Below are 57671 nucleotides of genomic sequence, written 5' to 3'. Positions count from 1 at the left end.
TTATCACACCGGAGAGATAGCGTTGCTGCATAGGGGTATAAGTAAAGCCCATCAGCTGTAATGCCTGCCCCAGATCTAGGGTAAGCCTATCGTCCTGACTGCTATAATGGGTATTTATGTTTTCATCTATGGCCTTGTTTCCTTCAGTACCTGCTTCCAGAACTTTCCAATCTCCTTTCGGCATATCAAAATACTGGCTACCCGCATCACTGGATCGGCCCTGTACCTCATCAAAGGTGATGGCTTTAATCAGAGCGGGATATTCAGGTTGGAAAGGGGCCATATAGCGCTGACTGTTCTGGCCGGGCGTAGTACCGTCGGATGTATAAAATATAACCAGACCTTCTTCTGGGGAATTGATGCTGACCATCCCTTGTACATCTCTACTGATGACGGGGGCCTCCATCATTTTAGGGGCATGGAACATACGCAGACTGGAAATCAGGGGAGAGGATTTAGCATCCAATATATTTAGCCTCAGGGATGTTCCTTTGGTATCCTCCAACCTCAGCAACCTCTTAAAACCGATGGTGGTTTCGGCAGCGATTTCCGTCCATTGGCCATCCTGTTTTACCTCCACGGTAAATTTTTTCACCCTTTGGCCGAGTGGTATATATTCCTGAATCCATAGCCGGTTAAATGTCAGTTCACCATCAAAATCCACTTCTATACTGCCTTGCCGGCTATCTGCAGGGGCTGCCCAATAGTTACCTCCCTGACCATCCAGCACATTGCCGGCCTGATAACCCGCGCCTCTGTCGGTGGAAGCTGTGGCGCTTTTCCCGGCGATAAGGTCGACTGCAAAATCCTCTTTAATCTTGGAGGCCATTTTCCTAAGGGCCATTACATCATTTTCGTGTATGAGCCCCCTTTTGTCCACGGGAAAATTAAGGAGCAGGGAACTGTTCCTACCGATACTTTTATAGTAGATATCCATCAGTTGGCTTAGGCTTTTGACTTTGTGGTCTTCATAGGCATGATAATACCAGCCAGGCCTGATGGATACATCTGCCTCTGCCGGAACCCAATGGGTACCGTTCTCTTGACCTTTGGCATATTTATCGCCATACTCCGGCATACCGGCATAGACGGAATCTCTCAATAAGTTAGACCAGGTAGTGGGATAGGCATGCCCCTCTTCATTCCCTACCCATCGTACATCCGGGCCGGCGTCTCCGAATATGACGGCATCCGGCTGCAGTTTTCTTACCAGCGCAAAGGTATTTTCCCAATCATAATACGATTTCTTATCCACTCTCCTTTCCTCGTTGGCACCCCCATAATACCCGGTACCGCCATTGGCCCCATCAAACCATACTTCGAATATATCTCCATAGTTGGTCAAAAGTTCCTCTAACTGCAGACGCATATAAGTAATGTATTCAGGTTTGCCGTAGTCGGCATGGTGTCGGTCCCAAGGAGAATAATATACCCCTAATTTAAGCCCGTACTCCTCACATGCATCTGCCAGTTCTCTGATGACATCTCCTTCCCCATTTTTCCAAGGGGAGTTTTTCACTGAGTGCTCGGTATATCTGGAGGGCCACAGGCAGAACCCGTCATGGTGTTTGGCCGTGATGATGACTCCCCTCATGCCGGCATCGGCCATTTCACGGACCCATTGACGGGTATCCAGTTCGGTAGGGTTAAACCGGTCTGGACTTTCATCTCCGAGTCCCCATTCCATATCAGTAAAGGTATTGATACTGAAATGCACAAATCCGTAAAACTCCATCTCCTGCCAGATAAGTTGGCGCTGAGAAGGTACAGGTGTCTCCGCTTCGGGCGCAACTATTGCCTCCTGGCAAGACAGGGTGAATAACATGGATGCCATTAAAACAACTTTGGAAACATTTGGCAACTGAAAGTGGAAATCCTGTATCATCATCTAATATGGTATATGCCCATAGGCAGATTTTTTGTCTTATTGAATTACTGACCGCGCGCGGTCTGCCACCTCTACCCCCCATCGGGTGGAGGGTTCAGGTCCCATCACAATCTCAAGCTTACCCCCTTTCATCAGATCGGCATGATGAAAGTAATTTTTGGTATAAGGATTTCCGTTCAAGTTCATTTCCTGTACGTATATGTTTTGAGGGCTGTTATTCTGGACCAGAATCTCAAAAGTCCTGTTGTTTTCCAGATTGATTTTGGCACTGTTCACCAAGGGACTTCCAAAGACATAGGTACCGTTGGCCGGGTTGACCGGATAGAAGCCCAGAGCAGAAAGCACATACCAGGCAGACATCTGTCCCACGTCTTCATTGCCGCTCAGGCCGTCTATTTGGTCTGAATAGAGGGTACTCATGATTTGGCGGGTTTTTTCAGCTGTTTTGTACGGCTGTCCCGCATAGGCATAAAGATAAGTGATATGGTGACTGGGTTCATTGCCGTGGGCATATTGGCCGATCAGGCCGGTAATATCACTGGAAGCTTCCTCCCCCATATCGCCTTCTACTATAAACAGGCTATCCAGCTTGCTGATAAAAGCCTCCTCACCGCCCAGCAACTCCATCAGCCCTTCTACATCATGGGGCACCAGCCAGGTATACTGCCAGGCATTTCCTTCACAGAAATCATCTTTCATATGCCGGGACACCAAAGGACTGAAAGGGGTTCTCCATTCATTTTCCCCTATCCTTCCCCTCATAAAGCCCGTGTTTTGGTCAAAATAGTTTTTGTAATTGTCTGCTCTATTCATGAAATAAAGATAATCGTCCTCCTTGCCCATATCTTTGGCCATCTGGGCTATGCTCCAGTCAGCCAAGGCATATTCCAATCCACTGGCCACAGTTTCCACATCTTCATCGGCTGGTATGTAACCCAGATTCTTGAGAGACTTCAATCCGCCCTCATCACGCATAGCAGTAGCTTTAATGGCCTCATATACTCTGTTTTTGTCCAGAGGGATTCCTTTAAGGTACGCATCCACCAGTACTGGAACGGCACTGTAGCCTACCATGGTATTGGTTTCGTTTCCCATTAGGTGCCAGACGGGCAGTTTTCCCTGTTGGTCAAAAATATTGAGCATGGTCTGAACCATATCCGCTGCCCTCTCCCTCTGGGTGATGGTATAAAGCGGGTGTGCGGCCCGATAGGTATCCCAGAGGGAAAATGTCGTGTAGTTGGTAAAACTATCGTCCTCATACACTTCCCCATCCGCACCACGGTAGGCCCCGTTCACATCATTGAAAATGGACGGTGCGATCATCGTATGATAAAGGGCAGTATAGAAAGTCCTCATCTGCTCCGGTTCGGTGAAATCTACCTGAATCCGACTCAGTTCCTTTTCCCATTTATTATTGGCCTCTGCCACCACCCGGTCAAAATCCCAATGGTCTAGCTCAGCCTCCAAATTTTTGATAGCATTTTCATAGCTTACCGGGGAAATACCCACTTTCAAAAGTATTTGCTCTCCTTCTTCAGTTTCAAAATAAGCGACTGCTTTCACTTTTTTACCTTTGCGGCTGTTCCCCTTTACTACCTGTCCATCCTCATGGGTATCAAAGGAGGAAAAAGGTTTTGAAAATTTAGCGGCAAAATAGACTTTTTGGTTTCTGGCCCATCCTGCAGAGTACCGGTACCCCACTATCGTCTGTTCGTCCAAAGCCTCCACATAAGTCTCTGTGGACCTATCCGCAATCCCTTCTTCCAGATCGAATATCAGCTGGGCCTCTTGGGATGCAGGAAATGAATAACGGTGAAATCCTGTCCTTTCTGTAGTGGTCATTTCAGCTTCTATGTCATATCGATCCAAATGAACGCTATAATAGCCAGCTTTGGCTTTTTCCCTATCATGTGAAAAGTAGGAAAAATAACCTGTCTCAGGCTTTTCTGCTTCACCCTTTTGAATATTTACTCTGCCTATGGCTGGCATCACCAGGATATCACCTAAATCACCGATGCCCGTCCCGCTCAGGTGGGTATGGGAAAAACCAATGATGGTGGAATCTGAATAGTGGTATCCTGAGCACCAATCCCAGCCTTTGGTAATGTTTACCGGACCCAGTTGTACCGCGCCGAAGGGTACATTGGCCCCCACAAAGACATGGCCGTGAAAGCCTGACCCTATAAAGGGATCTACATAATCCGTAAGTGAACCGGTAGGGACATCCCTATCGCCTGTAGCGGCATTTTCCTGACATGCGCCCAAAAGCATCATCCCAGCCATTAAACCAGTGCAAATTTCCAATTTTATTTTTATCATGATTTTATTATTGCTTTTATTATCAGGGCAGGCTTTCGTCATGCAGATAGGATATCCCCTATCTGCTGCCCCATCAACTCGCTATCGGAGGCTTATCAGAATGCCGTATTGATTACCATACTAGATTTACCTTAATTCAAACTTTTCTTTCAATCTGATATCCCTCGATGAGGCTCCTACCATAAGTTCAAAATCACCTGGTTCTACCACCCAGTTCATTTCCATATCCATTAACTGCAGATCTTCTTTGCCCAATATAAAGGAGAAGATTTTCGATTCCCCTACTGGAATGGAAGCCCGCTCAAACCTTACCAGCTGCTTCACCGGACTGACAGTAGAACTCACCAAATCGCGGATATAAAGCTGCACCACTTCATCACCTTCCATCTGCCCTGAGTTGGTAACAGTGAACTGTACAGATACGGCCGGATCTTGGGCATTACCTTTGACTTCTACCTGAAGATCTTGATAGTCAAAGGTCGTATAACTTAGTCCATGGCCAAAAGCATACAATGGTTCAGCGCTGGCTTCCACATAATCGTGTTTCGAGGGAACCTTATAATTATAATATACCGGAAGCTGCCCCACTGAAAGCGGTACGGAAACAGGTAAACGTCCTGCGGGATTATAGTCTCCGAACAGCACATCTGCGATCGCATTGCCACCTTCCTGCCCAGGATACCAAGCCTCCAGGATAGAAGGGATATGTCCAGCGGGCCAGTTGAGTAAAAGGGGCCTGCCTTTGATCAACACTAAAACCACAGGAGTACCGGTAGCCTGTATGGCCTGTAACAGTTTCAATTGATGCCCCATTAGGTCCAGTGACATCCGGTCATAGCCTTCACCGCTCTCCATATCACTGACGATCTCATTTTCTGACTGGCTGACCCGTGCCGCCCCGGTATCCTCATGCTGGATGGAAAAATCTCTGGCACTGCTGCCCCCCAATACCACTACAGCCACTTCTGCAGCTCTTGCTGCAGCTACAGCAGCCTCTATATCCTGCTCGGTGGTATCTCTGATCGCCACTCCTTTTACGTATTCCACCCTGTCCACTCCTAATTTCTGTTGTAGCCCTTCCAGTACAGTCACCACATTACTTTCAGGCTGGGGAGCAGTGTAATCGCCGAGTTGGTTATAAATATTGTGCGCATTAGGGCCGATGACTGCTACCTTGCGGATATCCTTGTTTAAAGGTAGAAGGTTTCCCTCATTTTTAAGCAAAGTAATAGAAGCCTGGGCAACCTGTCTGGCCAGCTGCACATGTTCCGGTTTTCGAACCTCCCTTTTGGCTTTTTCTGGATCAACGAAGGGATTCTCAAATAGCCCCATTTCAAACTTTAACCTTAAGACATTGGCTACCGCTTCATCGAGCATAGCTGAACCTACCCATCCTTTTTTCACGGCAGCTATAAGGTTACGGTCAAAACCATTTCCGCCCAGGTCGGCATCCACACCTGCACGTATGGCCAAACTAGCTGCTTCTTCTCCCGAACCGGCCACCCGATGGCTGCCTCTCAGACCGCTGATGCTGCCCAGGTCCGACACTACAAAACCTTTAAATCCCCAGTCCTCCCGTAATACTTTGCGGAATAGGTAAGGATTTGCCGTACTGGGAATACCATCTATAGAATTATAAGAGGTCATGATGGATTTGGCCCCTGCAAGGATAGCTGCTCTAAAGGGAGGGAAGTAACTTTGGTGAAGTTCCCGCAAGCCTACACTAAGACCAAAACCATTGTGGCCGCCTTCCGGCACACCATAAGCGGCAAAATGCTTCAGGGTAGAAGCTACGTTTTCACCCGACATAAGATCACTTCCCTGAAAGCCCGTGACCATGGCAATACCCATACGGCTGTTAAGATAAGGATCCTCTCCGTATGTCTCTTCCACTCTGGACCATCGGGGCTCCCTTGCCAGGTCCAGTACAGGACCATAGCCGATATGGCCACCCTGCAGGCGTGTTTCTTTGGCGATTACTTTGGCCATTTCTCGGATCAACTCCGGATTCCAGGTGCTTGACTGTCCGATAGATGTAGGAAACACCGTGGCTCCTATGGCCATATGTCCATGGGGCGCCTCTTCAGCTAAGATCAAGGGAATGCCCAGCCTTGTATGGTTGATGACAAATTCCTGGATAGCATTGGTAGCATGGGCTGCCTGTTCTGGGTCCAGGCCGTTAGCCAGGGTCTTTTGCGTCCAGGGGTCTGCCCGTAAGGTAGCCCATAGAGAGCCTATATGCCTTTCCCGGACAGCCTTTTCCAATACCTCGCTGTAGGTCGCCAAGTCCCCACTGTTATCATACATCTCCCAGCCCAACAAAGTAGACAGCTGCCCCACTTTTTCTTCCAAAGTCATTCGACCTATCAGATCATTGATGCGCGTATCAGTGTCGAGTGTCTTATCCTGATAAGGAAGGCCTGTCTGCTGACCAGCGGCATTGGTAAATAAACCTATAAGAAATACTAAGCCTATGAATGTATACTTTAGAATCATTTTATTTGTATGTACGTATTTAATCTCAAATTTTAAAACAATGCTGCTAGCCTTTAAAAATAAGTAATTTTAAAATAGCTCAAACAAACCTTTGCACCTATACTATCCCATGGTAGGGAATGCTTTCCCTACTGTTATTTCATGGTTTCTTTACGCTTTGGCCTCACACACGGTAAAATTTTTTAAACCTAAATATTAGAGCCAAGAATTAACCCCACCCATTATTAGCATGCAAAATCGATTAAGCATGATTTAGCTAATATATTACAATATTCATAAATGCTAAAATAAAATATAATAAATCGCTCGTCGTCCACCAATGATATAGGTCTTCAAGGGATAAAAATTGAAATCAGATGATGATGAGTACCAGCCTCCATTCATATTTTAATGAATATGGCCTCAAAGGATTATCGTACCTTGTCAAAGTTCCATCTTCCCACTATCTTCAAGTGTATGAAAAACACCCTAAAAGTTTTATTTGTACTGATCCTTCTATCCTATTCCCAAATTATAAAGGGCCAGTCTACACCTATTGTCCTAGTGGCATATTATAGCCCTACCGGAAAAACCCAGGAGATGGCAGAGGCAGTAGCAAAAGGAGCTGCGAGCAAAGAAGTGGAAGTGATACTCCTAGACATCAAAGATATCACTGAGGCAGAACTATTACAGGCAGATGCCATTATCTTAGGATCACCGGTTTATAATGCCAATGTGGCCCCTCCCGTCCTTGAATTCATCAATGTCTGGCCATTTGAAGGAAGGCCGTTCAAAAACAAGGTCGGCGCAGCATTTACTACAGGGGGCGGCTTTTCTATAGGGGAGGAAATCGTGATGCTCAATATCCTGCAGAGCATGCTGATTCATGGGATGGTGGTCATAGGTGGTGAAGAGACTGAGGCCGCTTTTGGGGCTTCTGCCATCACCGGAGAAGGGGATTTTTTAGGCAAGCCTGTTCATGAATTATTTTTGAAGAAAGCAGAGGGTCTTGGCAAAAGGGTGGCAGAATGGGCTATAAAATCCAAATCTTTTCCCCGCTAGCTTTAATATAATGGTACACGGAAAAAACCGCTTTCACACACTAGGAGGTATTCCTAATGGGAGAAAAAATAGCCTATTGGGCGAAATCAAAGCCAAACACCTTCAGGGATTTTGTTTATAACAAATATAAAATGGACAAATACCACCCTCATGATATAAATAAGTTAAATTTACAAATCTAAAAGCGTCTCCCTTTCACATGGAAAACACCCATTAATAGTTTGAACCATCGATTTTGATACATGAGAATATTACGGGTTATCTCTAGTATGGACCCCATCAAGGGCGGTCCCTGCCAAGGTATAAGAAACGCTATACCAGAATTAAAAAAAATAGGTGTATCCAATGAAGTACTTTGTCTAGACGATCCCAAATCATATTTTTTAAAAAATGACAAATTCACCATACATGCATTCAAACCAGTATGGAGCCCATGGTCATATAATCCCTACTTGATCCCATGGCTGATGCAGCATTTATATCTTTATGATGTAGTCATTATACATGGTTTATGGCAGTTTCACAGTTATGCCGTACATAAAGCGATCATCCAGCTAAAGAAAACCGGGGCAGATAATATACCCAAAATCTATATTATGCCTCACGGGATGTTGGATCCCTATTCGTTAAAATCCAACGGAAAAGTTATTAAAGCCCTAAGAAAATGGGTTTATTGGAATATTATAGAAGCTTTTTCCGTTAATGATGCTGACGGCGTATTGTTTACCTGCCAGGAAGAATTGATGCTGGCACGGATCACCTATAAATCCTATCATCCTAAAATTGAAATTAACGTAGGATATGGAATTGAGGAACCACCTTCAGAACATTATGCCCTTACTGATGCATTTTTTACCAAATGTCCAGGTCTAAAAGGAGAACCATACCTGCTGTTTCTCAGTAGAATCCATGAAAAAAAAGGGGTGGATATATTGATAAAAGCCTATCAGCAACTGGCACTAAACAGAAAACTACCCAAACTGGTATTAGCGGGACCAGGAATAAATACGCATTATGGTCATAAAATAAGAGAATTAATTAAATCTAACCCACGGACAGCTTCCGATATATATATTCCTGGAATGCTGGTAGATGAGGAAAAATGGGGCGCTTTTTATGGATGTGAAGCTTTTATACTACCAAGTCACCAAGAAAATTTTGGAATAGCGGTGGTAGAAGCATTGGCCTGCGGAAAACCGGTACTGATCTCAGATCAAGTAAATATCTGGAGGGAGATAAAACATTTTGGGGGAGGTATAGTAGCACCTGATTCTCTGACAGGAGTTATTTCTTTACTGAATACCTGGACGGGCCTGGGAGAGGCAGAAAAATCAAAAATGAAGAAAAAAGCAAGAATGTCCTATTTAAAAAGGTTTTCAATCAGTAAATATGCAGTTAATTTAAAGCAGACCCTATTTGTATAACTCGCTGTAGGACGGGTATACATTTTAAATACCTGATGGCCTATAAATAATATTCAGACCTAAACTCCCCATTTTGACAATGCCTAAATCCCACAAGTATTTCTTTATTTAACAGGCACATATGTACCTTTGCCAGATAAATGATTTTATATTTTATCCTATTGTTACAACTAAAATATAATTCCTATGTATAAATTTCACCTTCTCATCATGCTCTTTCTCTTTACAGGCTGTTCCACCCAGACGCAGCAAAAAATGATACAGGAGACCCACCCCGCGCTTGATCATTCAGATTCATTGCTGAACGAAATATATCAAACCGTTTTGTTGAATTATCAATCTGATACAATTTTTATCAACAACCTGAAAAAATCCCAGCACCTTTGGCTTCAATTCAGGGAATCAGAAATGGAGATGAAGTATCCCGACTATCCAGAAAATTATTATGGCTCCATGCACCATACATGTAAAGCACTGTATAAAAAGGAATTGACAGAAACACGGGTAGAGACACTGCAGAAATGGATAACAGGGATAGAAGAAGGGGACATTTGTTTGGGCTCTGTAAGAATGCGCACTTCATCTACTGTGACAGGGCCAGATGCTGGTGTACAGTAAAACATAAGTCATACTAATGTCCTTTCCAGTACTTCTTACGACAATACTATGACCTAGTGCTGATCTTATTCAGATATAGTTCCGAAATGTTGCTTCATTTTCTTTATTAACAGACCTGGCGCCAATAGTGAAAAAAATTCTCATAAATAAACAATCTGTCCACATATTAAATCATTAATAGGAATAGTATAAAGAGAATAAAAAAATTTCAGTTTTCTAATTATCAAATTATTAATACAGTATGAATTAACCATTATATTTTTAGGCTCAACATTAAGTAGTGGCATGAAAATAGTTATAAGCTCTTTACCTTATACCTATAGTAAAACACTATTATGTTATCTAAAATTAAAAAAACGGGACTTTTTCTAAAGTTGCTGATGAAATATGATATTTCCCCAACAGACCTTAATGATCTGTTGAGAACTATCAGCATTCAAAAACAACATCCGCTATTCGAATTCTGCCTTTCCAGGGCTGACTATACCCTCGATCTATCCTACTGCAAGTCACATCCTTCCAAGGAATTTATATATGCAGGCAGAGGACATCATACGATAAAACCCTATAGGATATTGGGAGAACGTAAAAAAAGACTTTTTGAAAAAATTTTTTATACTGATTCGCAGGATGCCAGAGCAAATATTGCTTTTTATGAAAATCATAAAGAGTGGCTTAAAAATACAGATATCACTATCCCCCGCTGCAAAGACATTATCATTGGCGAGAAATTCACTGCATTCCTTTTTGAATACCTAGACCTTCAGCCACTTTACTCCGGCAGGGAATATCAAAGCTTAAAAAAAGCCACATTTTCATTATGTAAAGGGACAGAAAGAAGGAAGGTGGCTGATCATACTTCCTATGAAAAAATCGTTGATGGCCAAGCAAGGATTAAAAAATTAAAAATTTTTTCCAGGCAGGAAATGGCCATTATTAAGGAATACAGAAAAACAATGCCTGTGTATTTTCAACATCTAGACTTAAAAGAGGAGAATGTTTTTAATGGAAATGTCGTTGTAGACTGGGATAATGCAGGCTGGCATCCTATGGGAATGGATTTTGGAAGACTTCTTCTTTCATTCTATATTTTTCATAAGGAGCAATTTTATGATAAATACCTTGAGGAAATATATAGTTTCTACGATTATATAGAGGATGATATTCCATTCAAACCCTTCCATCATACTGTTCTATACTACTTTATTGTATTTTTTTATGGGCATTTCTGTGAAAACAATGAAACCAAAAAATTTATGAATTTGATAGACACTTACAAAAAGAAATTATCTGAAAACCGTTTGGTTTAATTCATCAATTCTAGTGGTTACTTGAACATGATGTATACCAGTTAGGTTGTTATGAGAAATTCTTAAGAACAATACATCATCGATATGAGCCTCATCAAAAGGAAAGTATTAAACAAAATGGCATTTTGGATCAGCTATGTAAAGCTGATCCCTATTTTAAGAAAAATTGATTCCTCATCATTTATTATCGATTGCGGGGCAAATATTGGGGATATCTGTGCTTTGTTCCTTACAAAAAACGCCTCCATTATAGCCTTTGAACCCGATCCGATGGCTTATAAGCTGCTTGTTGATAGATTTGAAGGAAATCCGAATATCACATGTCATAACAAAGCGGTATCTGATGAGGACTGTACAGCAAAATTGTACTTCCATACCGAACAGCATCAAAACAGCCATTCAGCTTACACCGTCAGTTCATCCATTGTTAAAAACAAAGTAAATATAAACAGCCTAAATAGCATTGAGGTAGAAGCAGTGGACCTTGACCGCTATATATCAAATCTTAATAGATGGGTTGATATTTTGAAAATGGATGTGGAAGGTGCTGAAATAGATATTTTAGAAAAAATGATCCAAAATAAAACGTATCAAAATATCGGGCTTATATTGGTAGAAACCCATGAAACCAAAATCCCTGGACATCATAAGAAGGTGGCGGCCATCAAAGCAACCATCGATAAATTGAAAATTAAAAACATTAAGCTTAACTGGATTTAACCGTACCTTCCTTGTCCTTATCTACCAACACACCGTTTTCTTTAGGTTTTTCCCAAAGGAAAGCCCCGCTGAACGATATCATTGCCGTAATTACAAAAAACAGTAAACTAAAGCTCACCCCTATGTCCCGATCGAGACCCAATGTCTGATAACTGGCTATAAAAACCATTTCCCGTACACCTATTCCTCCGAAGGTGACCGGAACAATGGTCAAAATAGAAGCGATCATAAACAATGCCTGATATGCCATTATATTTTCATCCACCCCAAGACTCAAGAGCAAAAAATAGGTGCATACCAGCTGCATACCCTGGGTCATAAATGAATAAAAAGAGGTAGCCACCAGACTCTTGTGCAGGGTAGGGAAAAGCCATTTTGCCAAAATTGCATAAACCGGATAGATAAGAAATAACAATAGCCAAACAGCCCAGTCATATTCACCGTATATGAAACTGATCGAGCTGATCAAAGAAAGCAGCACGGCCAAAAACAGCAATACTACCAGGCCGTTGATTCTGTCAAATAAAACCGCGCTGATAAGTTTCTTAACCGGTTTTTTACTCTGCTGATGTAAAATATATACTTTATACCCATCACCTCCCACGCCACCAGGTAAGTATAAATTATGAAACATGCCGATTAAATATAGCCTAAAATTATATTGTGAAGTAAGTATAACCCCTATATCTGTAAAAAAATATTTTAGTCTAACAGCTGCAAATAGCTTAGATAAGAAAAACAGTAAAAGCGCCAGAAACAAATAAATTGGACTGGCTTTTAGGATAGTTTCTCCTACTTCGTTTAAATCTACCTTATTGAATACCAGCACTATTGCCAGGCCGGTAACGGTGAGTTTGGCCGCCAGGATTAGATTTTTTTTAATACGTTCGTTCACCAGTCATTTTATTTAATATAATGGGCAGTCAGGTACCACATTGGCAAAGTTATGGGTAATAAAGTTCTAGGAGTAACTTTCCGAATAAAAAAACCATGACCATAAAACATCCTAAGCATCATCTTAAAATGTAGTAAGTGTACGCTATTAAAAGTGTTTTCTGATATCCCTATTCATTTGAAAGTCTGAAAAGCACCAATTACCTTTATGAACAAATCATCTTAAACAATGCCCTATGTTTGAAAGTCCAAATTTTCCCAAATCCCTGGATGAACCGCAGTTTGAAAAATGGCTGGAAGCAGGAAGAAACAGCAAGATCCCCTATTCCTATCTGATGGTGATCTGGGACGAACTTGACGCCCAATACCTCCCTCAATATGCAGAAAGCAGGGATGAAATAGATAATTATCCCCCTTATGGCACATCCCCCCAACACCAAACGCTCGTGGCAGCATATGATCTCCATTCGGAAGGCAGGATTAAGTGAAGCCTAAAATTTTGCTCATAAGGTATTAATTACTAATTATTAAAAAGTAGCTAATCGAAAAAAAATGGCAAAACACAAAGGTAATATCGTAAGATGTATAGGTTTTAAAGGGGGTTTTTGTCACGATGATATCCCCTAATAACCATTACTTCTTTTCCCATTTTTTTTCCTTTATTAATTATACCCAAGATATTGGCACTGTCACCGTACCAAAACGCCATCAATAAATCACAGGATTTAACTAATTTAAAATACTCTTTACAAAGATAAAACCATCCCTGTTTTCTACCCGGCCATCGATTGATGAGATGTATCCTGTTTTCGCTGCAATATCTCACTACAAGATCATCTAGTTTATTTTCACCACAAGTCGTGATCTGCATTATTTTAAAACGATCCAGATGCCATTTCAACACTTGATAGTCATCAAAATACTGGCAACCTATAATGGAAATGGTCATGGTAGTATGATCGTTTTAATCACCTGATATCAAAAAATATTGCAAAACCATCAGATAACGAGTAGAATAAACCAAAAGGTAAGCATTTTTTAATCCCTAAACCGAGTTTTTCTAAATTAAAAGACAAATCACTCTTTTTTAGCTGAAATTTATACCTTCAGGAAGCAATCTGCTTTTCAGTATTTCCCATCATCAAACATCCAAAGGATTAACACCCAAAAACCTATGAAACATAACATGGAGTCTTGCATGGGGGGAGGATAATAAAATGGGACAAAAAACAGCGCTCATGTCTAGATAGCGATTTATAATAAAGCATCTCGGATCCCATAGAAGCTATAGGGTTTTGTAAGAATATTTGCTAGTCCCTAAACCACATACCCTATTCACTTACCTAGGTCTAGTAAAAGGTTTAAATGAGATACTTTTAACCTTTTTCTAATATTAAACATGGTCACATTTAGAAAGATAACCTCATATTTCCATAACAATCCTATCTATAACCTGTTTAATCATTATCGCTATATTCCTATTTTTACTTGGATAATTTAAATTTAAAGTCAAATATGATGTGGCGTTTCTTAATAATTATTATGTAATAAAATTTTAACCAAAAAAATTACATCATGCCTGATAAAGAAATAGAAGCTGTAGTCGAAGAAGTGAGAAAAAGTCATGAGCCCATAGAAATAACTGCCTATATCAATGGGGAAGTAAGAAAAACAGCTAAAAAAAACAAAAAGGAAAACCCTGCCCACCCTGAAGAAACAGTGGGATATTTTCCTGAAAATACTGTAGAGGACGTGAAAGAAGCCATAGATTATGCCTATGAAGCTTATAAAACCTGGTCTAAAACACCTTTAAAGGAAAGAAAAGAAAGGCTAATAAAGGCCAAAGATAATCTGGAAGCACAGATTCCTGATCTGACTGTCCTGATGACGCGTGAGCATGGTAAAGCCATATCAGATTCTGAAAATGAACTGGTATTTGCTGTTACTATATGTAATCATATCCTAAAGGTGATAGATGAAGTCATGGAAGATGAGGTAATCATGGATAGCGATAAAGGAAAACTAATAGTGATCAAACAACCAATGGGAGTGGTAGGAGCCATTTCCCCATGGAATTATCCCATAGACTTATGTATAAATAAAATAGTGCCAGCTATCATCACGGGAAACACAGTGGTGGTAAAACCTTCTCCTTTAGCCCCATTGACTGTATCAAAAGTGATTGAAATCATTGCAAAAGAGATGCCTGCGGGCGTGGTGAATTTAGTGCATGGACCTACAGAAGTAGGTGAGGAACTTACCAGTAATGCCAAGGTTTCTAAAATAGGATTTACGGGTGGTACCGCTACCGCTAAACACATCATGAAGGCCGCTTCAGGTAACATAAAAAATATGACTTTGGAATTAGGCGGCAACGACCCAGCTATTCTATTAGAAGATGCTGATCTCTCCGAAGAATCCATTACCCGATTGGTAATAGGAACATTTTTGACATCTGGCCAAATTTGTATGGCAGCAAAGCGGATATATGTTCATGAATCAATTTATGACACATTTTTAGATAAATATAAAAAAGCGGCCAATAACTGGATTAAAGTAGGAGATGGTTTGGACAAAGGGGTAACTGTAGGCCCTTTAAACAACAAGGATCAAAAAGAATTGGTAGAAGAGCTCATAGAAGATGCAAGAAACCAAGGTGCTGAAATCACCAAACTAGGTGAAATAGTAGATGATGAGATTTTTGACAAAGGTTATTTTCTGCAACCTACCCTGGTGACCAACATATCTCAGGAAGCAAGACTGGTCAAGGAAGAACAGTTTGGGCCTACTGTTCCTGTTATCCCTTTTAAAGATGAAGAAGAGGGCATAAAACTGGCAAACGACAGCATTTTCGGTCTGTCTTCCTCTGTCTGGTCAAAGGATCCTGATAACGCCACCCGTGTAGCCCGACAGCTTGAGGCAGGTTATACCTTTATCAATACGCATGGCATACCGGGCATCGACATCAGGGCTCCTTTTGGAGGCGTCAAGCAAAGCGGTATAGGGAGAGAGTATGGAAAGGAAGGCCTTTTGGCTTACCTCGAACTTCATACCATCAGTTATCCAAAATCTGGAGCAGTGCCGGTTACGTCATTTTAATACCCGATGTAAAAAGAGCCAGTCTTATAAATTAATTCAAGAGCCGGAGATTTGGCTGTATGAAAAAGGACTGATACAGACCTGAATAAAAAAGAGGCTATCTCTACATATGAGACAGCCTCTTTTTTATACTTTAAAAGAAAGCCAGCATAAATTGTGCATACACTTCTCAAATGTATGAATAATTAAACTGGATGTATTTCTTAGGTTTATACTATGCCAAGGTTAGGTTATTCAAAAAACCTAATATAGGCCCCATCCAGGTTCAAATAAAATTATGTTGATATTACCATCTAAAAATATTAAAACGCTACATTTGAGAGTTGAATTAAAGGATTAAAAATTTTATATATGAAAAGAGATCAAAAAAGCATATTCAGTAAAAGCCTAATGGCTTTTGTGGTGCTTATTTTATCTTTTTTTAGTTTTTCCATCGATGGGTTTTCATATCCAAACCAGTCAGCTGACCACTTACAGCAGACGAGTATAGAGCAGGATACCTTTACATTTTTATCGAACGATGGAGTCAATCCTTATGCCAAGGCACCTTTTCTGCCGGACAATTGCGACCCTACTCCTGAAGAGCAGGAGGACACAAACGAAAATGAAAGTGAAAAAGACTTAGAAAACGGCTGGGAAAATAAATTTTTAAATGGATTTTCACCGGACCTTTTTACTAATAATATAGATGCTGACTATTTATCAGTCTCCTTACACCACCGTAAAACCATACCCTTCTTTATTCTATTCCACTCTTGGAAAAGCTTCCTTTCCTAATACTTTTTGATTATCGTGAAGATTTCGCTTCGGTCAATATGCGAACTTCTTTCCTGTATTACAGCAAATAATGCTGCAATATCCTGACCCCTATTGGAACATTTTTATTTATCAACATCATTATGAAAAATTCAATCCGGCTTTTCAGCATACTTGCTATGCTGATCTGCCTTGGCTGTCACAGCGAAAAACATCATGAAGCAGAAATGCTTACCCTTACGGTTACCCATCCTATCATACAGGATACCGTTATATTTCAGCAATATGTAAGTCAGATCCATTCCTTTCAGCACATAGAACTTCGGGCATTGGAAAGAGGGTACCTGCAAAAAGTGTATGTGGACGAAGGGCAAAGGGTAAAAAAAGGCCAGCTTTTATTTCAAATCATGCCCCTGATTTATCAAGCAGAAGTGGGTAAAGCCAGTGCTGAACTAAAATATGCTGAAATCGAATATTTAAATACCCAAAGCTTATCCGACAGTAACATCGTTTCAAAGAGTGAACTCTCCCTATCCAAAGCCAAACTGGATAAAGCCAAAGCGGAGTTGAACCTGGCAGACACCCATCTTGGATTCACGGAAATCAGGGCTCCTTTTGATGGCATCATGGGCAGGTTTCATGTCAGGCTGGGCAGCCTATTAGATGAAGGCGAAATAATGTCCACCCTTTCCGATAATAGTAAAATGTGGGTTTACTTCAATGTGCCGGAAGCGCAGTATTTAGACTTTACCGCTATCAACTCTCTGGATAAACTCCCAGAAGTGAGTCTACAAATGGCAAATCACAAAAAATTTGACCAGATAGGGATCATAGAAACCATAGAGGCAGACTTCAACCATGAAAATGGAAACATTGCCTTTAGGGCCACATTCCCTAACCCAAACGGGATGTTAAGACATGGAGAAACCGGTAACATATTGATGCCAGTTCCATTAGAGAAAGCCTTGATCATTCCACAGAAAGCCACCTTTGAAATACTCGACAAAAAATATGTTTATGTGGTAGGTGAAAACGATATACTAGAAACCAGGCAAATCATTGTTGGCCAGGAAATGCCCCACCTGTATACCATACTGGATGGTTTATCTAAAAATGACAGGATTTTAGTGGATGGCTTAAGAAAAGTCAAGAATAAGCAGAAAATCAATATGGAATTTGTCCCACAGGATCAAATATTGGCAGAGCTCACTAAGCTTCACGCAGAATAAAGTAGGCACCTAAAATCTTAGAAAACATGTTCAGTAAATTTATTCAGCGGCCGGTCCTTGCCATTACTATTTCCATAGCCATAGTTTTTCTTGGCATATTGGCGATCAGTTCAAGGCCGATTTCACAGTTTCCGGAAATCGCCCCTCCAAGGGTAAATATTTTCATAGCCTTCCCGGGAGCCAGTGCAGAAGTATTGGTAAATACCACTCTGGTACCCTTAGAGCGGGCCATAAACGGCGTACAGGGTATGCAATATATCATATCGGATGCCACAAGTGCAGGTGAAGCCACCATCCAAATAGTATTTGAGCCTGGGGTAGATCCCGATGCGGCTGTCGTGAATGTCAAAACCAGAGTGGATCAGGTGATGAATAACCTTCCTGAACTGGTACAGCGGGAAGGGGTAGTCATTACACCTATCCAACCCAGTATGTTGATGTATGTGAACCTGTTCAGTACTGACAAAAACGCAGATGAGAAGTTTTTGTACAACTATGCCAATGTGCATATTCTCCCAGAGCTTCAGCGTATCAGCGGCATGGGTAGGGCACAAATACTCGGCAGCCGGCAGTACGCCATGCGCGTATGGCTAAAACCAGACAGGATGCGTGCCTATAATGTTTCTACGGAAGAAGTACTGCATGCCATAGATGAACAAAGCGTCATCGGAAGACCGGGCCGACTCGGGCAGGCATCTGGAAAAACCGCCCAATCCCTGGAATATGTTTTGACCTACTCAGGCAGGTACAATAAACCTGAGGAATATGAACAGATCATTATCAAGGCCAATCCTGAGGGAGAAATACTCAAATTAAAAGACATCGCAGAAGTTGAGCTGGGCAGTGAATTTTTTGATATTTATTCCAATAAAGATGGTTATCCGGCTGCCTCCATCGTCCTTAAGCAAAACTTCGGAAGCAACGCCAGCAAAGTCATCGGACTGGTGAAAGATAAACTGGTGGAAATGGAGCCTGATTTTCCTCCTGGTATGGATTATGAAATCAATTATGACGTATCAAAATTTGTCAATGCCTCTATCGACAAAGTAATCCATACCCTGATTGAGGCATTTATCTTGGTAGCTGTGGTGGTTTTTATATTTCTGGGAGATTGGCGCTCCACACTTATTCCGCTCATAGCAGTACCGGTATCATTGGTAGGGGCTTTTTTCTTTATGCAGCTTTTTGGATTAGGCATCAATCTGATCACCCTATTCGCCCTTGTGTTAGCAATAGGAATAGTGGTAGATGATGCCATAGTGGTAGTAGAAGCAGTGCATGCAAAAATGCATGATGAAAACCTGTCGCCCTATAAAGCGGTTCGCAAAGTACTCGGAGAGATCAGCGGAGCCATTATCGCCATTACATTGGTAATGACCGCAGTATTTATACCGGTAGCCTTTATGACGGGGCCTGTTGGTGTATTTTACAGACAGTTCTCCATTACCATGGCCAGTGCCATAGTGCTTTCGGGTATAGTGGCGCTGACTTTGACACCTGTATTGTGTGCCATGATCTTAAAAAATAACCATGGTAAAGCTCCTAAACGTACGATCATCAATAAATTTCTAGACGGTTTTAACAGAAAATTTGAAAAGCTGACGGGCAAATACAATACCCTTCTGGTCCGGATTGTCAATAGAAAAGTCATCACTTATGGTATTCTTCTATCTTTTGGTATTGGTATTTTTGCTGTGAATGAAGCGTTGCCGACTGGGTTCATACCCAATGAGGACCAGGGTCAGATTTACGCCATCATCCAAACACCTCCGGGCTCCACATTAGAAGTGACCAACGAGGTATCCCGCCAATTGCAGGCCATTGCCGAGGAAATCGAAGACATACAATCTGTATCTTCCTTAGCCGGATATGAAATCCTTACCGAAGGAAGAGGCTCCAATGCCGGAACCTGTATGATCAACTTAAAGGATTGGACAGACCGCCGGCATACTGTAAAAGAAATCATAGAGGAATTGGAAGAAAAAACCGAGAATCTCGGTGCTGTCATAGAATATTTCGAACCACCGGCTGTGCCAGGTTATGGTTCATCTGATGGCTTTTCGCTCCGGATGTTGGATAAAAACAGTACAGTAGATTACCTGGAATTCGATCAGGTCAATACCAGCTTTATGGATGAATTAAGGCAAAGACCAGAGCTGTCGGGTATTTTCACCTTCTATGCCGCTAACTACCCCCAATACGAATTGATCCTGGATAATGAGCTGGCGATGCAAAAGGGCATATCCATAGGTAGGGCCATGGAAAATCTGGATATCTTAATTGGCAGTACGTATGAGCAGGGATTTGTAAGGTTCAATACTTTTTTCAAGGTATATACCCAATCTGCACCTGAATACAGAAAGTTGCCCAAGGATGTCCTGGATCTATATATTAAAAGTGAACATGGAGAGATGGTTCCCTACTCTGCCTTTATGAGGATGGACAAAAAGCAGGGTCCAAACGAAATCACCCGGTTCAATCTTTATACCTCTTCCTCCATCAGAGGTGTGCCTGCACCGGGATACACATCTGGAGATGCCATAAAAGCCATCACAGAAGTAGCGGAAAAGACACTTCCAAATGGCTATGACATCGCCTGGGAAGGGCTTTCATATGATGAGTCCAGACGCGGCAATGAAGCCATGTACATCTTTATAATAGTCTTGATCTTTGTTTATATAGTATTGGCAGCACAGTATGAAAGTTTCATTATACCACTGGCAGTAGTGTTTTCCCTGCCCGCCGGTGTATTTGGCTCTTTTCTATTATTGAAATGGATGGGATTGGCTAATGACATCTATGCTCAGATTGGATTGATCATGTTAGTAGGCCTCCTGGGGAAAAATGCCATTTTGATAGTAGAGTATTCCGTTCAGAAACGTCTCCAGGGCTCAAGTGTACTGGAAGCAGCCATAGAGGGAGCTACTGTCCGGTTTAGGCCAATCCTCATGACCTCATTTGCATTTATGGCAGGGCTGATCCCCTTGGTAATCGCTACAGGTGCAGGAGCTGTAGGGAACCAGACCATTGGATCCTCTGCCCTGGGGGGAATGCTGTTCGGTACCTTTTTCGGGGTTATCCTCGTACCAGGACTGTATTTTATATTCGGCACACTAGCTGATGGCCGTCAGCTGATCAGAGATGAAGATTCCAATCCTCTCAGTGAAGATTTTATGGACAACAGTTTTCAAACATCATATACCACAAATCATCAAAAGCTTGGATTTATATCCGGTGAAAACAACCCAAAAAACAAACACCATGAAGAATAGTATAATAGCTACCATCGTATGGCTATCGGTGATATTGATTGGATTTTCAGGATGTACCATATTGGACCTACAAATCAAAAATGAAAACAAATCACTACCTGGCACCTATGGCAAAACGACATTGAATGTTTCTACTGATACGGCGCTGATCAATTGGACCACCTATTTTGATGACCCGTATTTACAGGTGCTTATTGACAGTGCACTGGGCAACAATCAGGAATTAAATATAATGATCCAAGAGATCGCCATCAGTAACAATGAAATAAGGGCTAGAAAAGGTGAATATTTACCCTTCCTAGGTTTGACAGCAGGAGCTGGTTTAGATAAGGTGGGCCGGTTTACCCGGAATGGTGCCGTAGAAAGACAGCTAGATGTAAAACCTGGAACTCCATTTCCTGAGCCACTTCCAGATTTTACACTGGGAGCTTACGCTTCGTGGGAGATGGATGTATGGCAAAGACTAAGAAATGCTAAGAAGTCTGCCATATCGCGTTACTTGGCAAGTGTAGAAGGTAGAAATTTCCTAATCACGAATATAGTGGCGGAGATAGCCACATCATATTATGAACTGATGGCCTTGGATAATTTACTGGAAACCATACAACACAATATAGATCTACAAAGCAATGTCTACCAAGTCTTAAAGCAACAAAAGGAAGCGGCGAAGGTCACTCAGCTGGCAGTAAACAGATTTGAAGCCCAGGTGCTGAATACCAGAAACCTTAGATTTGACATCCAACAAAAAATCGTAGAAACAGAAAATAAAATAAATTTTCTGGTGGGCAGATTTCCTCAGCCCATCCAACGGCCTTCCGCTGATTTCAAATCTATCGATATGGCACCGCTCTTATTGGCTTTACCTTCAAAGCTATTGGAAAACCGGCCGGATATAAGAGAAGCAGAATTTGAGTTGGCTGCCGCTAAATTGGATGTCAAAGTAGCCAAGGCAAACTTTTACCCCTCCTTCAGCATAAGGGCCGGGACTGGTTTTCAATCCTTCAACCCCACATATCTGTTAAACCCCGAATCATTGCTCTATTCCCTAACAGGGGACTTAATGGCACCGCTAATAAATAGAAATGCCATCAAAGCCACCTATTATAATGCCAATGCACAGCAAATCCAGTCTGTGTACAACTATGAACGTACCATACTAAATGCCTACCTGGATGTAGTCAATCAACTGGCAAAGGTGGACAACTATAATAAAAGCTATGAAACCAAATCTCAGGAAGTAGCGATATTAATCAAATCTATTGATATATCCACTAGTTTATTTACTTCTGCCAGAGCTGATTATATGGAAGTATTGCTTACCCAAAGAGAGGCCCTCGATTCGAATATGGAGCTAATAGAGATCAAACTAAAACAAATGGATGCAAAAATCAACCTATACAGAGCCTTGGGAGGAGGATGGAAAAACTAGTTTAAGAAAACTGTAAAACTTTTTAAATAGCAAGGACAGCATAACCCTGAAAAGGTTCAAGTTATACTGTCTTTGCTATATATTACCTTCTCCATTTACTTAGCAATCCTATTCCAAGGTTGACAAGTGTTAGAAACATAAGTCATTCCTTTTATACCCTAGATCCATTTTTTTGAAGTCAAATCAGACAAAACCTAGCTCATCCCTCCTGTATAGGACTGAAACCATACGTCGTTTATGAGCAGTCTATTGGTAATAGGCCTTCAAAATTTTAATCATAAAGAGGGCATATTTATCTATCTGGTTGAATAATATGTGATCGATAGTGGGATGGGGACGCTGGTAGTAATGCCTTAAGATAAATACATTATAATATGGATTAATTTAAATTAAAAAAGACATTTACTTGGAAAATAAAATTAAATTTTATTTTTTTAACAGGTTTTAAAACATTATAAAAAATGGAAAATATCAAAACAAAAGATCATACAGAGGAAGTTACCTCTATATATCAATCCGCCTTGAGGGCTGGTGTTATTTTAGGACTGATCAGTATGTCCATTTCTTTTTTGGCTTATTTTATAGATTTCACTTTGTTGGCCTCCGGATGGATGGCTTTTGGAAGCTTTTTAGTTATGATTGCAGTGGTCATATACTTTGGTATTGACTACCGCAAAGAAATCGGAGGCTTTATGAGTTTCGGCACGGCCTATAAATTTTCGTTTATCACACTGGTAGTCAGCGTATTTATCTCATCCATTGCCAATATCCTGCTTTTTAATGTAATAGACCCAAATCTACCGCAAACACTTGGCGATGTACAACTGGAAAACACGCTTGCAATTATGGATAGGTATGGCGCTGGTGATGCTATGAGTTCAGATATGATAGATGAGATGAGGACCAGTTTATATGACAACTACAGTATATTTGGCATAATTAAAACATTCGGAATTTTAGTACTTATTTCAGCATTTATCTCCTTGATACTAGGGGCGATAATTAAGAAAAGAGATAAATCACTCGAGTATTAAACATTTAATATTTACTTATTACCTTACTCTTTGAGAAATTAACTTTGCTATTAAAATAACTATAAGTCCCAGGTATAGAACCTGGGACTTATACTATCAAAAGGTTAAGCTAAAAGCCCTAAATCAGTTATCTGCTTGAAAAACCCTTACATAATCCACTACCAACTGCTGCGGGAAAACGGTGGTGCCATCAGGACTCCCGGGCCAATTTCCGCCCACGGCAAGGTTGAATAACAGGAACTGTGGCTCTCTAAACTCGTCCATATGGGAGGGGCTGATGTCGATCTGGTGAAACTGTACGTTATCTAACAGCCAGCTAATAATGGTCTTATCCCAGATGATAGAAAAAACGTGGAAGTTGTCATTCAATATTCCTTCGGCCAAACTTTTCTTACCTCCAGTGCTGGCATAAGTACCATTATTTGACCAATGTAAGGTGCCATGTGTGGTATTATTCCTCCCATCAGCATTACCTCCTACCATTTCCATGATATCAATCTCACCGCAGGCAGGCCAGCCCACTTCAGTGATGCTTTCTCCCAGCATCCAAAACGCCGGCCAGATCCCCTGACCTTTAGGTAGCACAGCACGGATATCGATCCTTCCAAAAGTAAAGGATTTATTGCCTTGGGTTTTCATCCTGGATGAGGTGTATTGCCGCCCTCCCCTGTTTTCAGCTTTGGCCGTAATGACCAAATTCCCATCCCTAACTTCTGCATTTTCCCTCTGGTAAAACTGTAACTCATTATTGCCCCAGCCGCATAAATTGGGACAGCCATCACCTATTTCAAATACCCAATCCTCGGACATTGAACCCTCGAATTCATCTTGCCAAACCAAGGTATACCCATCATAGGATTCTGGGCTTTCAAAACCGGAAGTAGGGATACCTATGCCAAGGTCTTGTTCAGTTATAGTCACTGGGTATTCAGAAGAGATGAATTTTTCTTCTGTCGCATGGGCCTGCACCAGGATCCTATATTCCCCTGGAGCAACATAAGTATGAAGGGCCTCATTGCCCTCCACTCTAACCATAGTGGTATTGGCCTGGCCAAAACCTACCCTATAGAAATTCGCAGAACTGGCTGAAAAAGACGCCTTCACAGCCCCATTCCCCATCTTTTCTACGACTATCTCCAAATTTTCTGGTAAAGTAACCCTTTCATCAACCTCTTCCTGCTGACAGCCATTTACTCCCGTATAGAGCGCCATCATTAATATCAGTAGTTTCATCCTTGTTGGCATATTAAATTAAATTTATGCTGGAATTAAAGTAAAGGACCAGAATATCCCACCATCACCGGTGATGTCAATAGCTATAGTCATTTCCTCTACTCCATTTTCATTTTGATAATCAATGATAGTATAAGTTACCGATCGGTTTTCTGCCGGAGGACCGGAGGCGTATTCACCGCCATTATATGCCTTTGGCAAAGCTATAAATGCTCCTGTACCGGTGACAGTAATCTGCGGACTAGTACCATTGGTAAAAGTAAATGCATGGACACCTGCTCCCCATGCCGCACCTGGTGTCCCCTGTAGGTTGGCAACATCCTGGCACCCTTCCGTGTCTACTCCCATATATAATTCACCGAAAATATCCCCCTGAGGATCATACGCAAAATATCCATCCTGGCCGAATATAAACAGGTCATTAAATAAACAGGGTCTATCTCCGGAGATATCCTGCCCATTGGGATAATATTCATCACTGCCCGGTGCGGGGCCTACCCCAAATGCTCTTGCCGCTGGTTTTAATTTCCATGCTTTTTGCCCATTGCCGATTATGTTTTGAAGGGTGATGTTCACTTCCCCTGGTTCAGGCTGAGGTTCGGGTTCAGGCTCATCACCGCCACTTTCATAGCCTTCCGGTACCAGTCTGATATACCAGGCTAGTCCATCACTTGCCTGATCTACAAATCTTAGGAAGAGTTGGTTTTCTTCAATATTGACGATTTGGTAAGTTCGTCCTCCAGCAAAATATCCTATGAATCCACCATTGGATATGGTAAGTTCAGGATATGCGCCTTCCGGTTCGGCCATATTCCATGTCAGTCCATCTGGTGCGGTAAATGGAGCGGTATAATCACCTACTGGGGATTCAAAGGAACCTGGGAAATTGCCTGCCTGTGCTGCATTGATATACACATTTCCATTTGTCTGCATTTTAAAGGCAAAGTCAGCTAAGTAGAAGGTGTAGCGGTCATCGTACATTCCCCCTCCTTCTTTTTCAAATGGGCCAGCCTGGTACCACTCAGGGAAATCTCCTGCCTGGGATGGATTAGGGCCAACACCAAAATGTCCTGCACGAGCGGCATCTATGACCCAGGTCTTCCCTTCGGTAGCATCTGCACCACCGGTCAGCATGTTATAAAGCGGTAAGTCCAAAAGTAATGGATCTGTGTTTTCTATAATCACTTCTTCGCTATAGCTTGCACTTCCTCCTTTATTAAATACTGTAAGTGTAACAGTATAAGTACCGGCCACGGGATAAGTTCCTGTTACCGTCCTCCCTGTACCTGAACTCCCATTGCCCAAATCCCACTTCATTAAGAAAAAATCATTGTTTGAAGTAAACCTGAGTATGTTGTCGCTGGCCTCAGTAGATTGGAAAGTAAACTGCGCTTCTTCGGATGTCGGAGGATTAGCTTCTAGGGAATATTCCTCCATACAGGCTGCCAGCATAAAGGCAGGCAGCAGTATCAATAGGTATTTTATATATTTTATCATTTGTTTATAGTTTGATTTTTAAAGGCCATAACTTACAATGGTCGGGATGGAATCTCGCTTGATGGCCACTTTAGAGCACCCGGCTTTGTATAGCATGTTCCATGATCGATTCTATGACCATTATGTTAATAACCCGGATTTTGTTGCCAGTTTCCCCCAGTCAGGTCTATTTCTACCTGGGGTATCGGAAAGAGTTCATGTTTGCCCGCCTGAAAACCTTCTATGCTTTCTGCTGCTCTTCCAGTTCTCACCAGATCAAAGAATCGATATCCCTCTCCGGATAATTCCAGTCTTCTTTCTCGATAAATATCCTGTAGCAACTGATTTCCGGAACTTGTAATCAAGGGCATGCCTACCCTTGCCCTTACTTTATTGAGTTCAACTCTGGCACGCTCATCATTCCCGCTTTGCTGGAAAGACTCTGCGGCCATTAAAAGCACATCCGCAAACCTGATCACACGATAATTCAGTGGGCTGGTCAAGTCATCATCAGGCAGGCCACGCTCATTTAGTCTTTTGATGTATTTATTATTATAATAACCGGTATGGCCACCACCGCCCACAGCATAGGAAATATTTCCTGAATTGGGTTGAGCGGCAATGAAGGCATCTATGTCCAGTAGGGTAGCATCTCTTCTGGGGTCATTGGCATCAAAGGCATTGTACAGGTTTTGGGTAGGAAGATTATAGCTGTTGCCATCACCATAAAAAGGGCCGTTATACAGCCTTATTCCATGAAAACCAACGGCTGGGTTACCCTGTAAACATACAAAGCAGGCATAATCTCCTCCCTGAAGTCCAGAATATTGAATCGTAAAGACATCCTCACTGCTGTTTTCATTTATTAGATAAAACATGGTGGCATAGTCCGGGAAAAGTGCATAGCCAGCCTGATTGGTAGAGATGAGTTCATCCAACACCTGGGCAGCTTCACTGTATTTGTTCTGGTAAAGCAGCACCTTACCAAGCAAAGCCTGCGCTGCACCTTTGGTTATTCTTCCGGTTTCCGGATTGGTCCATGGCAAAACATTGATGGCATTTCTTAAATCAGTTTCGATCTGATTATATACCTGGATTTTGGGGGTTCTGACACTGGCAGTTACTTCTGAAATCGATAATCTTTTATCCACCACCAAAGGAATGTCCCCAAAATAGCTCACCAATACGAAATGGTAATAAGCTCTCAAAAATGACGCCTCTGCCATGATCTGATCTTTGCCCGGAAAATCTAAATTGTCCCTATGTTCAAAAATGTAGTTAGCTCTGGCTATTCCTGCATAGTTAAAGCGCATGATGTCTCTGAGTTCCGTATTGACCCCACCATGGGTCATGTTGTCAATTTCATGCAGGCCCCTGCTGTCATTCACACTTTCTCCTCCCGCAATGGCATTGTCAGAAGCTATTTCACCTATCCATATACTCAAATAGGAAGTTTGCATCAAATCATATGCGCCTACCAACGCCCTTTCATAATCCTGTGGCGTATTAAAGAAGTTTTCAGCATCCTGTGTAAACTCCGGTTCAATGTCCAAAAGCTGGTCACAGGAGCTCAATATTCCCATGGCCAAGATGATAGCTATATATATATTTCTCATTTTCCTTAAAATTTAATGTTTAGACCCCCCATGATTGTTCTTGCCTGGGGATAAATCCCGTTATCTACGCCGGCAAATAAAGGATTGCCTGCTCCCACATCCGGGTCAAATCCCATATAGCGCGTGAGCGTGACCAAGTTATTGGCGGCTACGTATAATCTCACTGATGATATTCTTAGATTTTGGGTAAGGGTCTGTGGAAGGGTATATCCTAACTGGATGTTTCGGACTCTAAGAAAAGAGCCATCTTCTACATAAAAATCGGAGAATACGGTGTTTCTGGTCTGGCCAGTGGTAAGTCTGGGAACCTCATTGGTACTTCCCGGCCCTGTCCATCTTTCCAGGTTGTAGGCCAGCTGGTTGGCAAAAGGCTGCTGACGCTCATAATTTCTGATAATGTCCTGGCCCAAGGCGGCATATACATTGGCAGAGAAATCAAAACCCTTAAAATCCATCCCAAGCGTAACTCCCATAATCACATCAGGGATAGGAGACCCTATCATGACCCTATCGGAATCATCGCCGAAATTGATCACCCCATCACCATTTTGGTCTACAAAGCGAAGGTCACCCGGCTGGGCACCTGGCTGTGCAACAGGACTGGAGGAAATTTCTTCCTGAGACTGAAAAATCCCATCAGTCTGATAGCCGATGAAATATCCTATCGGAAATCCCTGTTGGAATCGTGTAGCAACACTTCCACCTACACCAAAGGCAGCACCTGGAATAAAATCCAAACCCTGAGGTACACTGGTGACTTCATTTTTCAGGAAGGTGACATTATAATCCAGGTTGATATTGAAACCTGAAGGTCTTCTAATCGAATAACCAAGCTCCAGTTCCACTCCTTTGTTCAAAACATTTCCTGCATTGATCACCGGAGGAAAACCTCCCGCACCGTAGGAACCCAAAAGGGCTGACACCTCTGGCTGGAAAAGCAGGTCTCTCGTGTTTTTTATAAAATAATTGGCAGTAAAATCCAAATTACCCAAGAATGTTGCGTCTAACCCGAAGTTGGTCTGCTCAGTGGTTTCCCATTTTAGGTCTGGATTGCTGGTGGTCCCAATGGCTGCCCCGTTTACCAACAGGTCATTGAACACATATCTAGCTTGGCCATTCAACAAGCCCCTATATCTGAATAAGCCTATCTGATCATTGCCGGATATACCGAAACTCGCCCTGATTTTTAAGAAGTCAAGAGCTCCTACATTATAAAAATCTTCTTCAGAAACTATCCACGCACCGGAAACCGCAGGAAAGTAACCTATTCTGTTGTTTACCCCAAAATTAGAAGAGCCATCCCTTCGAACAATGGCAGATATAAAATATCGCTGTTTAAAATCATATTCCGCTCGGCCAAATACAGAGGTAAGTCTTTGTCGGGACTGGAAAGAACCCACATTGTTCAGATAGCCTCCCGGCGCTTGGTTAGCAGAGATATCAGCAAGATCCAGGGCATTATTGGGGATATTAAAGCCGACTCCATTCAGGCCTTCACTTCGGTTGCCTATATAAGATACTCCGGCAGTACCTCTGACACGGTGCTCTTCAGCAAAAGTTTGGTTATAATTTAGAAAGGCCTCCAGGTTATAATCAAAATAGGTATTTCTAGATTCGGAAACATTGGCGCCCCTTTCTATGGCTAAATCTCCTATATTCAGGATCACCGGATCTAAATTGGCATTGGCTGCTGAATTGGCAAATTTACCGGGGCCGTACCATACTAGGGGGTTGAAATTTTTACTGTCGACTAAAGCATAGTTATAACCAGCCCTTCCTACTAATGAGAATTGGTTGTTGATATCATAAGATATCTCTTCCTTTCCAACAATTTTATTTACCCAGGTATCATTATAGGTATTGGCCATTTGGGCCAAAGGATTGATGATATCATTCACATTTTCCAGATAGGAATAGCGTCCATCGATAAAAATGGGTTCGGTGGGATAAGCATTGACCGTATTATATAAAACCGATCCAATTCCTCCCTGTGGAATACTGCTGCTTTGCTCGCGAGTAAATAAAAGTACATTGGTCAGTCTAACCCTTGGTGCCAATTCGGTGGTAAAATTTATTCTGGCATTGTATCTTTCAAAATTGGCTTTAGGTCCCCCCACAATTCCCTGCTGACCAAAATAGGAACCTCCAATAGAATAGGTGGTCTTTGCTGACCCTCCTGTTACCGTGAGGTTGTATTCCTGGATGGGCGCATCCTGGAAGACGGCATTCTGCCAGTCAGTACCTGTTCCCAGACTGGTATTATTGAAGGGCATGGCTTGACCGCCGGCTGCAAAGGCTTCGTTTTTAAGAATGGCATATTCCCTGGCATTTAATAAGTCAAGTTTTCTGGCAGTCTGCTGCACGCCGTAGTAAGCTCCGAAGTTCAGGCTAGGTTTGGCATTAAGCGTCCCTTTTTTGGTTTCAATGAGGATAACCCCATTAGCAGCTCTGACACCATATATCCCTGCTGTACCATCTTTGAGTACGTTTACTGATTCTATATCATTGGGATTTAACGCATTCAGACCTTCTGCATCATATATTACGCCGTCTACCAGTATCAGTGGATTATTTTGGCCTGAGGTACTGATTCCCCTGATACGGATATTGGATGTTCCTCCGGGTGCCCCGGAATTGGTAGAAATATTTACCCCGGCTATCTGACCCTGAAGTGCCTGATCAAGCCTGGGCATATTCATTTTCTCTATGTTTTCTCCCCTTACTTGAGAAGTAGCGCCGGTAAGTTCTCTTTTCTTTGCCGTGCCATAGCCTACTACCACTATTTCTTCCAGAGAGGAAATATCTGATTGTAACATCAGATTCATCACACTTCCGGATCCTACAGTAAGTGTCTGGGATTCGAAGCCCATAAAACTATACCTTAACTGATCCCCCTGACTAGCATTAATAGTATACCTACCATCCAAATCAGTAACAGTACCCACGGTGCTGTTTACTTTTAAAACACTGACTCCGGGAATGGGGTCTCCGTCAGGATCGGTGATTACTCCAGTGACCACAAACGATTGCGCGTAAAGGCAAATGTTGATACACATGGTGATACAAAACCATAAAATTTTTTTCATATTTTATTTTGGGTTAATATTAATTAATGTCGAAATGAAGCTAAAAGGAGGAGGATGACAAAAAAATCAAGTACTACAATATTACATCAAGAGGCTAATACCAATTTCACAAAAACTCATCATTTAATTTAAAAACAGGGCTAAAACGATATTTAAACGCTTATTCCCTTATCAACTATCTCCTCTACTTTTATCATATCCTATTACATCAAAAAAAATATTACATTAGCCGGGCAATCCATGTAAAATGAGTTACAGAACTTTAATATTTTGTATATTGACCTTGGTCTCCAAAACGTATGGCCAACAGTTAGGACTGCCTTTTTCCAAATATTATTCGAGTCACGAATATAAGGGAGGAATCCAAAATTTTGCTTTTACACAGAGTGAGTCAGGGCTTATTTATGTGGCCAATAACTTTGGGTTATTGGAGTATGATGGTACTACCTGGAGAAGATACTCACTTCCAAACAGCACAAAAATTAGAGATATATTTATAAATGATAATGGATTTATTTATACAGCCGGACAGGGGGAATTTGGATATTTTTATCCTAATGAAAATGGTTCCCTACTATTCCACTCTTTGGTAAACGAACTTCCGGAAGTTTTCAAAAATTTAGGAGAAGTCTGGAAGATCTTTAAACATCATGACAAGGTATATTTTTGCACATCCGAACATATTTTTATATATGACGAACAAGCCAAATACTCTGGCATTATATCCAGTAAAAGTACTTTTGAAAGCTTTCACTTAGCCAACAATCTGATAATTATAAATGAATGGGAGAGCGGTCTTCAAACAATAGTCAATGAAGTGCTTATACCGATGGCATATGGTACTGATCTGGGTGATAAGCTCGTTACTGGAATAATACCCCAGACTAACGAGCACTTTCTAATATTCACGCGTGACGATGGCATTTTCCTCCAAGGGCCGGGGGGCATTGAGTCTTGGAAAGTAGATATCCCCCTGAATGCTAAGATAAATAAAGCCTTTCGTTTAAAAGATGGAACTATAGCGGTAGGAACTCAAAATGATGGTATCTATGTCATTAATGAACCAAACAAAATCACCTTACATTTAGATAAACAAAAAGGACTTCAAAACAATACGATTCTTTCATTTTTTGAAGACATCGCAGGCAATCTGTGGATGGGGCACAATAACGGGATCACCCTACTGGAATTAAACCTCCCTTTCAGACATATAGATCAATCATCTGGGTTGCCGGGTACAGGATATGACGCCCATTTAATTAAAAATAAAATTTATTATGGGACTAACTATGGGGTTTTCGTCCAATCCCAGGAGGAGGAAAAAGCTTCACTAGCATTAGTTCCAGGCACTACAGGGCAGGTCTATTGGATTTCAGACATTCAGAACCAATTGCTTATAGGCCATAATGATGGCGCTTTTCATGTACATGATGAAAAAGCAAATTTGGTAGAAGGGGCAAATGGAATATGGAATTTCCATCAGTTAAAAGGCCATTCCAATCTGATCATCAGCGGCGGATATAACGGACTATATCTACTCGAAAAACATGGAGATCACCTAAAGCTGCTACGGAAATTAAAGGGATTTAATGAATCATCCCGCATAATGGAACAGGACGATGATGGTAATATATGGATGACACATGGGTATAAGGGAGTATATAAATTAAAATTAAACAAAAATCTGGACTCAGTAGAGGCCACTTTTTATAGCATTGAAAATGGGTTACCTTCCAATTTATGGATCAGTGTTTGGAAGATCAACAACAGGCTATTATTTACAACAGAACAGGGTATATATACCTATAATGCCCTTAAAGATACATTTGAAAGAGACACACAATTTATAGCCCATTTCCCAGATGGTGAACTTATTACAAGCATGGTGGAAGATCCTTTAGGGAATATCTTTTATATAGGCAATAATGAAGTGGGGGTGCTTGAAAAACAAGTAAACGGTTCATATGAAAAAAACCACCAGATTTTCAACAAAATTAAACACCTCCTGAATGATGATTTGCAAAACATAGCCCTCATCAAGTCCAATGAAGTGCTGTTTGCAGCCAAAGAAGGATTCATCTGGTACCGTCTTGAGCAAAAAAAACAGGTGGCCCCTTCTTATCCCACCATGATCAGGTCAGTCTATCTAACAGGACTGGCCGATTCTATTATCTATCAGGGCAATTATAAAAATCATAGGGAGGAATTTAATCCACCAAAGCTGGATTACCATTTGGGTAGCATTCGATTTGAATTTAGTAATCCTATCCCCAATCAAGAAAGTTCTACACAGTTTCAATTTATGCTGGAAGGTCTGGAGGAGGATTTTGGTGAATGGACCAAAAAAAGGGACAAAGCGTACACCCATTTGAGGGAGGGAAATTATGTATTTCATGTAAGAAGCAAAAACCTCTATGGCGAACTGGGGATCGTAGATAGTTATGCCTTCTCTATTGCTCCACCTTGGTACCGTTCAGCATTAGCGTATATAATTTATGCCATATTAATAAGTTCGGCTTTGTTTTATCTATATAAGTTTTTAGATCAAAAACACCGTCAAAGGGCTGCTATAATCACAGAGGAGCAGCAGAAAACTTTAATACAAAAGGAAATCGCCCTAAAGGATTCACATGAGGAAATAGAGCGGTTAAGAAATGAAAAACTACAGGCCCAGATCCAGGCAAAAAACAAAGAACTTGCCTCTGCTACCATGCACCTCATCAATAAAAACGGCTTTATCGACCATGTAAAATCCGGTGTCACTGCTGTAATGAAGAAAACCAAAAACCAGGAGGTAAGGCATGAACTGGAAAAAGTAGTCCACAGCATAGAAAAGAACATAGCAGGGGATGCCGATTGGGAACAGTTTGAAATACATTTTGACCAGGTCCACGGGGATTTTATCCATAGATTTAAGAAAGAATTTAGCAGTCTTAGCCCACAGGAAATCAAACTGAGTGCCTATTTGAGAATGAATCTTTCTTCCAAAGAGATCGCCTATCTTATGAACATTTCCACCCGCGGAATCGAAATTGCACGCTACCGATTGAGAAAAAAACTTCAGCTGGACCGAACTGATAATTTACAGGAATTTATTTTGAAGTTTTGATCAATGGATAATTGGAAGCGCTTCTGCTTTTTAAATTACTAAGAACATATAAAAACATATGCATCTGATAGTAGCGGCTAAATTTAGCCCTTACCCAAATTGAAATCATCAGCTATAGTGTCCTCAGTCATACGGTCGATCTATTATTTAAAGGATCGATGCCTGTACCATGGATGTCTTGACATTTTTTCTTATCCAAACTTTTAAATTATCCCAACCTCCTATCTGATATATTAATAATCAATTAATTAGTGTTTAAAAGTTTAGATAATATAAGCTTACATTGTGTCTAAAAATTAGATGTCATATTGTAAGGACACATCAAAACTTGATGGACTTGTTCTAAGAATGGTTTTCTCGGACCCGAGCTTTTATACGACAAGCTAAATGCTATTATGCTGCATTAGGATTCCTTTCACCGGAACAGTTTGGTACTGTTCCTAGTGGTAAAAAAGGTGATACATAGGTTCAAAAGATCTGAAAAACATACTATGTATTGCTACATTAATAATGTTATCTAAAATAATAAAAACCCGCAAAGGCACTTTTCTTTGCGGGTTCCGAATTCAACTCAAAAATGGCCCATGTCTTAGAAGCCACCCATTTCACTTTACATTGATGGACGAAAACAAACTGGCCGCTCCGATCAAAGCAGAAAGCTCACCCAAAACGGATATTTTCACCGGAACGCTTATCTTAAGCCTAGATAGTTCAGTTGATAATACAGGATAAAAGAAATGGATAGCTTTGGTCATACTTCCACCCAATATTATCAGCTCCGGTTGGTCCTTATGGACAAACTCCGCAAGAAAAAGGGCCAGGTTTTTCCCAAATTCATTAAAAATATCCTGCACTATGGGTTCGGTACTTCCCAGCTCAGCCAGTTCTTTTACGCCCAATACCTCTTTCCCTGTTTTATTTTTATAACAGGTAGTAAACCATTTTGTAGATAAATAATCCTCGCCAATACCGTCCATAAAAGGTGCTTTCCAGAGTGCTGCATCTTCAGCATACTTACCAAAATACTTGGAACTCCCTAAGCCGGTACCAAGTGTCAAACCTATAGCACGGCTACATTCTTTTCCTACACCACAAAAAATTTCTCCCTGAAGAAAACTGGCTGCATCATTAAAAAACCGAATGCTTTTGGCATCTATTTGAAGAGCTTCTGCCAGTAAGGCACTTAAATCCATCTTATATATAGACCTGAATTTACCCTGATCCTTTAATAGTGGTATGCTATTTTCATAATCAAAAGGGCCTGGAAAAGCTAAGGCAATGGCATGCTGAAATTCATCCTGCCGGACGAATGGCAAAATAATATCCTTCATCTGGTTAACAATTGTTTCCGCACATGCCAAAGCATCCAATCTATCCCTTACAACTGTTTCATTATTTATAAATCCCTGTGTCAGGTTTACCATACCTGCTGTAATATGCGAACCGCCTATATCCAGCCCCAAAATCATTTTATCGTTCATTCCTATAATGATTTTTCATTCATCCCTGGATAGGGAATATGGATAGTTTTCTTGTTTAGTACCACGGGATTTATTGGGCTGCTCAGACATCTTAAAATTCATGATTGCACCCTTGCTGAGATCTTTATAATTCAGATAATTATCTGGATGTGATTTACCATCTATATCTAGCTCGTCTATGTATATATGGGAAGAACTGTTATTTGGGGCATTGATAATTATTTCATTGCCGTTTTCAAGCGCTATGGTCATTTTTTTAAATAAAGGCGATCCTATGACATACTGATCTGTACCGGGTGCTACAGGATAAAAACCCATAGCTGAAAACACATACCATGCAGATGTCTGCCCATTATCTTCATCTCCACAATATCCATCAGGAGTAGGCCAATACATCCTATCCATAGTTTCCCTGACCCATTTTTGAGCTTTCCAGGGTTCTCCGCCATAATTGTACAGATATATCATATGTTGAATAGGCTGGTTTCCATGGGCGTATTGCCCCATATTAGCGATCTGCATTTCCCTTATCTCATGGATCACCTGTCCATAATAGCTTTCATCAAACACAGGTGGAAGTTCAAATACCTCATCGAGTTTACTTACGAATGTTTTCTCACCTCCCATAAGATCCACCAAACCTGCGATATCATGGAAAACGGACCAGGTATAGTGCCAACTGTTTCCTTCAGTAAAGGCATCTCCCCACTTAAAAGGATTAAATGGTTTTTGAAAGGATCCATCCTTGTTTTTGCCCCGCATCAGATTTGTTTCTGAATCAAAAAGATGCCTATAATTCAAACTTCTGTTTTTATAAATGTCTGTCTCTTCTTCAGGTCTGCCGAGGGCTTTGCCTAACTTAAAGATGGTAAAATCATTGTAAGCATACTCCAGCGTCCTGGCAGCATTTTCATTGATCCCTACATCATAAGGCACATAGCCGAGATCGTTATAATACTCCACACCCGCACGGCCTACTGCAGTAAGGGGGCCTGCATTATTTGCTCCATGTAGCAGGGCTTCGTAAAGGGTTTCTATATCATAGTTATACTGATCTCCGATTTTTAGGTAGGCATCAGCTACTACAGAAGCAGAGTTATTCCCTATCATTACATTTCGAAGACCCGGACTTGCCCATTCGGGGAGCCAGCCTCCTTCTTTATACGCATTGGCCAAACCTTCCTGTATCTGGCTGTTCAGCTCAGGATACATCAAATTTAAAAATGGAAATAATGCCCTAAAAGTATCCCAAAAACCAGTGTCCGTGAACATATATCCAGGAAGTACCTCTCCATTATATGGACTGTAATGTACTACGTTACCATCTGCATCAAACTCATAAAATTTTCTGGGGAAAAGGAGTGAGCGGTAAAGACAGCTATAAAAAGTCCGCACTTCTTCTACGGACCCCCCTTCTACTTTTATCCGGCTTAGTTCTTTGTTCCAAATTTCTTTCCCCTTTTCTTTAACAGTCCCAAAATCATCCATGCCTATTTCCTGTAGGTTCCTCTCAGCCTGCTCATAACTGATAAAAGAAGAGGCTACTCTGGCCAAGACTACTTCTCCCTTTTCAGTTTTAAAACTAATGACCGCCTTGGCATGGTTACCTGACATTTCCAGCCCTTCCACTCGATCATTCCCTTCAAAGGAATTATAGGACTCAAAAGGTTTGTCAAAATAAACAACAAAATAATTTTTAAAATTGTCAGGAACTCCACCACTATTTCTAGTAGTATATCCGATGATCTTATTTTCTTCAGGGATAATTTTGGTATAAGATCCCTTATCAAATGCATCTATTATAATGTGGGCACTATCTGTTTGAGGAAAAGTAAACTTAAAAAAGGCAGCTCTTTCCGTTGGAGTGATCTCTGTGACCACATCATGATCTGCTAAATAAACCTGATAATAATACGGACTAACCTTTTCCGATTTATGGGAAAACCAGCTGGCTCTTTCATCTTCATCTACTTTAAGCGGGCCTGTAATCGGCATGATAGAAAACTGTCCATAATCATTCATCCATGGTGAAGGCTGGTGGGTCTGCTTAAAGCCCCTTATTTTATCTGCACTATAGGTATAAGCCCATCCATTCCCCATTTTACCGGTTTGGGGCGTCCAGAAATTCATTCCCCATGGCAAGGCTATGGCAGGGTAAACATTCCCATTTGATAGGCTGGGTTTAGAATCTGTCCCCATTAGAGGATTAACCCAGTCCACTGGGCTATCTACATTTTTCACTTCTACGGTCTGGGCATATGCTATATTATAAGAAAAAATAGCAAAAAGCAGCATCAGGTATTTCATACTTTTAAATTTAGGTAAAGGTATACTCACCAATATTGATTATTCTGATTTTAGGTATAAAACGTATAGTTTTAAATAAATCTTGAAAACAATGGTTATTATCTTTATCTATAATAAAGAATAAAAGAGAAATTGATAAAAGCACCGCTTATACCAATTTCTCTTCTACATCAATATAAATTCCTTCTAATAGCCGGGATTTTGGGTCAGAGAAGGGTTTCGTTGTAATTCTGTCTCAGGAATAGGAAAAAGCAAATGTTTTTCTTCAAAAGTCCTGCCCCATTGATTAGCCTGACCTATGACATTTACATAATTTATAGCCCCTCCACTATTGGCCTGTGTGACCGGGAACATCCTTGTTCTTTGGATATCAGACCACAAATGGAATTCAAAGACGAGTTCTCTATACCTTTCCTTCCAAACCTCTTCGATAAACTGCTGTGGAGAAAGACCTATAAGCCCTGCTTCAATGACAGTACGGTCGGTATTCCAATAAGCCCTACTTCTCACATCGGCCAGATACCCTACAGCCTCCGCAGTGACTCCTTCGGAAGCGGCTATAGCTTCTGCCGCTATCAGTAACAGATTGGCATAACTATACGCCACCACATCTTTACCCGAAGCGGCTGTCTCCCTTAGTGCCTGCTCGTCAAACCACATATATGGTGCTGTAGCAAAATTAAAGGTATTGCCTGCATTATTTGTATAAGAACTATGAAAGAACTGTTTTTCCTGGACCCTGAGATCAGCCTGGGAATTATATCCCCATAGAAATTGATTGACTGGCTGATAGGCACCGTTGGTCACACCATAGGCGACTTCGGATGTAGTGGATACAGGAATGGTATAAACCGGATAGGTGTTATTGGCAATACCTACAGCATATTCTATAAAATAGATAAATTCAGTAGGTGAATTGTCTGCTCTTCTTATTTTGTTATACGCACTGCTACCTGGTATGAGATTACCTGAAGCATCTCTGTCATGCTGTACTAAGCTATATCCGCCACTATTGATGACCAATCTAGCCATCTCGGCAGCTTCACGGTTCCTATCCTGGCGCAGAGGATATCCACTCATCGTCAAATAAACATCAGCCAGAAGATTGGCAGCTGTACCCTGAGCAATACGGTTACCATTATTTGCCATAGAACTCTGGGATAACCCGCCCTCATTGATGGCACTTTCCAGATCAGAAGTAATCAGATCATATATCTGCTCTATAGGTGCCCTTTCTACGTATAAGTTTTCCAATGATTCATATGGTGATGTAATCAAGGGTACAGGACCAAACATTTTTACCAAATAGAAATAAGCATAAGCCCTGAAATATTTTGCTTCGGCCAATAATCTTGAACTTTCATCATCTGACAGCCCTTCTATACCGGGTATATAGGTAATGGCATTATTTGCTCTTGAAATGCCTCGGTATAGGTCTGCCCAGGTATTGCCAAGGTAAGTAGCCATGTTTACACCATTGAGAGAAAGCTGCTGGGAATTCTGAACATGGGGCTCCTGTCCCCTGTATTCGTTGTCAAAAAAACCTGACATGTAATTGCCCAACATGGCCCTAGATCCGCCATATGAGGCTGCCGAATTGATAATCTGCGGTGCTCCGTTTCTATAGAGGGAATTTACCGCATCATGCGCATGCTCAGGCAGTGTAAAAAACTGCTCTGAAGACATCTCATCTCTGGGTACCTCCTGCAAGAAATCATTGCAGGAAATGCAGATAATGGATGCAAGAAATATATATAGTATCTTTTTCATCTGTTTATATTTTATTTTTTAAAGGCCAGATGGAATCTCGCTTGGACGGATATTCATGCCATTTTGTGCGGTCTTCCTCTTGCTAGATTTCATCTGAATAGTATTAGAATTGTACACTTACTCCTAAAGTGAATGTTCTAGGTCTTGGGTATTGGAAGAAAAATATGTTTTGTCCCCACTGGTTACCTCCCCAAGATGAAGATTCAGGATCAAAACCTTTAAATTCACTGCTAGAAATCAGAAATGCGTTCTGAACACTAGTATACACCCTTAGGTTATTAATGTTGAGCCTAGAAATCAATTCTCTATCAAATGTATATCCCAATGAGATGAGGTTACCTCTAATATAGGATCCATCTGCTACCCAATGATCATCTATTTCACTGTTTTGGCCTGAATAGGCTGCATTACGGATCTGCTGAACATTTGTATTCTGGTTGGTTTCAGTCCATGAATCATATAAAGAAGTCCTTAAGGTATTGGCTATGCCCGTTCTATCTTCCACAGAGTGAAGAAATTGCTGCAATACATCTACGCCCCATACAAACTGCATTTCCAAACTGAAATCCCAATTTTTGTATCTCACATTATTGATCAGCGCACCGTTCCATTTTGGAAGACCATTACCTATGATGGTTGGGTTAGCAGAACGCTTGGCTTCACCTGGCACTCTTCCTGCTGCGGCTGCTTCTGCCGCTTCGTCAGTTCCCCATGTCCCTAAACGCTCAAATCCCCAGAAAGAACTCAACGGTTCTCCTACCCTCAAGATAGTTTGGCTACCGGATACCCAGTTTGGTCCAGGAAATATATCTTCATTATTTTCACCTAGCGATTCGATTCTGTTCACATTATAATTAAAATTCAGCGTGGATTCCCAAGAGAATTCAGGTCTGCTTATGATATATCCGGTCAAAAGCATTTCTACACCTTGATTGGATATTGACCCAATGTTATCACGCACTGCTGAAAAACCCGTACTGAATGGAACAGGTCTATCTAAAAGCAGATCAGTGGTGAGCTTATAATAATAATCAAAAGCCAAAGTCAGTCTCCTGTTAAACAACCCCATGTCAAAACCTACATCAAACTGGTTGGTTTTTTCCCAACTTAAATCCGGGTTGGGCAATCTATTGACAAAACTGTGTGAAGCCCTTGATCCATTGATCAATACTGTACCTGAAGATACTGTACCTAGGGACTGGTACATGGGGATTTCAGTATTTCCGGTGATCCCAAAACTGGATCTAAACTTAAGTTCATCCAATCCTGAAGCACCGGCCATAAATGGTTCATTGCTGATAATCCAACCTAGGCCCGCTGAAGGAAACACCCCATATTTATTGTTATCTCCAAATCTTGAAGAACCATCTATTCTACCGGTCAAAGTCATCAGGTACCTATCTTTCAAGGTATAGCTACCTCTCAGGAAGTAGGAATTCATGGTCCAGTTATTCCATTGAGACTGTGGCGCTTCCGGTTGGCTGGCTGCCTGTATCCGGTTATATCGGAAAAAATTATCCGAAAAGCCTCGTGCTTCCACAAAATTCCCCTCAAAGGTTCTGCCTTGCCAGCTTAATCCGAGCACGGCGTTGATACGGTGGTCGCCTATTTCTTTATTATAGGTCAAATAGGTTTCTTCCTGCCAATAAGTACTGCGCTGATTATTGATAGAAGCATATCCCAATGGTGCTGAAATATTGATCAGATCAGTAGGGCCATAATCCTGGAATTTGCGCTCATGTACATCAAATCCAAATTGGGTCCTTAGATCCAAACCCGGAGCCAAGTGAAATGTTAGGTGAGTATTTCCAAAAATCTGTGTCCTGTTTCTAAGTCTTTCCTGCGTCTGCAAGACGTGTACAGGATTGGCCATAGGCTCTATATTATAAGGGTCGCTGATCATAGCGGAATTGCTCCAAGAACCATCAGGAAACTTCACAGGGAAGATAGGAGGCATTTCTAACATTGTTCTCCTAGGTACCTGGCCACCGCCACCTTCTTCCACTTCATTTTCTGTGGTATGGTTTACCATGAGGTTTACCCCCATAGAAAGCCAGGATTTAGGAGAAGCATCATAGGCAATTTTCCCGTTTATCCGCTCCATCCAGCTATTAAGCATTATTCCTTCCATACGGGAATAATTGAAGAAAGCACCTACTGAGCTTCTTTCACCTCCCTGCTGTATAGAGATCTGGTGGTTATGGGATACAGCCGTTCTGGTAGCCTCATCCTGCCAGTCAGTATCATATAATGGATTACCATTTGCATCAAATAGACGGGGATCCTCTCTGCTAAATACCGGAGGAGTACTGCTAGAGTATTTAGAATGATTATTGAACCCGCGTTCTACCACTTCAAGATATTCTTCTGAATTCATCATGTCCATTTTTCTGGGCAACACCCCTATATTGACGAATCCTTCATATCCCACTACTATGCCGTCTGTTTTACTTCCACGCTTAGTGGTCACCATGATGACACCATTGGCACCTCTGGATCCGTATATAGCGGTAGCTGAAGCGTCTTTCAATACTTCCAAGCTTTCTATATCATTTGGATTCATAAAGCGGATATCTTCCATAACCACTCCATCCACTACATAAAGAGGGTCTGAGGAAGCATTCACGGTACCCAAACCTCTTATAATTACACGGGGACTACTGGTAGGTGAACCCGAGTTCAGGTTGACGTTAACACCTGCGACTTTTCCCTTCAGGCCCTGAAGCACGTTGCCGACCGGTTCTCTGAGCAGATCTTCAGAACCTACTACACCTACTGAGCCGGTAAGATCAGATCTTCTTTGGCTACCATACCCCACCACGACCACTTCATCGAGTGATCTGGTACCTGCATTCAGCTCCACATTCACAGTGGTCCTGGCCCCTACCTGTACCTCTTGGGTTTCCATGCCTACAAAGCTGAAAACCAGGATCGATTCGGCTGAAGGAACTTCCAAAGAAAATCGGCCATCAATATCCGTAACAGTACCTATGGCCGTTCCTTTTACCATGATAGATACTCCCGGAAGGGTTTCTCCGTTATCATCCCTTACTGTACCGGTAATCACTATCTCGTCCAAAGAGCGGGTACGCTCCTTGGATTCAAGCGTTGTTTTGAAGGTTTCTTTTGCCCTGAAATCATAGGCGTGAGCCACCCCTGCGGTGGAAGCTGACATGCTACAGAGCAGCGCGCATCTGAACATCCAACCCACAGATTTTCCTTTGAATTTCAAGGACTTGGGTATTTGTGTTTTCATAATATTAAGGGTTTTGTTGATAAATTGAACTAGTTGATTAAAGTTTTTTTATAGACTGCCGTCGTTTTCAATCCATAAAATCTGCCGCCCATTTTAATTTCTGTAAATAAAAACTAAAAGCTTTTAGCTTGTTATTACTTTTTTACTAAATTGGCTTTTCAATTTATGGCAAACTTAAATTTAAAGGATTACAGTGCCATATTACGATTATTTTAAATAGTTTCACACTCTTATTAAAAAAAATTACCATAATTGTGATTACAAAAATTAAATGTAAGTAAGTTAGACTTACTTCGTTAAAAAAATGGTATTACTTAAAAAACGACCTACAAGAAAGGTATATCTGATAAATCATAAATATTATCTAATGTGCTTATTCTTATTGTGATAGCATTGTTGAGAAATACTTTTCCCAAAAGCAAAACCAAAATAAAAGTATATGAGTATAGAAATAATTTCATCCTCCCAATCTTATGATGTGATCATAGTGGGGTCGGGTGCAGGGGGAGGAATGGCTTCCAAGATTTTATCGGAAGCTGGATTTTCGGTAGCCGTGATCGAAGCAGGCGGGGACTGGGATCCGGCCAAAGAAGAATTTCGAACCCAACTCCAATGGCCGTGGGAATCCCCTAGACGAGGAGCCGGAACAGTAAGGCCTTTTGGCGATTTCGATGCTGCTATCGGGGGATGGCTGATTGAAGGTGAACCCTACACACTTTCGTCGGGAACCAAATTTGACTGGTTCCGGTCCAGGATGCTGGGTGGAAGGACAAACCACTGGGGAAGGATCTCGCTGAGATTCGGTCCAGATGACTTTAAGAGAAGCAGCATAGACGGTTTGGGTCACGACTGGCCTATAGGGTATGAAGATTTAAAACCCTATTATGACAAAGTGGATAAATTAATAGGGGTATTTGGGACAAAAGAAGGAATTCATAATGAACCCGACGGCTTTTTTCTGCCTCCTCCCAAACCAAGGCTACATGAATTAATGATTGCCAAGAGTGCCAAGAAATCAGCTGTTCCGGTATTGCCAGCAAGGCTTTCCATCCTGACCAGACCGATAAATGACGAGAGGGGGGTGTGTTTTTTCTGTCAGCAGTGCAATAGGGGATGCCAGGCTTATGCAGATTTTTCTGCCGGTACCTGTCTGGTAAAACCGGCCATGGCCAAAGGTAAAGTAGACCTTTATACCAATTCAATGGTTAGGAAAGTCACCACTAATGATCAGGGCAAAGCTACCGGGGTATCCTTTATCAGCAAAGTAGATATGAAGGAATACAAACTAAAATCCAGGGTAGTAGTATTGGGGGCATCGGCCTGTGAATCTGCCCGTATAATGCTGAATTCAAAATCAAAAACCCATCCTGATGGAATAGGCAATCAGGGCGGTATGGTAGGCCGATACCTGCACGATTCTACCGGTGCAGACAGGATGGCCATCCTGCCAGACTTAATAGATAGGGACCGGTACAATGAAGACGGTGTCGGCGGCATGCACGTGTATACACCTTGGTGGCTGGACAATAAAAAACTGGATTTTGCCAGAGGATACCATATCGAATACTGGGGAGGAATGAGTATGCCGTCATATGGGTTTGGCATGGGCATGGAAACCCTTCGAAGCCATATAAAAGACGAATTTGGCAATCCCAGTACAAACGGAGGGTATGGTGAAGGACTGAAAAAAGATATCAGAAGATTCTATGGTACCACCGTAGGCATGTCTGGAAGGGGTGAAAGCATACCGCAATATGACAATTACTGCGAAATAGATCCCAATACAGTGGATAAATACGGCATCCCGGTACTTAAGTTCAACTATAACTGGACTGACCAGGAATTAAAGCAGGCGGATCATATGCACGAGACATTTGAAGAAATACTGACCGGCATGGGCGGTAAACTGATGGGTAAGCGACCGACTAAAGAAACCCAGTTTGGACTACATGCACCCGGTAGGATCATACATGAAGTAGGGACTACCCGTATGGGAAATGACCCCAATACTTCCGTGCTTAACAGCAACTGTCAGGCCCACGATTGCGATAACCTTTTTGTAGTAGATGGGGGGCCCTTTGTTTCCCAGGCAGATAAGAACCCTACGTGGACAATATTAGCCCTTTCATGGAGGACATCAGATTATATTATCAGTGAGATGAAAAAGAAAAACATTTAATATCCAATGAACAGACGCGAAAATTTAAAACTATTGCTTACAGGAGCTTCGGGTATTTTATTGGCGGGATGTGGTGTAGAGGATACTACCTCTACAGATATCCCTAAGGCAGAAGGTTTATCAGCAGCCGGCAGAAGCCCTGAAGAACTTGCTCTGGATGCCAAACTGCATTCCACTACCTTTTTTACTCCTGAAGAAAAAACCAAACTGGATTACCTGGTGGAGGTGATCATTCCCAAAGACGATAAATCCGGAGGCGCACTGGAAGCGGGAGTTCCAGACTTTATTGAATTTATGATGAAGGATCTACCAGCAAATCAAACCCATATGAGGGGAGGACTCCAATGGCTGGACAACCACGCCAAGGATCTTCATGATAAAGCGTTTATGGAACTAAGCGATCAACAAAGAATAGCCATCATAGATGAGATAGCCTATCCTGAAAGCGCAAAACCCGAAGTAATATACGGGGTAAGGTTTTTTAACCTGCTGAGAGATTTAACTGCTACGGGGTATTTTACGTCGAGAATAGGCTTTGCTGACCTGGAATATGTAGGAAACTCTCCCAATATATGGAACGGGGTCCCTGATCACGTCTTGGCAAAGTATAACCTTTCATATGATGAAAGCCTGATGCCTATCTACTTAAGACCAGAAGACAGAGGTGTAGTGGCAAAATGGGATGATGAGGGCAATTTGATCGGTTGATCATACCCTTACCTATAGCATTAAGACATGTACAATTTTCCTGGCAAACGTTTTAACCGGTCATGTATATGAAATAGTGCATGCATAATCTGGGAGGAAAGACATTGATTGATGACATTCCTCCCAGTTTTATTGATAACATTTATATATTTTCTTTCAAAAAATTTTCTATTATATGGGAAAATTCTTTTTTCCCGATGGGTTTGACATAATACCCCTTTACTGAAGAGTATTGAGTAGAGGTAATTTTATCCTGCTGGCTTATAGATGAGGTCAGAATCACCACATTGAAGGTTTTGCCTGCTCTTTCTAATATACCTAGAAAATCCCAGCCAGTGATCACCGGCATATTCAAATCCAACAGGACAAGATCAGGATTATCTTCAGAAATCATGTCCAAAGCCTCTTTGGGATCTGTAAAATCATACAGTAAAATACTGTCATCAAGCATTGAGATGAACCGCTTATTAATTTTGTTCATAATCGGCTGATCATCCACTAGATAAATCTTTTTCATGCGTTAGGGCTGTAAACGTTCCACTTTTGCCACTATACTGGTAAGCGCCTGATCAAGATCTGAAATAGCCCGAAGTATATCAGGCCAAAACTCTTTGTCCCACTCTTCCATACCAACTTCATCTTTGAGATCAGCTATACTTAATACACGGGTAATAGGCTCACGGATCTGGTGCGAATTAAACTGAATCAATTGGGTCAGATATTGGTTGCTTTGAAGGAGCTTCTGAGTTCTCAGACTGATTAGCTTCTCCTGCTCCTGCATAAGGGATTCGATCCTGTTATTTTTCCTATCCAGTTCCTCTATCAATCGATAATTGCTGATCTTGGACCACAATATTTCATTGATCAGTTTGACCATGGTAACATACCTGTTGGTAAATGGAGCTTTGTCATCAGATTTTACAATAATCATTGATCCCAGTCGCTCATTTTTTTTGAAGGACCAGCCTCTTAACTCAGTTTGATTACCATCTCTGTGCTCTATATGATGTAATGGAATACCCGTTTCCCACAGGGACGTCATCCATGGCTCCAGTTCTCCAGTAGGTATAGATTCGCCTTCTGCTTGAGTTTGACTAATCATTTCCACTTCATCACCCTTGATAATATAGAATTCAAAAGCATTGCAATTGATTAAATACTTTAATTTCTCTCTAAGAATTGATCCAATTTCTACGCGGCTGCCTGCATTAAAGACAGCAATAGAAAATTTGTTGATGGCCTCAAAAAGGACTTTATAATGAGGTTCTTCCGAAAACATTTATCAATAAGTAAGGCTCAGTTCCACTATCTCAGCATCTACTTTTATCCCAGATACATTGGCTATAGTATTTAACATGTTCACCAGATCGGCTTGAGCAAAAAGCTCCTGAATTTCCTCACTATTGAACCCGGCGGATAGCAGCTTATCAAAATGAATCTGGCTGATATCACCATTTTTTAAGGCTGCTTCCGAAACTACCTCTACTGCTACTTTATAACTGTGGGGTACCTGATCACTGTCCAAGTTCTCAGTGACCAAAAAATTATCATCATTAGAAAGATCTTTGCCCAACATATTGGCAAACAACCTGTGCGCTTCTGCACAATATGTACAGTTCCTTTCTGAAGATACTTTATAAATGATAAGTTGTTTTATAATATTGGGAACTTCCCCTTCGCATAGCGTACTTTTAAGCTTGGCCCAATTTCCTGATAAAAGCGTAGGATTGTTTCCCTGACATTTAAACCAGTTTAAAACAAATGGTACACCTAAAGTCTTTTTAGTATCATCATATATTTCTTTTACACGAGAAGAAGCATTATCATACTCAATTAATTTATAATTTTTCATTTCAAATTTTTAAGGGATAAAGTAACATAAAAATTACCAATTAAAAATATCAAATCATAAAAAAAATAATACAAAAAATTACTTAAATAAACCACTATAATTCATACCTAAAATCATTACAACTTAAATGTATTTGAGAGGTATTTTTTTGTTTTATGATTGGTGCCATAAAAAAAAATTACATCCAGTAATGGAACTAACATGAAAGCTTTTAAAACAATTTTTAATTTAAAAAACACAATAAGCAACTAGCCTATAGATATTTATATTTAAAATAAAATGGGATATACTATGATTTATTCAATATTAAATATGGCACATAAACGAAATTCACCCTGAATATTTGCTATCTGCCTTTGTATTTGAGTTACTATATAAATAAATAAAACCAAACTGAGGAACTGATATAAGTAATAAATTTGGAATGAATGATGATGCATATAGCCCCACCTCATAACCCATCATTTTACTTACTGTCAATATGGTGGTTATGGATATCATGGCAAATATGTTTGCAAAAATCAATTTATAAGAGTTCTTCATAAATATATTAATATGTCGTTTACTTTCTCCCAAAATGACATAGGCTATGGAAGCCTGATATCATTTAAGGCCGTAAAATGCCAGAAAATTCCATCATATCAAAATCAGTTCTAATAGTATATCTTCAAACAATAAAGACTAAAACAGTACGGTATTATTTACCATTATAATTATGCATCTTAAAATTGTTATTTTGTATTTTGATCCGTTTCATATATTTTGAAAAAAATTAACTTTATTTTAATATCAGCAGGCCTTTTGGTTTGCTTTTTAATAAGTACTGAAATTAGAAACCATTACCCTTAGCAAAAAATCTCTACATAGACTTTTACATTTTCATTGATATGGTTAAATTAAGCCTAGCTAATTAATGAATCCGATGGCAACCTACAAATACACAGGAAAGTCAAATAAATCACACACCTCCGCACCTATAACAGAGCCTATCATAATAGAAGTGGAAGAAACATTAACCGCTATGGCAATGGCCGCCACGGAAGTGGAGAGACAGGTCATTGTACATGCCCGGGTAGGTATAGGAAATGGTGTAATGGGAATTCGAATATGGTCCAGTACATATTTAATCCCACATGAAAGCGGCTATAGACCAAAACTATTGAATACAGAAAATATTACGGTTTTCCCACAGTGGATGGCTGTCGGGAACAAAGCCTATCATTATTTCACCCTTATTTTTGAAGGCCTGCCGCGTGACTGTAAACAGTTTGATCTAATCGAGCAAATCCCAGAATCAGGAGGATTTGAAGCGCGTAATATAATTAGAAATTCATCTGATATTTATGAAGTCACTTTCTAGAATTCACTTCTCCCTATTTGAATTTTAGGCTATCACGGCTTTCACCCATCTTGAATTGTGGCAGTGAGAACATTCAAAAGTGGGCTCACTCTGGCTTTTCTCCAAATGGCCGCAACGTGTACAGGCAAATGTACCTTCAGCATAATGAAGTTCCTCTAAATAATCCTGGTCCCAGTCTGGCAGAATACACAGCCCTTCCTTTTCCACATTTTCATGGAGGTATATGGTAAAAGAACCATTGGCCTCTAAATAGGCCCGCTGAACTTTGCCCAAACTGATTACACCTTTCACTCTAAATTCGGTAAACAAGCGTTCGCGAGAGATCCTGCTATTACGCATATTTTCTATATCCAGTTTGCCGTCTCTTACCATGATGCCTATATCTCCTACTATGGTTTGCTCCAGACCGGGCTTGTCCATAGATTTAGTGGATATTATCCTTTGCATACTGATCACCACAGCAGCAATAATGACCGGCGGAATCAGACCCTGTTCAGGGTCCTGAATAGGGATACCTATAGCCGCGGCCAAAGATATCATCGCTATCATTTCATTCCTGCTGATGATGGCAGACATGCGCTTACCCATAAGCCTCATGCTGACCACGAGAAGCAAATAAATAAATAAAATTCGGATAAGGACTTCTATTAAAAAAACGGCGGGAACACCCCCCATCAGGATTCTCATCCAATCCCATAATTCTGCATCTGATGTGTACATCTTTTATATTTTATTGAATCGCTTCCACCCAGTCATTGTTAGCACAATAACCACAGGATAATTTTATATCTTCAGGTTTTGTGGAAAGATTTCCGCAGTAGGCACATGCATACTGGTCTTCAATTTGTCTGGTAGATGGGGGTAGGGAACCATCTTTTCTTGGATATACCGAAAACCCGGGACGAGGTTCTTTAAATTTGTAAACACTAAACTGACCATCCGATTCTGAATACATCCGCTTTACCTGACCTAGGTGGTGCACACCATGAGTCCGAAGGATAGAGAAGATCTGATCTTTACTGATCCGCATATCGGATAGCTTCCCTGTATCTATTAAACCGTTTTTAATAACACAGTTCATTTTACCCACTGTAAGCTCTTCTATCTTCCTCTTTTTATATGAAAGTAAGGTAAAACCCTGATGAAGCATTAATATACTGGCCAGTAATAAAATGCCTGGAAGAATGCCTGCATTAAAGTCCTGCATAGGAACTGATGCTATGGCTCCCAATGTAAGCATAACCGCCAGGTCAGTAATATTAAGCTGAGCATTCATTCTTTTTCCCAAAAGGCGCATTACCAGCATTAGAAAAAAATATATGATCAAGGTTCTAATGAAAATTTCTATGGTAAATTCCCAGGGACTTGTCCCCATTAAAAGTCTTTCCCAATCATCTAACCGTATATCTTCTCTATCCATATATTATAATATACTAAATATCAATAATATTGTTTTTGGTACTATACACTATCATCTATACAAAACACCAATAAATACATTTGAAATAAAATGGATTTCTTCTTTAAAAGTAAGCATTCCTGTAAATCCCATCTGGGAAATTCCTCTAAACAGAAAAAACCCATATACTTGAGAACAATCCGCACACCCCAATTTAGATGTCAACATATTCGGCAAGGCCTACCATACACTAAATTAAAGTATGGAAATTTACTTGTAATGAATGTTAAAAGAAGCCTTTTTTTTCAATATTTAAATCAAAGCATTCACCTTCTCGAAGGGTAAAGAATTTTTTGGGATCAACATTTTTTCTGGCCAGTGCTGCACTTAAGTCAATCAAAGGATCACTTAGCCCATCGTCAGCCATAGGAAATGTACCGAAATGCATCCCTATACTTTTAGAAGCCCCTAGATCAAGATGTGCCTGAACCGCTTCTTCTGGAGACATATGGATAGGCTGCATAAACCATATAGGTTTATATGCTCCTATAGGTAGCAGTGCTAAGTCTATAGGTCCATATCTGGCATGAAGGGATTTGTAAAAATCACCATAGCCAGTGTCGCCTGCAAAATAAATCTTTCGTTGTCCACTTTCAATTAGATATCCTGACCAAAGAGTCTTATTAGTATCACCCATACCTCTTCCAGAAAAGTGTTTGGCAGGTACTGCATGGATATGTGTGTTACTGATATCTAGCTGATCGAACCAGTCAAGTGCATGTATATTATGGATATTATGTTGTTTCAAAAGCAGATCCACACCTAAAGGAACTATAAATATTGGATCATAGACTTCATGTAACTTTTTAAGGGTAGAAAGATCCAGGTGGTCGTAATGGTTATGACTGATCAATACCGCATGGATATGGGGAAGATCCTCAAAGCGGATCCCGGCTTCTCGCTTTCTGGCAGGTCCAGCGAAAGAAAAAGGACTAGCCCTATAGGACCATATCGGATCGGTAAGCAAATTTATACCCTGAATCTGAATGAGCAATGAAGCATGGTTTATAAATGTAACCCGCTCACCATCGATGGATTCCAAGGGTACCGTATTTTTTGAAGGTAATGTTCTGTCAGGCCATTCTCCCGGATCCTTATTGAACTGCCACTCGAGGACATCTCCAATACCGTTCTTTTTAGTAGGTTCCAAATTATAAAATTCATCGCCGTCAAAGTGATCTGAAACAGGGCCCTTATAACCGGGCCCTGACAAGATATGAAAGGCCACCACATAAAATGCACCGCCGGTCAGTATCAATAAAGATGCACCGTATAGCGATATTTTTCTCCAGTTACTCTTTTTTAAAACATCCACCGTAATAAATCATAAAATTATGCTACCAAAAGATTAACTCAACAATAACATAATGGTTTATAGCAAGACCTTTCCTACTTTATATGAAGGATAACTTTTTAAAGAATCCCAAAAAAAATACATTTATAGAATAGCTGAATATCAATCAACCGACTGCATGTATAGGGTGTTGGCGACATGCCTGATACACCATAGACATGATGGAAAAGGGAACATGATAGATTCAGATCATTATCTGACAGCCATTTTTCAAACAACCTAGCTAGTAAAAAACAAAGAATTTGATTTGTACTAAATATTGACAAAATAATTAAACAAAATAATAGTTACATTTGTATTCACATATACTGAAAATTATAATACAGGGATATAATTCAAAGCATACAAACCTTTACTAAGGGAAAATCATTCCCAATCAGCTTAAGTAGAAATTCATATAATACATTACGTTTAGCATTAAATATGGAAGTGTAAACATTATGACCAAAAAGAATAATTATAAAGATCTCATGTGTCTAGACATATATTTAATGTCCGAAGATAGACTGGACTTAAAACACCCAAGCATAAACCTATCCGATTCAGGCTATCTTACCCCCCACCCTTTGATGAGCTGGGACATATCAGGACAGTCCCCATGTTCAGTTATAGATTTCTGGAACATAAAAGAAGACAAAGAGCAACTTCTCATATATGCCGAAAAATACGGATGGGATATAGATATCCCACATATTTTAAAGTTACAATACCAGGCTATCATATTAACTGATGCGTACCAGAATATATGTTGGGTGAACAAAGGTTTCACTGAACTCACCGGTTATACAGATATGGAGGCAATGGGCAGGTCCCCCCGGTTCTTACAGGGCAAAAACACCTCTCCAGTAGCAACAAAATCTATATCGAAAGCCCTTGCAAATGAAAAGCCTTTTACAAAAAAGGTATTGAATTATAGGAAAAATGAAGATGAATATACCTGCCAGTTAACGGTCTACCCCCTTTTTAACAAAAGAAAAACTATCACCCATTTTTTAGCACTGGAGGTAGAGGTAGAACATTAGCCTATCCAGAAAATCAATATTGGACTACTTCTTGCATTCAAAAAATGTATTACTCTTTTTAAATGATTTAATTCAAATTTAACCATTAATATATTATGCAAGATAATAGAAACCAGCTTACTATCGATAAGCTTCACGAACTTATTCAAACTAATGAAGATTCGGTAAAAGGATACTCTGATGCCGCAGAGCATTTAAAAGACGGAGAACTTTCTACAATTTTTTATAGGCTTTCACAACAAAGGGCATTATTCAGGGAAGAATTAAAAGATTGCGTAAGACATCTGGGCGGAAATGATATTGAAAACACAAAGATGTCCCATACCCTTACAAGACTATGGATGGACTTTAAATCAGGCCTAAACGGCAGTGACACGGTAAAGATCATAGATGACTGCAAAAAAGCAGATGTAGGGGCAGTTCAAAGTTATGAAGAAGTTATAAAATCTAATCCTCCAGAATACATCCGAGAAATTATATTAAACCAGCTAAACCTGATAAAAGGTACGCAGACGCAACTTGAAGAATTTAAAAAGAATCCAAATTAACAAAACAAACGGAGCAGTGTGTAATATACTGCTCCGTTTTTATAATGTCACATCAATTCTAAATTTAACTGTAAGAAAATATATCAACTATATTTTTTCAAAAAACAAGGTATTTATTTTTTCTTATTAATAATATGAAAAATAAATATCAAATACATTTCCAATAAAATTAAAAAAAACGGATCGGCCTGCACCAATCCGTTTTTTTTAATAAATAGTATTGATATAGGATTATATTATTTAATCCAATTGATAAATGATTGGTAGGTTACGCCTACTTTTCTTGCATATTGTGCTTTATTCATACCATCTTCATGAGCATCGGCCCAACCTTCGATAATTCGTTGTTTCTCTGCGGGACTTAATTTCTTGCCAGAAACAGGTTTCTTCCCAGTCTTAGCAGTACCATTAAGCTCATCTATCAGTTCATTTAGATCATTCACGAATTTAGTATCAGTAAGATATAACCCAGCTTCTTCAAGTTTGGTTTTAACTATCTGCTGAGGGTGAAGGATCGTAACTGCTATATTTTGTTTTGTTGCTTCTTCTAATGATATTTGGTCACCTTCGTTGGTTACACAGATATACTCATCACTTTTTCTTAGGGTATTCAATGAATTTTTAATAAGATCTCTCATTATTCTTAATTAAGTTTTGGTAATTTATTGGATGATTTTTAACAATTGCAGCGACCTACTTTTATCATTGGCTTATATTCCAAAGAAAAATCAGGTTATCATATTTATATCATGAAAATGATATTAAAATTCATAAGTATAAAATATCAGTCAATCGATGTACAAATCTAACATAAAAATTTTAATTATATGTTTTTTTTAATCACTTATCAATCATATAATTAATCTTTATATCTAAATCTAAAAACATCATTTACCGTTACCTTGAAATGGTATAAATATACTTATCCATAATGAACGGGAAAGTCTAAAAATGAAGGGCAGTAATAATAATGACAACACAATTATGACACCAATTATCCAGAACAAAGAAACGTCTTCATTAATATAGGTCATCACCAACCAAATGGCTATAAACAAAGCTGCGTTTAAAGCATAACTAATAAACATAGCCCCAAAATAATACCCCGGCTCAGGTTCAAAAGACAATCCACAATTTTGACATTTTGCATGCATTTTATCAAATTTATTGATACTAAAAAGGGTGCCGGAGGGAAACATTTCCCCCTTTCTACAACGGGGACATCTGAAGTTAAAAACACTATATAGCACGGATCTTTTTTCTGACATGTTAGCTTGATTATTTTAAACTGTTTTAAAAATAAACCCAATTTATATAATAACAGTTTACTTTATGAAGGGTTAATGTTATATAATTTACCCAATACATTGAAATGCCAAGGAGATGAATATAAGAATAAAAAAAGCAATGATATATGATCTAGACAACACGCTATTTCCGGTCAGCGATATAGGTGAAGAACTGTTCAAACCACTATTCGATAAGATAGAAAAACATGGTGTTAAAGATGGGGAATTTACAAAAATAAAAAAAGACCTGATGCGCAAACCCTTCCAAGAAGTAGCTTACAAATATCAATTTTCTGAACCGTTAATTGATGAAGGGAATAGAATACTTACTAAGTTAACCTACGATAAAGAAATAAAATTATTTGAGGACTATCCTGCTATACTTGAATTACCTGGTGACAGGTACCTCGTTACCACAGGATATAAAAACATGCAAAACTCTAAAATAGAACATTTGGGAATACTGAAAGATTTTGTAGAAATTACCGTGGTGGACCCATCAGAGTCAGACCTAACTAAAAAAGATATCTTTTACCAAATCATGGAAAAAAACGGGTATTCACCTACCGATATGATGATAATAGGCGATGATCCAGATTCCGAAATCAAAGCCGGTCAAGATCTGGGTATAGAAACTGTACTTTACTATAAGTTAGCGCTTACCGACCTTCCCACTGGTGCTACCCATGTCATCAATGACTTCAGAGAACTGGCCAGCATTCTGCTGGAATAAAACTTAAAGACAATCCTTTATAGCCACTTATTTAATATTCATAAAATCTCCAAGCTGAAATAGTTTTATTAGGATCTCCCCCTCTGAGAATCTCTCTTAGTAAGGCTATCGGTATAGAATTTTCTTTCATAATACGGTCGTGAAAATCTTTTTCTGTCATTAATCCACCGCCGACCATCTCATTTTTTAAACTTACAAACTGAAGTCCCCCCACCATATAGGCGATCTGATATAGTGGCCCATAGTTGCCAGTAAAGGATCTCCTCACTTCACCTTCAGCATTGGCCCTCTCGTGACCGACTCTTTCTACCAAAAAATCAATGCATTCTTGAGGGCTCATTGTACCTAGGTGATAGTTCAGCGAGAAAATAATCCGGGCGCTCCGGTGCATTCTCCAAAACAGCATCCCGATCTTATCCTCTGCAGATCTAGGGAAATTTTTATCCCAAAGATTCATTTCCCAATATAGGGCCCAGCCCTCGGTCCAAAAGGGAGTTCTGAACAAACTGCGGTAAGGCTTATACCTTTGGTTCATAAACTGCTGTAGGTGATGACCGGGTATAAGCTCATGGTGAACCACCGCCCGTGAGAAATGGGGATTGTTCCCACGTAAGCTCATCATTTTTTCTTCATGGCTCATCGAAGTGGTAGGGTAAGCTACTAATATGGACTCTCCACCGAGAAAAAAAGGCGCAAACTTTTGCTCCTCCGGTGTAAGCATTCTCATTCGCCAAGTTTCTTTAGCCAATGCCGGTATAGAAATAAGATCCCTAGATTCGATAAATTCCACAGCCTCCTCAGCCAGACGGTTTATTTCCTGAGGCCACTCACCTATGGGAAAATACGATTCTTTTACCGCTTCCAAAGCCTGCTTCCAATCCTCCCCGTAACCAAGCGCTGCAGAGGCTTTTTTCATCTCTGCTTCACTCCAGGCAAATTCCCGCTCTGCTATCTCAATAAGCTCCTCTGGCGTATATGGAATAAACTCCTGTCTAAGCCCTGAAATTATCGCTTCCCGGCCTATAGGACGGCCTATTATCCCACTTCCGTCATCATTATGATTCTCGGTGGAAAAATTACCTTTTAAAAACATAACATATGCTTCCATATCATCTACGAGCTGTTTGAAAGGCCGTTCTACCCACCAAGTCATGTCGGGATCATAACCCTCGTAGAAAGCATAGGCTTCTGTAAGTACGGTTATATAATTTTTGACCATGGATGCTGCTGTTTCAGATAGTTGCCAACTCTCCAATGGGTCATTTTTCCTTTCGAGCTCCTCTCTATACAGCGTCAGGGCTTTTGCTACTTCATGCATAGTACTGGCTACATGTTGGGCATCGGGCTTATCTCCTCTTCTTCTGCTAAAAATAAAGGGCAATATGGGTGAGGCAAAATCTGCCAAATGCTTCACTTTTACAAAATCCTGCCTGGAAAGGGCAAGTTGGTAATTTTCTTTTTCGAGGTAGTTTTTGAAAAGATGATAATCCACCCTTCCCTGCTGATCCAGATTCTGAAAATCAAATCTTTCCAGCTCTTCCAACCAGTCAGCATGAAGTTTCTCCATACGATCATAGTATTCATCTGACGCTATTAAAGTATATTTTCTCAAAAGCGCTCCCCTGTCGGCTTGATACTGTAAGATAGCTTCCGATACATCACTAGCCCAGGTGTTTAAAAATGACAGATTGAAAATCAGGAAAAAACATAATACATATTTCATAGGTAGGAGCATTTAGGCCAGATAGAGAGCAGCCACCAGAGGAAGGGGGGGGTAAATACTTAATTACATAAATAAGCGCTAAAATCGCATGTTTTAATGCTGTTTAACTGAAATACCCCACTTCATAGATTAATTAAAATAAGCTGCCATTACAGGGCTAAAAATGGTAAAACAAATTTTTATCTCAAAACCGTCTGTCAAATCTTCTGACCGAAAAATTAAAACCAAAAAAAAGCCTCTGGTAAAACCAGAAGCTTTTTATATAATCAGTCGGGGTGGCAGGATTCGAACCTACGACCTCCTCGTCCCAAACGAGGCGCGATACCGGGCTACGCTACACCCCGAAACACTTTCATTTAACCCCAATAATATGCGGTAAAGAAGTGATCCCGCTGGGATTCGAACCCAGGACCCATACATTAAAAGTGTATTGCTCTACCAGCTGAGCTACGGAATCGGTAATAATTTAGGAGAGCTTCTCTTATGAAGCTCTTGTGATCTGGACCACTAGAGTGATCCTGTCAGGAATCGAACCTGAAACCTACTGCTTAGAAGGCAGTTGCTCTATCCAATTGAGCTAC

General features: G+C 40.6%; 41 protein-coding genes and 2 tRNA genes (1 of these 43 running past the window's edge). 19 read left to right on the top strand and 24 right to left on the bottom strand.

The features are described from left to right. The 3 genes from EL17_RS01915 to EL17_RS01905 all read right to left on the bottom strand — a co-directional run. Positions 1-1885, bottom strand: the 5' portion of a protein-coding gene (locus EL17_RS01915; protein ID WP_035069330.1) for an alpha-L-fucosidase. The gene continues 206 nt to the left of window position 1, outside the view; the window shows 1885 of its 2091 coding nt (coding positions 1-1885); its start codon is at positions 1883-1885; its stop codon lies off the left edge, out of view. Between the two features lie 39 nt (positions 1886-1924). Continuing rightward, a complete protein-coding gene (locus EL17_RS01910; protein WP_084166088.1) occupies positions 1925-4207 on the bottom strand; it encodes a GH92 family glycosyl hydrolase in 2283 nt (760 codons plus the stop codon). A gap of 126 nt (positions 4208-4333) precedes the next feature. Beyond that, positions 4334-6703: a glycoside hydrolase family 3 N-terminal domain-containing protein gene (locus tag EL17_RS01905; protein WP_035069327.1), complete on the bottom strand. Its 2370-nt coding sequence runs from the start codon at positions 6701-6703 to the stop codon at positions 4334-4336. Positions 6704-7159: 456 nt separating this feature from the next. On the opposite strand from EL17_RS01905, the gene EL17_RS01900 reads away from it, so the two are divergent. The 5 genes from EL17_RS01900 to EL17_RS01880 all read left to right on the top strand — a co-directional run bounded on the left by EL17_RS01900 (position 7160) and on the right by EL17_RS01880 (position 11816). Beyond that, complete coding sequence (locus EL17_RS01900) at positions 7160-7744, top strand: flavodoxin family protein (RefSeq protein WP_035069324.1); 585 nt, start codon at positions 7160-7162, stop codon at positions 7742-7744. Positions 7745-8013: 269 nt separating this feature from the next. Continuing rightward, positions 8014-9168, top strand: coding sequence for a glycosyltransferase (locus tag EL17_RS01895; RefSeq protein ID WP_240485915.1), 1155 nt, complete (start codon positions 8014-8016; stop codon positions 9166-9168). A 186-nt stretch (positions 9169-9354) separates the two neighbouring features. Next, positions 9355-9786, top strand: a complete 432-nt coding sequence (locus EL17_RS01890) for a lysozyme inhibitor LprI family protein (RefSeq protein ID WP_051719731.1) — start codon at positions 9355-9357, stop codon at positions 9784-9786. A 380-nt stretch (positions 9787-10166) separates the two neighbouring features. Beyond that, entirely contained in the window at positions 10167-11096 is a 930-nt protein-coding gene (locus tag EL17_RS01885) for a phosphotransferase (RefSeq protein ID WP_205623517.1), read from the top strand. Between the two features lie 84 nt (positions 11097-11180). Next, positions 11181-11816, top strand: a complete 636-nt coding sequence (locus EL17_RS01880) for an FkbM family methyltransferase (RefSeq protein WP_035069315.1) — start codon at positions 11181-11183, stop codon at positions 11814-11816. On the opposite strand, the gene EL17_RS01875 is transcribed toward EL17_RS01880, so the two are convergent. Continuing rightward, entirely contained in the window at positions 11803-12711 is a 909-nt protein-coding gene (locus EL17_RS01875) for a lysylphosphatidylglycerol synthase transmembrane domain-containing protein (protein WP_051719730.1), read from the bottom strand. The genes EL17_RS01880 and EL17_RS01875 overlap by 14 nt on opposite strands. Positions 12712-12946: 235 nt before the next feature. Between EL17_RS01875 and EL17_RS01870 the strand changes: the two genes are divergently transcribed. Continuing rightward, a complete protein-coding gene (locus EL17_RS01870) occupies positions 12947-13198 on the top strand; it encodes a hypothetical protein (protein WP_035069312.1) in 252 nt (83 codons plus the stop codon). Positions 13199-13302: 104 nt separating this feature from the next. Here EL17_RS01870 and EL17_RS01865 read toward each other — a convergent pair whose 3' ends face one another. Next, the gene (locus EL17_RS01865; RefSeq protein WP_035069309.1) at positions 13303-13659 is read right to left on the bottom strand and encodes a hypothetical protein; all 357 of its coding nucleotides are present in this window, start codon (positions 13657-13659) and stop codon (positions 13303-13305) included. A gap of 626 nt (positions 13660-14285) precedes the next feature. Between EL17_RS01865 and EL17_RS01860 the strand changes: the two genes are divergently transcribed. From EL17_RS01860 to EL17_RS01835, 6 genes are all read left to right on the top strand, one after another. Beyond that, the gene (locus EL17_RS01860; RefSeq protein WP_051719729.1) at positions 14286-15809 is read left to right on the top strand and encodes an aldehyde dehydrogenase family protein; all 1524 of its coding nucleotides are present in this window, start codon (positions 14286-14288) and stop codon (positions 15807-15809) included. Positions 15810-16160: 351 nt separating this feature from the next. After that, complete coding sequence (locus tag EL17_RS01855) at positions 16161-16586, top strand: hypothetical protein (RefSeq protein ID WP_035069306.1); 426 nt, start codon at positions 16161-16163, stop codon at positions 16584-16586. Positions 16587-16708: 122 nt separating this feature from the next. Further along, the gene (locus EL17_RS01850) at positions 16709-17794 is read left to right on the top strand and encodes an efflux RND transporter periplasmic adaptor subunit (protein ID WP_035069303.1); all 1086 of its coding nucleotides are present in this window, start codon (positions 16709-16711) and stop codon (positions 17792-17794) included. Between the two features lie 26 nt (positions 17795-17820). Then, complete coding sequence (locus tag EL17_RS01845) at positions 17821-21066, top strand: efflux RND transporter permease subunit (RefSeq protein ID WP_035069301.1); 3246 nt, start codon at positions 17821-17823, stop codon at positions 21064-21066. Next, positions 21056-22495 carry a TolC family protein gene (locus EL17_RS01840; protein WP_035069294.1) on the top strand — a complete coding sequence of 480 codons (1440 nt, stop codon included), beginning with the start codon at positions 21056-21058 and terminating at the stop codon, positions 22493-22495. Before EL17_RS01845 ends, EL17_RS01840 begins: the two co-directional genes overlap by 11 nt. A gap of 461 nt (positions 22496-22956) precedes the next feature. Beyond that, on the top strand, positions 22957-23529 hold the full coding sequence (locus EL17_RS01835) for a DUF4199 domain-containing protein (protein WP_051719728.1): 573 nt from the start codon (positions 22957-22959) through the stop codon (positions 23527-23529). A gap of 123 nt (positions 23530-23652) precedes the next feature. Here EL17_RS01835 and EL17_RS01830 read toward each other — a convergent pair whose 3' ends face one another. The 4 genes from EL17_RS01830 to EL17_RS01815 form a co-directional block, all read right to left on the bottom strand. Continuing rightward, complete coding sequence (locus EL17_RS01830) at positions 23653-24762, bottom strand: glycoside hydrolase family 16 protein (protein WP_035069291.1); 1110 nt, start codon at positions 24760-24762, stop codon at positions 23653-23655. Positions 24763-24786: 24 nt separating this feature from the next. Beyond that, entirely contained in the window at positions 24787-26259 is a 1473-nt protein-coding gene (locus EL17_RS01825) for a PKD domain-containing protein (RefSeq protein WP_035069288.1), read from the bottom strand. Positions 26260-26384: 125 nt separating this feature from the next. Next, positions 26385-27854: a RagB/SusD family nutrient uptake outer membrane protein gene (locus EL17_RS01820; RefSeq protein ID WP_035069286.1), complete on the bottom strand. Its 1470-nt coding sequence runs from the start codon at positions 27852-27854 to the stop codon at positions 26385-26387. A gap of 5 nt (positions 27855-27859) precedes the next feature. Continuing rightward, on the bottom strand, positions 27860-30940 hold the full coding sequence (locus EL17_RS01815) for a SusC/RagA family TonB-linked outer membrane protein (RefSeq protein ID WP_035069283.1): 3081 nt from the start codon (positions 30938-30940) through the stop codon (positions 27860-27862). Positions 30941-31187: 247 nt separating this feature from the next. Here EL17_RS01815 and EL17_RS01810 point away from each other — a divergent pair, with 247 nt between their 5' ends. Beyond that, positions 31188-34049: a ligand-binding sensor domain-containing protein gene (locus EL17_RS01810; protein ID WP_035069280.1), complete on the top strand. Its 2862-nt coding sequence runs from the start codon at positions 31188-31190 to the stop codon at positions 34047-34049. 605 nt (positions 34050-34654) lie between these two features. Here EL17_RS01810 and EL17_RS01805 read toward each other — a convergent pair. The 4 genes from EL17_RS01805 to EL17_RS01790 form a co-directional block, all read right to left on the bottom strand. Beyond that, positions 34655-35530: an ROK family protein gene (locus EL17_RS01805; RefSeq protein WP_035069279.1), complete on the bottom strand. Its 876-nt coding sequence runs from the start codon at positions 35528-35530 to the stop codon at positions 34655-34657. 15 nt (positions 35531-35545) lie between these two features. Continuing rightward, positions 35546-37837 (bottom strand): GH92 family glycosyl hydrolase, encoded by a 2292-nt coding sequence (locus tag EL17_RS01800; RefSeq protein WP_035069276.1) that lies wholly within the window; start codon positions 37835-37837, stop codon positions 35546-35548. Positions 37838-38023: 186 nt separating this feature from the next. Further along, positions 38024-39607 carry a RagB/SusD family nutrient uptake outer membrane protein gene (locus EL17_RS01795; RefSeq protein WP_035069273.1) on the bottom strand — a complete coding sequence of 528 codons (1584 nt, stop codon included), beginning with the start codon at positions 39605-39607 and terminating at the stop codon, positions 38024-38026. Between the two features lie 103 nt (positions 39608-39710). Continuing rightward, positions 39711-42863: a SusC/RagA family TonB-linked outer membrane protein gene (locus EL17_RS01790; RefSeq protein WP_051719726.1), complete on the bottom strand. Its 3153-nt coding sequence runs from the start codon at positions 42861-42863 to the stop codon at positions 39711-39713. Between the two features lie 439 nt (positions 42864-43302). On the opposite strand from EL17_RS01790, the gene EL17_RS01785 reads away from it, so the two are divergent. Both EL17_RS01785 and EL17_RS01780 read left to right on the top strand, forming a co-directional pair. Further along, positions 43303-45042, top strand: a complete 1740-nt coding sequence (locus tag EL17_RS01785) for a GMC family oxidoreductase (protein ID WP_035069270.1) — start codon at positions 43303-43305, stop codon at positions 45040-45042. 6 nt (positions 45043-45048) lie between these two features. After that, entirely contained in the window at positions 45049-45750 is a 702-nt protein-coding gene (locus tag EL17_RS01780) for a gluconate 2-dehydrogenase subunit 3 family protein (RefSeq protein ID WP_035069267.1), read from the top strand. Between the two features lie 142 nt (positions 45751-45892). Here the strand turns inward: EL17_RS01780 and EL17_RS01775 are convergent, their stop codons facing one another. From EL17_RS01775 to EL17_RS01765, 3 genes are read right to left on the bottom strand one after another with little or no spacing between them, the layout of a single operon-like run. Next, the gene (locus EL17_RS01775) at positions 45893-46267 is read right to left on the bottom strand and encodes a response regulator (RefSeq protein WP_035069265.1); all 375 of its coding nucleotides are present in this window, start codon (positions 46265-46267) and stop codon (positions 45893-45895) included. Between the two features lie 3 nt (positions 46268-46270). After that, positions 46271-47029: a hypothetical protein gene (locus EL17_RS01770; protein ID WP_035069262.1), complete on the bottom strand. Its 759-nt coding sequence runs from the start codon at positions 47027-47029 to the stop codon at positions 46271-46273. A gap of 3 nt (positions 47030-47032) precedes the next feature. Beyond that, a complete protein-coding gene (locus EL17_RS01765; protein ID WP_035069260.1) occupies positions 47033-47602 on the bottom strand; it encodes a carboxymuconolactone decarboxylase family protein in 570 nt (189 codons plus the stop codon). A gap of 922 nt (positions 47603-48524) precedes the next feature. On the opposite strand from EL17_RS01765, the gene EL17_RS01755 reads away from it, so the two are divergent. Next, positions 48525-48962 carry a hypothetical protein gene (locus EL17_RS01755; protein WP_205623516.1) on the top strand — a complete coding sequence of 146 codons (438 nt, stop codon included), beginning with the start codon at positions 48525-48527 and terminating at the stop codon, positions 48960-48962. Between the two features lie 24 nt (positions 48963-48986). Here the strand turns inward: EL17_RS01755 and EL17_RS01750 are convergent, their stop codons facing one another. The 3 genes from EL17_RS01750 to EL17_RS01740 form a co-directional block, all read right to left on the bottom strand. Continuing rightward, complete coding sequence (locus EL17_RS01750; protein WP_035069254.1) at positions 48987-49682, bottom strand: DUF421 domain-containing protein; 696 nt, start codon at positions 49680-49682, stop codon at positions 48987-48989. Positions 49683-49692: 10 nt separating this feature from the next. Beyond that, entirely contained in the window at positions 49693-50382 is a 690-nt protein-coding gene (locus EL17_RS01745; RefSeq protein WP_035069251.1) for a DUF421 domain-containing protein, read from the bottom strand. A 265-nt stretch (positions 50383-50647) separates the two neighbouring features. Next, positions 50648-51736 carry an MBL fold metallo-hydrolase gene (locus tag EL17_RS01740; RefSeq protein ID WP_051719724.1) on the bottom strand — a complete coding sequence of 363 codons (1089 nt, stop codon included), beginning with the start codon at positions 51734-51736 and terminating at the stop codon, positions 50648-50650. 530 nt (positions 51737-52266) lie between these two features. Here EL17_RS01740 and EL17_RS01735 point away from each other — a divergent pair. Both EL17_RS01735 and EL17_RS01730 read left to right on the top strand, forming a co-directional pair. Then, positions 52267-52797, top strand: a complete 531-nt coding sequence (locus tag EL17_RS01735; RefSeq protein WP_164674904.1) for a PAS domain-containing protein — start codon at positions 52267-52269, stop codon at positions 52795-52797. A 95-nt stretch (positions 52798-52892) separates the two neighbouring features. Next, positions 52893-53345 (top strand): PA2169 family four-helix-bundle protein, encoded by a 453-nt coding sequence (locus EL17_RS01730; RefSeq protein WP_035069249.1) that lies wholly within the window; start codon positions 52893-52895, stop codon positions 53343-53345. Between the two features lie 236 nt (positions 53346-53581). Here EL17_RS01730 and EL17_RS01725 read toward each other — a convergent pair whose 3' ends face one another. After that, positions 53582-53983 carry a hypothetical protein gene (locus EL17_RS01725; protein ID WP_035069246.1) on the bottom strand — a complete coding sequence of 134 codons (402 nt, stop codon included), beginning with the start codon at positions 53981-53983 and terminating at the stop codon, positions 53582-53584. 249 nt (positions 53984-54232) lie between these two features. Further along, positions 54233-54613 carry a DUF983 domain-containing protein gene (locus tag EL17_RS01720; RefSeq protein ID WP_035069243.1) on the bottom strand — a complete coding sequence of 127 codons (381 nt, stop codon included), beginning with the start codon at positions 54611-54613 and terminating at the stop codon, positions 54233-54235. A gap of 115 nt (positions 54614-54728) precedes the next feature. On the opposite strand from EL17_RS01720, the gene EL17_RS01715 reads away from it, so the two are divergent. Continuing rightward, positions 54729-55367 carry an HAD family hydrolase gene (locus EL17_RS01715; RefSeq protein ID WP_035069240.1) on the top strand — a complete coding sequence of 213 codons (639 nt, stop codon included), beginning with the start codon at positions 54729-54731 and terminating at the stop codon, positions 55365-55367. Positions 55368-55398: 31 nt separating this feature from the next. Here the strand turns inward: EL17_RS01715 and EL17_RS01710 are convergent, their stop codons facing one another. The 3 genes from EL17_RS01710 to EL17_RS01700 form a co-directional block, all read right to left on the bottom strand. Then, positions 55399-57090, bottom strand: coding sequence for a DUF885 family protein (locus EL17_RS01710; RefSeq protein ID WP_035069238.1), 1692 nt, complete (start codon positions 57088-57090; stop codon positions 55399-55401). 270 nt (positions 57091-57360) lie between these two features. Continuing rightward, positions 57361-57434: transfer RNA gene (locus EL17_RS01705), tRNA-Pro, on the bottom strand. A 40-nt stretch (positions 57435-57474) separates the two neighbouring features. Further along, positions 57475-57547, bottom strand: a tRNA-Lys gene (locus tag EL17_RS01700). Positions 57548-57671: the final 124 nt, after the last annotated feature.

It is taken from the genome of Anditalea andensis, assembly GCF_000714815.1.
Taxonomy (GTDB): Bacteria; Bacteroidota; Bacteroidia; order Cytophagales; family Cyclobacteriaceae; genus Anditalea; species Anditalea andensis.
The sequence above is the reverse complement of the archived record's forward strand: the minus strand, read 5'-3'. Positions and strand labels throughout refer to the sequence as shown.

Bases quoted from the DNA above. Each gene is read 5' to 3' on its own strand.
- EL17_RS01910 (WP_084166088.1), bottom strand. From the start codon at position 4,207: ATGATAAAAATAAAATTGGAAATTTGCACTGGTTTAATGGCTGGGATG.
- EL17_RS01905 (WP_035069327.1), bottom strand. From the start codon at position 6,703: ATGATTCTAAAGTATACATTCATAGGCTTAGTATTTCTTATAGGTTTA.
- EL17_RS01900 (WP_035069324.1), top strand. From the start codon at position 7,160: ATGAAAAACACCCTAAAAGTTTTATTTGTACTGATCCTTCTATCCTAT.
- EL17_RS01895 (WP_240485915.1), top strand. From the start codon at position 8,014: ATGGACCCCATCAAGGGCGGTCCCTGCCAAGGTATAAGAAACGCTATA.
- EL17_RS01890 (WP_051719731.1), top strand. From the start codon at position 9,355: ATGTATAAATTTCACCTTCTCATCATGCTCTTTCTCTTTACAGGCTGT.
- EL17_RS01885 (WP_205623517.1), top strand. From the start codon at position 10,167: ATGAAATATGATATTTCCCCAACAGACCTTAATGATCTGTTGAGAACT.
- EL17_RS01880 (WP_035069315.1), top strand. From the start codon at position 11,181: ATGAGCCTCATCAAAAGGAAAGTATTAAACAAAATGGCATTTTGGATC.
- EL17_RS01870 (WP_035069312.1), top strand. From the start codon at position 12,947: ATGTTTGAAAGTCCAAATTTTCCCAAATCCCTGGATGAACCGCAGTTT.
- EL17_RS01865 (WP_035069309.1), bottom strand. From the start codon at position 13,659: ATGACCATTTCCATTATAGGTTGCCAGTATTTTGATGACTATCAAGTG.
- EL17_RS01860 (WP_051719729.1), top strand. From the start codon at position 14,286: ATGCCTGATAAAGAAATAGAAGCTGTAGTCGAAGAAGTGAGAAAAAGT.
- EL17_RS01855 (WP_035069306.1), top strand. From the start codon at position 16,161: ATGAAAAGAGATCAAAAAAGCATATTCAGTAAAAGCCTAATGGCTTTT.
- EL17_RS01850 (WP_035069303.1), top strand. From the start codon at position 16,709: ATGAAAAATTCAATCCGGCTTTTCAGCATACTTGCTATGCTGATCTGC.
- EL17_RS01845 (WP_035069301.1), top strand. From the start codon at position 17,821: ATGTTCAGTAAATTTATTCAGCGGCCGGTCCTTGCCATTACTATTTCC.
- EL17_RS01840 (WP_035069294.1), top strand. From the start codon at position 21,056: ATGAAGAATAGTATAATAGCTACCATCGTATGGCTATCGGTGATATTG.
- EL17_RS01835 (WP_051719728.1), top strand. From the start codon at position 22,957: ATGGAAAATATCAAAACAAAAGATCATACAGAGGAAGTTACCTCTATA.
- EL17_RS01830 (WP_035069291.1), bottom strand. From the start codon at position 24,762: ATGAAACTACTGATATTAATGATGGCGCTCTATACGGGAGTAAATGGC.
- EL17_RS01825 (WP_035069288.1), bottom strand. From the start codon at position 26,259: ATGATAAAATATATAAAATACCTATTGATACTGCTGCCTGCCTTTATG.
- EL17_RS01820 (WP_035069286.1), bottom strand. From the start codon at position 27,854: ATGAGAAATATATATATAGCTATCATCTTGGCCATGGGAATATTGAGC.
- EL17_RS01815 (WP_035069283.1), bottom strand. From the start codon at position 30,940: ATGAAAAAAATTTTATGGTTTTGTATCACCATGTGTATCAACATTTGC.
- EL17_RS01810 (WP_035069280.1), top strand. From the start codon at position 31,188: ATGAGTTACAGAACTTTAATATTTTGTATATTGACCTTGGTCTCCAAA.
- EL17_RS01805 (WP_035069279.1), bottom strand. From the start codon at position 35,530: ATGAACGATAAAATGATTTTGGGGCTGGATATAGGCGGTTCGCATATT.
- EL17_RS01800 (WP_035069276.1), bottom strand. From the start codon at position 37,837: ATGAAATACCTGATGCTGCTTTTTGCTATTTTTTCTTATAATATAGCA.
- EL17_RS01795 (WP_035069273.1), bottom strand. From the start codon at position 39,607: ATGAAAAAGATACTATATATATTTCTTGCATCCATTATCTGCATTTCC.
- EL17_RS01790 (WP_051719726.1), bottom strand. From the start codon at position 42,863: ATGAAAACACAAATACCCAAGTCCTTGAAATTCAAAGGAAAATCTGTG.
- EL17_RS01785 (WP_035069270.1), top strand. From the start codon at position 43,303: ATGAGTATAGAAATAATTTCATCCTCCCAATCTTATGATGTGATCATA.
- EL17_RS01780 (WP_035069267.1), top strand. From the start codon at position 45,049: ATGAACAGACGCGAAAATTTAAAACTATTGCTTACAGGAGCTTCGGGT.
- EL17_RS01775 (WP_035069265.1), bottom strand. From the start codon at position 46,267: ATGAAAAAGATTTATCTAGTGGATGATCAGCCGATTATGAACAAAATT.
- EL17_RS01770 (WP_035069262.1), bottom strand. From the start codon at position 47,029: ATGTTTTCGGAAGAACCTCATTATAAAGTCCTTTTTGAGGCCATCAAC.
- EL17_RS01765 (WP_035069260.1), bottom strand. From the start codon at position 47,602: ATGAAAAATTATAAATTAATTGAGTATGATAATGCTTCTTCTCGTGTA.
- EL17_RS01755 (WP_205623516.1), top strand. From the start codon at position 48,525: ATGGCAACCTACAAATACACAGGAAAGTCAAATAAATCACACACCTCC.
- EL17_RS01750 (WP_035069254.1), bottom strand. From the start codon at position 49,682: ATGTACACATCAGATGCAGAATTATGGGATTGGATGAGAATCCTGATG.
- EL17_RS01745 (WP_035069251.1), bottom strand. From the start codon at position 50,382: ATGGATAGAGAAGATATACGGTTAGATGATTGGGAAAGACTTTTAATG.
- EL17_RS01735 (WP_164674904.1), top strand. From the start codon at position 52,267: ATGTCCGAAGATAGACTGGACTTAAAACACCCAAGCATAAACCTATCC.
- EL17_RS01730 (WP_035069249.1), top strand. From the start codon at position 52,893: ATGCAAGATAATAGAAACCAGCTTACTATCGATAAGCTTCACGAACTT.
- EL17_RS01725 (WP_035069246.1), bottom strand. From the start codon at position 53,983: ATGAGAGATCTTATTAAAAATTCATTGAATACCCTAAGAAAAAGTGAT.
- EL17_RS01720 (WP_035069243.1), bottom strand. From the start codon at position 54,613: ATGTCAGAAAAAAGATCCGTGCTATATAGTGTTTTTAACTTCAGATGT.
- EL17_RS01715 (WP_035069240.1), top strand. From the start codon at position 54,729: ATGAATATAAGAATAAAAAAAGCAATGATATATGATCTAGACAACACG.
- EL17_RS01710 (WP_035069238.1), bottom strand. From the start codon at position 57,090: ATGAAATATGTATTATGTTTTTTCCTGATTTTCAATCTGTCATTTTTA.